Raw genomic sequence first — 55,027 nt, forward strand, 5'->3', positions numbered from 1 at the left:
GCAATGCCGGTCGGTTGAGGGGTATGCGCAGGCTGTGGCCCTCGACGAGCCGCGTGTCGCGCATTCGAGCGGTCATGCCGATTTCGATGTGCGCGCTCTCCCAGCGAACCGGGCGTCTGCAAGTACTACCAACTCATGATCATCGAGCGCATAACTACCACCAACCGGGCTGTTCGCAGCCTTGAGAGCGCTCCCGCAAGTGATCTTGGGCCGCCGCGTCGACCGCACTGCGGTCAGACGCCTGCCGCACTCCCAGGAAGAGTCCGCCACGAGGCATTTGACCAGCCGTAATACCTAACCGATCGGCATTGGGGCTAGGCGGACTCCTCGTCGTCCACGAACTCGAGGAGATCGCCGGGCTGGCACTCCAGCACCCGGCACATGGCCTCCAGGGTGCTGAACCGCACGGCTTTCGCGCGCCCGTTCTTCAGCACCGCGACGTTGGCGGGCGTCAGCCCGACCTTCTCCGCGAACTCGCCGACGCTCATCTTGCGCTTGGCCAGCTCGACGTCGATGCGCACGACGATGGCCATCAGATCACCGATTCCATGTCAGCCCGCAGTTCCGTGGCGCGCTTGAGCAGCGCCCGCATCACCACGAGCACGAGCCCGACCACCGAGACCGCCGACGTGAACAGGAAGAACAACACGATCACACCAGGGTCGTCGGCGTTGACGCCGACCCAGATGAACACGCCCACGAGCACGGCCCACGCCGCGGCGATCGCCCACACCATCACGTTGACCCACCTGATCGCACCTTCGGTGAAGATCAGATCCTTGCGCACCAACGTGAGCAGTTTCCAGGTGGCCACGATCACCACCTGCACGCACACGATCCAGAAGATCGACACGATCGTCGAGGGCCACCTCAGATGGGCCTCGTCCGGGTTCTGCTGAGCCATGTGCGCGTACTGGCCGGGGATCGAGAACGTCTCCAGCATCACGAGGATCCCGAACAGCGCCACCAGGAACACCCGGAGCGCCGTCACCGCCCAACGTTCAGAAATCATGCATCGAGTATCGGTAGTGATCTATCGAAAGTCAATCGGTAGTGATCGTGTCGCAACAGGTCTCTACAGTGATCGCCGTGGGACTGCGCGAGCGCAAGAAGACCGAGACCCGAGCGGCGCTGTCGGCCGCCGCACTGCGGCTCGCCCTGGAGAAGGGCGTGGACGAGGTGCGCGTCGACGAGATCGCCGAGGCGGCGAACGTCTCGCCGCGCACCTACAACAACTACTTCGCCAGCCGAGAGCACGCGATCGTCGCCGGCATCACGGCCACGCGCGCCCTCCGGGTCGCGGAAGCGTTGCGGGCCAGGCCCTCCGCCGAGCCCCTGGTCGACTCGATCGTCGCCGCGTTCGCCGAGCAGTACCGCGAACCACCGACCGAGGCCCTCGCGCTGATCACCTCGACCCCGGCGTTGCGCGCGGCCTACCTCGACGCGGTGGCGGACCTGGAACCGCCGATCGCCGACGTGATCGCTTCGAGGCTCGGCAAGTCCGGCCACGGCGCCGAGGTGCTGGCCGCGGCGGTCTCCGCGGCCGCCCGCCTCGCCGTGCAGCGGTGGGTCGACCTGCGCCCGTCCGGACTGGTCGTGGTCTCGGCGGCCTCGGTCGAGGACCACCTGCGCGAGGCGATCGGCCACCTCGCGCCCGCCCTCAGGTGAGCTCGTCCTTCAGCACGCACATCAGCAGCGAGTCGTGCCACTCGCCGTCGCGGAAGAACGACTGCCGGAACCGCCCGTCGACCTGGAAACCGACCTTCTTGTAGGACTTGATCGCGCGCTCGTTCGCCTCCACGACGCCGAGTTCGATCGAGTGCAGCCGCATGGTGTCGAACCCGTACCGGCACACCGTGCGCAGGGCATCGGTGCCGTAGCCGCCACCCCAGTGGTCCTTCTCGCCGATGTAGATGTCGACCTCGGCCCGTGCGTTGATCGGATCAGCGTCCCGCAGCGCGACGATGCCGATGAGCTTGCCGTCCTTCAGGGTCTCGATGCAGAGGGTGACCTTCTCGTACGAGTTCTCCTGGCGGTCGGCGATTCGCTTGCGCGTGGACGCCTGCGACGTGTGGTAGTAGCTCTGCAGCCAGCGCATGACCTCCTCGTCGTTGTGCCAGCGGTGGAGCGCGTCGGCGTCCTCCGGCTCGACGGGCCGCAGTCGGACAAGATCACCGGTCAGCATGGTCCGCAGACTACCCAGCGTGGACGACCAGGACGTCCGCTTCCGCCACCACCCTGGGGCCTTCCATCACCAGCATCCTCGCGCCGGGGACCAGAGCGGGCCTGGCCAGTTCGCGCACGAGGAAGTCGATCTTGCAGGTGCGGCTTCCGTCCTCGCGCACGTCGAGCTGTTCGATCAGGACGCTGATGTGCGCGTCACCCGGCGTGAACACCGCCGTGGCCATGTAGACGGGGGCCGTGGGCGGGCCGGATCGCCGCCCGCCCTGCTCCGCCGTCCGCCATCTGATCACCGCTTCCGCCATGGGGTCGTCGATGTGCTCCCTCACGTCAGGAGCCGCCCAACGCGTCCCGCGACCGGGTTTCCGGCTTCCGCGCGAACGGCAGCGAAGGCGACTCCGGCGCGTCCACCTGCAACAGCCCCGCCGCGATAGCCACCGCCCGATCCCACTCCGGGTCCGACGTGTAGTCCGAGTGCGCCGACACCCCGGACCGCCACCGCCGTCCGGGGAACGGCCCCCGCTGCGGATCCGGCAACCAGTGGTCGCCACCCAGCACCAGCGCCCCGGTGGGCCCGCGCAGAGCAGGCGCCAAGGCACCCTCCGAGCCGTCCTCCCGGTAGCCGACGCCGAGCAACATGCCGTCGAACACCTGCCGCCGCCACGTCGTCACCGCGCCGCCCAGCGGGTCCGTGCCCCGGCACAGCGCGCGCCAGCGTCCGTCCAGCCCGCCGGCCAGCCGGGCCAGCGACGCGTGGGGCACGACGGCCGGGAACGCCCGCGGGTAGGCCCACTGCAGCTGCGAACCGGCCGTGAGCAGGCCGATCCGTTCGCGGTCGTGCGGAGGCAGGTCCTCCAGCAGGCGGGCAGCGGCGACGGCGACCAGCAGGGAGCCCTGCGAGTGGCCGCAGAGGACGACGCGGGTGCCGGGGTCGCGCAGGTGGTCCTGCACGCGGGCGACGAGCTCCGGCACGACCTTCAGCGCGTAGCAGGGCGGCACGATCGGATGCGCCTCGCGCGGCCAGAACTGCGCGATGTCCGCGATGATCCCGAGCCGCCGCCCCGACTCCGGCTGCCGCGCCGCCAGGTACACCGCACGCAGCAACGACACGGCCAGCAGACCGAGCACGAACACGCCGAACGCGGAGAACGGGTACGTCCACGAAGCCAGCTCTACGTTGCGCAACCGCTGCAGGGAGGCCAGCACGGCGCCGACCACCAGCACGGACGCGACGATCAGGATCATGTGATGGCCGTGGTTGCGTTCCCAGCGCGCCCACCACCACGCCCGCGTCGCCATGCGGAGGTCGCGCATCCGGCCGGAGTGCAGCAGCGAAGCCTCACGCGCCCACACCTTGCCCTTGCGGAACGCCCGCCACCGCACGGCACCGGTGAACGAGGCCACCGCGAGGATGCTCAGCAGCGCCAACGCTCCCGCCACGCCCCACAGCAGAGTGATGTAGCTGTACCCGACCGGCAGGTCCAGGTCGTCGCCCAGCGCCTTGCGCACCGGCAACGCCACCCCGGCGCCGAAGCCGCCGCCGAGCAGCCCGGCGATCGCCAGCACCGGCGCCGCGAACCAGCCGCCGGCCCACGGCCGCAGTTCGCGCGGCAACGAGCGCCACGTCTTGCGGGCCAGCAGCGCCGCGGGCACCAGCATCAGCCCGAACAGCACCAGCACGAATGCCATCAGCAGCGCCACGACCTGCACGGTCACGTCCGCGCCGGGCACCCGCAACGGCAGCTGCTCCTGCAGCCCCAGCGTCGTCAGCACCAGAAGCACGGAGAACACCAGCAGCAGCCGCCGCGGCTTGCGGCTCAACGCCGCGCGCAGCCACCGTCCGCCGCGATGAGGTGCACCGCCCGTCGGGTCGTCCAACAACAAGACACCGAGCACGGACACACCGATGAGCACCAGCGACACAGTCCACGCCGCCGTGATCGCGACGCCCATGCCGCCGGCGGCCGTGAGCTGCTGCAACGGCCCGCCCAGCGCGATCAGCGACGTCACCGCGAGCGCGGTCACGACGTGCAGCGACCGCAACGCCGGCGTGTCCGGGTCCGTCGCCACGTGCGCGCCGGGCAGTCCGGACGCGGGCTGCCTGTCCTGCTCCTCGGCGTCGGCGATCTCCTTGCGCTCGATCCGCCACTCGACGTGCGAGACGCGCCGCATCACCGCGATCACCACCAGGATCGGCAGCAACCCCAGGAAGGTCCGGAACCAGGGAAAGGCGCGCACGTCGCCCGGAATGCTGGTCAAACACGCGGTAGCGGGCCGCAGGCACTGGGCGGCGAGCAGGTCCAGGCTGACCACGGAGATCTGCGCGACCAGCAACGCCGTCAGCAGCAGCGCGAACACCCGCAACAACGACCGCAGGCCGATTCCGAGCAGGTGAGCGGGCAGGTTCTGCTCCGGGACGGGAGGGAGCATCCAGTGCGCGACGTTCGCGATGCTGAACGGGAAGAGCAGCGCCCACGTGGCCTTGGCCACACCACCGGACGTCATCCCGCCCCACAGATACCCCTCGACCACGCGGGGGATGGGACGACCTTCAGTCTGCAAGACTGGTCCAGGCGCGGGCCTGCGGAGTCTGTCGGCCGGACGCACGATTCGTCCGAGTCCGTCCCCCGCAACGTCCACGGCCGCAACGGCGTCGACGAGCGTCTGCGGCGTCGTTCCTTGGACGCCGTGGACGCGCAGTTCGACGACACGTGTGTCCGGGCCGGTAAGCAACACCCGAGACCTCCCTCACCCAACGTGGGGGCCATAGTGGTGCATCAGCGGGCGGTATGGTCGGACGACACCCTCTCTGAAGTGCCTTGGAGGACTTCGCAATGACCGCGGACCGGTTGCAGACCCGCAACGGCATCGACTTCGCAGTGGCCGACCTGTCGCTCCACGAGTTCGGTCGCAAGGAGATCCGGCTGGCCGAGCACGAGATGCCCGGCCTCATGGCGTTCCGCCGCGAGTACTCCGGGGTGTACCCGCTCAAGGGTGCCCGCATCTCCGGCTCGCTGCACATGACGATCCAGACGGCCGTCCTCATCGAGACCCTGGTTGACCTGGGCGCCGAGGTGCGCTGGGCCTCCTGCAACATCTTCTCGACGCAGGACCACGCGGCGGCTGCCGTCGTCGTCGGCCCCCACGGCACGGAGGAGGAGCCCAAGGGCGTCGCCTGCTTCGCCTGGAAGGGCGAGACCCTGCCGGAGTACTGGTGGACGGCCGAGCAGATGCTCACCTGGCCGGACGGCAAGGGCCCGAACATGATCCTGGACGACGGTGGCGACGCCACCCTGCTCGTCCACAAGGGCGTCCAGTACGAGGCGGCCGGTGTCGTGCCGGCGGCCACCGAGGACGACTCGGAGGAGTACACGATCGTTCTCGACACGCTCCGCGCGTCGCTCGAGAAGGACGGCAAGAAGTGGACGAACATCGCCGAGGGCATCCGCGGCGTCACCGAGGAGACCACGACGGGCGTCATGCGCCTGTACCAGCTGGCCGCCGCCGGTGAGCTGCTCTTCCCGGCCATCAACGTCAACGACGCCGTCACCAAGTCGAAGTTCGACAACCGCTACGGCATCCGCCACTCGCTGATCGACGGCATCAACCGCGGCACCGACGTCCTCATGGGCGGCAAGGTCGCGGTCGTCTGCGGTTACGGCGACGTCGGCAAGGGCTCGGCCGAGTCCCTGCGCGGCCAGGGTGCCCGCGTCATCGTCACCGAGATCGACCCGATCTGCGCCCTGCAGGCCGCCATGGACGGCTACCAGGTCGCGAAGCTCGAGTCGGTCCTGCCGATCGCGGACATCATCATCACGACGACGGGCAACAAGGACGTCGTCACCGTCGAGCACATGTCGCAGATGAAGCACCAGGCGATCCTGGGCAACGTCGGCCACTTCGACAACGAGCTCGACATGGCCGGCCTGCAGCGCTACCCCGGCATCCGCAAGAACAACATCAAGCCGCAGGTCGACGAGTGGATCTTCCCGTCGGGCCGCACGATCATCGTGCTGTCCGAGGGCCGCCTGATGAACCTGGGCAACGCCACGGGCCACCCGTCCTTCGTGATGTCGAACTCCTTCTCGAACCAGGTGATCGCTCAGGTCGAGCTGTTCACCAAGTACAAGGAGTACGACAACGAGGTCTACCGCCTGCCCAAGGTGCTGGACGAGAAGGTCGCGCGCATCCACCTGGAGGCGCTCGGCGGCGAGCTGACCAAGCTCACCAAGGAACAGGCCGAGTACATCGACGTCGACGTCGAGGGCCCGTTCAAGCCGGAGCACTACCGCTACTGATCTCTGCCTCGACGAGCCCCCGCCTGCACAGGCGGGGGCTCGTCGCTGTTGCTGGGGGGGACCTGAAGTGTTCGACCGTTTCACCGCGCTGTACCCGCTCGACGCGGGCGAGGCGTCTCCACCCGCCACCATCGCACCGCTGCGCCAGGTCCCGGGCCTGGCCGAGCTGGTCACGATGGCCGCGGGACTGTCGTTCGGCGACGGCATCCTCCGCGTCTTCACCGACGACGAGGCCCGCCGCGCCCAGAGCCTGGCGAACGCGATGTGGCCGGAGTGGGCGCCGCGCATCCGCCCGTTCGCCCAGGACTGGCTGGGCCGCCTGTACGCGCTCGACCTGCACCGCAACGCACTGCTGCTCCTGCTCGACTCCGCTGTCGGCGACGTCTACGAGCTCGACTGCGTCATCCCGGACCTGCTCGACGAGTACATGGTCGACGACCCGGGCACCTTCCTCGCCCAGCACCTCTTCGGCGCCTGGCGCGCACTGCACCCGGAGCGCACCCCGGCCGGAGCGTGCGTCGGGTTCAGGACACCAGTGTTCCTGGGCGGTGCGGAGGCGGTGGAGAATCTCGAGGTGGTCGACGAGGAGGTCTACTGGTCGGTCCACGGGCAGCTGTGGGCGAAGGTCAAGGACCTCCCGGCGGGCACGTCGATCAGCGGCGTCGAGATCAGCTAAGGATTGGTCAGTGGGTTTCTTCGGCACTTACGCCTACGAGCACGGCTCCTGGAAGACGCTGTCCGAGGGCGAACTGCCGCCGCTCGCCGAGCCGTTCCTGTGGATCGACATCCACGACAGCGACATCACCTCGGTCGTCTACGCCCCGGCCGGCACCGGGTCCGGTGTCGCCTACCTGGGGCTGACGCCGCGCACGTACTTCGAGAACCCCAGCGCCTCCGACCCGACCGACGTCCTGCGGGAGGCCGCGGGGCTGGCCGAGTGGTGGGCGTTGCTCAACTCCGGCGGTGACGTTCCGGCCAAGCAGGCCGAGTTGCTCGCGTTCCTGGCCGAGGACGAGGACCCGAACGCGTTCGAGTGGGCCGAGTCCGAGGACATCGACGAGATCGACGACGGTGAGGTGTTCGTCGAGGTCAAGACTCGGCGGTTCCTCGCTGCGCTGGACCTGCCGGTGCCGGACGGGCTCAGCTGACGCCTTGCCCGCTCAACGCCGGCCAGGTGTACTTGCCCTGGCTGGGGAGGGTGTTTGGCGACACTCGGAGACGTGATCGCAGCGCTACGCGCAAGCTTGGAGCGCCTGCCTTTCACGGAACTGGCAGATGCCCTCGACGCCGCTGAGGAGGCCCGCAGCCTCATCGAGCAGGTCTCGGCGGGAAGTGGCCAGGCCGAATCACCGGGTGCTCGACTGCTTCAGCCAGGTCATCAGTGGGATTGATCAGCTGCAACGTCAGCTGTCCGCGATTCACACCGGCGTGACCGGTGCGGCCAACCGCTTGGAGGGAAGCGGCCGGACGAGTGAGGTGCTCGGACCCGTTCACCTGTTCCCAGCCGACCTCAGGGGACAAGCCTGCTGGGCAAACTGCCCGAGCGGGAGGGCGGCAAGACGTCAGGGATCTGGGTCGATGAAAATGGCGTTGAACACGACATCGTCAGTGGCGCGCACGACTGGCAGCAGGCCCGCGATGTGTTGGCAGAACTCCGAATCGGTCCTGCTCGTGGCACCTTGTGGGTGGCGGCCCACGTCGAGGTCAAGCTCGCTGCGGCTCTCCGTGGACTGGCTGCGAAGCACGTTACGCTCGCCGTCAACAACGAACCCTGCAACGAAGGCCGATGGTCGTGCGACCGCCTTCTGTCGAGAATCCTCAAACCAGGTCAAACCGTGACGATTCACTGGCCGGGCGGCGAGCAGACCTACCGGGGAAAGGAAGCCCAGACATGAGCTATGTCTTGGAGGCTTCGTACAAGCACGGCGCGGGCGTGAGTCTGTTGCGCACCGACGACGACATCGAGGGTTTTCTCACTGAGCTGCCGAACGCAGGGCCGGACTACCAGTCGGCGACGGTCTACGCCGTGGACGAGTCCGCCGACGAGGATCCGACACACGAGTTGGTGGTCGGCGTTGACCAGGCCAGCGCGCTCGGCGCTGTTCGCTACGCCGGTGATGACGGCGAGTGGTTCAGCAAGGGGGAACAGGTCAACCCGGACGGCGTCCGCTACCTGTACTACGGCACGGCGCACGAGTTCCCGGCTGACTCGGAGGTGCCACTCGACGTGGTACGGCACGCCCTGCGGGAGCTGCTGGCGAACGAGGGAACGCGGCCCGAGGGCTTGTCGTGGCAAGCGGCTACCGAGCTTCGATGAATCCCTGCCAGGCCTCGACGCTGAACTCCAGCTCGGGGCCTGCGGTGTTCTTGGAGTCGCGCACGCGCACGGCTTGGGCGAACGCCACCTCGACGCAGTTGCTTTCGACGGAGTCGCCACCGCTGTAGCTGCTCTTACGCCAGGTGCAGTTTCCGGTCATTGAGGTCCTCCCGCGATCGACTGGCGAGATCCGCCACCATCGACCGCGATTGTTCCTCATCCAGCGCTATGGCATCCAGCTGCGCGAAGATCGACTTGCAGCGTTTGACGCCGAGTTCGTCCTGCACGAACACCATCGCGAGGTCGGACTCCGTGAAGGCGACGTCGCCGCGCTTCTCGTATCCCCACAGCACGTAGTTGGTGAGCAGGATTCCGGCCGGACCGCTCGCTGCGGGCACGATCCGGATGACGTGCGTGTGGAAGAGCAACCTCATGAGCTGGTCTTCCATGATCTGGTCACTGCCTACCTTGAGCCGCAGAGCGTTCTCATGGACGTAGAAGACGCACGTCGGCCGGTTGTGCCGTTGCAGGATCGCCTGTCGTTCCACCCGAAAACGCACGGCCGTCTCGATCTTCTCCGGCGTCAGAATGCCGCGAGCCACGTACAGCGCCGTCGCGTAGTCCTCGGTCTGCAACAGGCCTGGTATGTACGTCAGGTCGTAGCTGGTGATCTTGTCGGCGCACGACTCGGCCAGGGTCATTGTGCGCAGGATGTCCGGGACCTGCACGAAGTAGAGGTCGAAGGCGGAGCGGTATCGCCTCAGGAAGTCCTCGATGAAGACCTGGCTGCGGCCGCAACGCCCGAGATACTGGATGATGTCGATCTCGGTCGCGCGCACCTTGCCGTGCTCGATGTTCGAGACCTTGCCGGGGTCCCAGCCGAGCATCTTGGCGATCTTCCGCCCGCGGAACGTCGTGAAGCTCTCGCGGATCTGGCGCAGCTCGTCGCCCAGGTCGCGGCTGTAGGGGGTGGACGGATCACCGTTCATGCAGTCTGACGTTAGGCGTTGGAGCCCGAACAACATCGTGCCCAAACGGGTGGAATTGCGTTGACGTGCGGGTTTTACTGACCAGGTGCGGACGACCATCATCAAGAAGACCCTGCGTGTGCCCACTTCGGACGGTGCGCCGGGTGACGGTGCCGCTGTCGCGAGGCAGCTGGACGCCGCGCTGATCAGGTCGGGCTTCAAGGCCTCGCGGGAGCTGCTCGAACACGTCTCCGGCCTGGCCGGCGCCGAGGAGTTCGCGGCGGAGGTCGTGCGCGCGGTCAAGGAGCTGATCGGTGCGCGCGGGCAGCACAACCCGTACTTCAAGGAGTTCCCGCACAACGTGCCGGACACGCTCGCGTTCTGGTGGGAGTGCCTGCGGGACGCGCTGGAGCAGGGCATCGCACCGACGAACAACCTCCTCGACCTGCCGAAGTACGGCCGGGTCCAGCACTCCTACGAGGAGATGCTGCGGGTGCACGACGAGCTGATCCCGTCGTTGAAGGACCGCATCACGCTCGTGCACCTCGGTGGCACGCTCGAAGAGGAGGCGCAGCGCCTCTTCGAAGAGCTCGCCACGAGTCCGATTCCGTTGGCGGAGAACGACAGGGCGTTGCTCGGTGAGCTGGCCTGCTCTGCCCGGACGGCGAACTGGACGTGCCCGTCCGGGAGAACCGGGCGATCCTCAACGCCGCCCGGCTGGTGGCGCAGCGGCCGCTCCAGGACATCGACACCGTCACCGACGTGCTGCGGCTCGCGGCCGAGGCGTCCGGGGGAGACGTCACGCTCGTGGAACCGACGCGCTTCCGGTCGTTCCGCCGGCCTGAGCGCAGGGCGTTGCTCGGCGCGTTGAACGAGGTGGCGGAGAGCAAGCTCGGTGACGTCGGGCAGCACCGCGAGGCGTGGAAGCGGCTCGGTGAGCGGTTGCACCCGCACGAGTACCCGTTCGAGCGGGCACAGGACGTGTTCGCGGTGGCGCGCAAGGAGAAGGTCGCGCGGTCGTTCGCCGGGCAGGTCGAGCTGGCGTTCGCGCAGAACGACGCCGACCGTGCCGCCGAGATCCTGGCCAAGGCGCCCGGGCTGTTGCTGCGGCAGCTCGACAGGCTGCTCCGCAACGGTGCCGGAAACCTCGCCGCGCGCGTCGAGGCCGCGGTGCCGGAGGTGTCCAGCCGCGTGCTCGTCTCGGTGCTGGAGCACCTGTCGAACCGCACGACGCCGGACACCGCGCGCATCTTCGCGACCCGTGCCCGCAGGGTGTGGATCGCCGATGACGCCCGCGAGCCGCTCGATCCCCAGGCGGTCGCGGCGATCGTCGAGGTGGTCGAGAACGAGCTGGTCCGCAGGCTTCCGGACTACTCGGAGCTGGTCGTGGACGACGAGGTGCTCGACGTCGTGGTGCCGGTCTCCGGTACTGAGGAGGGCTTCGGCGTGCTTCCGCGCGGGTCGAAGCTCTGGTTCGGCGGCGACGTGCTGCGGTTCTTCGTGCACTGGCGGCAGCAGGTCAAGCGGACCGACTACGACCTGTCCGCAGTGCTGCTCGACAAGAACTTCGAGTACAAGGGGCAGGTTTCGTGGACACAGTTCAAGCAGGCCGGCGCCTACTACTCGGGTGACCTCACCGACGCTTCTGATGGCGCGACGGAGTTCATCGACCTGCACCGCGACGCGATGAAGGCGAAGTACGTGGTGCCGCAGGTGAACATCTACTCCGGTGAGGGGTTCGACGAGGTCGCCGAGTCGATGTTCGGGTTCATGAGCCGCGACCTCGACCAGATGGGCAAGCCGTTCGAGCCGAGCACGGTGCGGGCGCGTTCTTCCATGCGTGGCAGGGGAAAGGTCGCGTTGCCGATCATGTTCGAACGGGAGGGCGACTCCTGGTTCGGCACGTGGCTGCACCTCTACCTGCGTGGCACGTCGTGGGGCAACCGCGTCGAGGAGAACCGCGACGTCGTGAAGCTGATCGCCGCGGCTGCGTTGCGGCGCAGGTACTTCACCGTGGCGCGGTTGCGGGACCTGTTCGCGCGAAAGGCATCCACAAAGGACGCTCCGGTGCTGCGAATCGGTTTGGCACAGGACGAAACCGGAACCGTCACCACAGTGGCGGAACTCGGGAAACTGCTGTCGGACTGACCCGCATCACTGCTAACGTGGCTGACGCGAGGCTATGAGAGAGCTTCCTTCTAAAATTGGGAACCGGAATGCTCTTCGGAGCGCCGGTCTTTAGCCCTCTCGCTTTCCTCGCCCCTAGCTCCACTCGACGGCGATGCCCGCGATCCCCGGCCCGACGTCGCCGAAGTACGCGCTGACGACGCCGCCGAGCCCGCACACCAGCTCGTCGACGTCGACCGGCGTCGCGTCGGCAGAGGCCAGGAACTGCTTCATGCAGCGCGCGGGCATCGCCCTCCGGTGGAACGAGAGCTGCACGAGGTACGAGCCGCAGGTGTCGCGGAACGTCCGGTGGTGGCCGGGGGTCGCGTTGCCGGTGTCGTCGGTGATCGTGAAGCTGAAGACGTGCTCCTCGCCCGCCGCGAGCCGCCGGTCGAACAGCATCTCCACGGCGAGGTTGCGGGAAGCGCTTTCCCGGCGCAGCCGCCCCTGCCGGCAGCCTTCGCCGGCTCTCACCATCGCGTTCTCGATCAACGAGCCGTCGTCGCCGTGGTGCGTCGCCAGGTACCTGTCCGGTCCCTGACGCACCGCGCGCACGACGAGCCGTGTGGTGATGGACCGCTGCTCGCGGTGCATGCCTATCTGGACGGTGTCGTGCACGGAGAGCACTTCGAGGTCGGCGTTGCCCCGGGCGGCCTCTGGTACGGAGTCGAACGTTGCCAGCAGTGGCGCGTGGTCGGGCCAGGTCGCGACCGGCCGCGGCGCGTAGGTGTTCGCGTGGCGCGGGCCGATGAGGTCCAACAAGGACGACGGCGGCAGGCGCAGCACGGTCTCCAGCGCGCGCACTGTGCTGATGGCGCGTGGCACCTCGGGATGGCGCAAGCCGCGTTGCCAGTACGAGAGCGTCGACTGGCCAACTTGGACACCCAGCTGTTCGAGATGTGCGCGCAGCCGTGCCAGCGAGAGGCCCCGGTGGGCGATCGACTCGCGCAATGCGCGGTGGAACGGCCCGTAGCGCAGCGTCTCGGCCAGGGGGGTCGGCAGACCCCCGGTCGGGTGCCCGATCGGTTCGTCGACCGACCCGGCGTGCCCGGAATCCGCGGTCACCGCGGCACCTACCCTTCACACGCGCCGTGTGACTGTTCACCGTAGTCACTCGTTCTGGTGATCGAAAGATCGGATTTCGCCCGTGTGGGGGACGTGCTGCGGCCGTGTGAGTGGCCGGAACCGGTCCCGTTAGGGTTCTGGCGTGGGAAAGCTCGTGGTGATCGAAGGTCTGGACGGCGCCGGCAAGCGCACCCTCGCCAACGGATTGACCGAGGCGCTGGCCGCTCAGGGCAGGACCGTGGCCAGCCACGCGTTCCCGCGCTACGGCGTCAGCGTGCACGCCGACCTGGTCCGCGACGGCCTCTACGGCCGGCTCGGCGACCTGAGCGACTCGGTCTACGGGATGGCCGTCCTCTACGCGCTCGACCGGCGCGGTGCGGCCGACGAGATCCGCGAGGACCTCGAGGAGCACGACGTCGTCCTGCTCGACCGGTACGTGGCGTCGAGTGCCGCGTACAGCGCCGCGCGGCTGCACCAGGACGAGCACGGCGAGTTCGTGCGGTGGGTGTACGAGCTGGAGATCGAACGCTTCGGGCTGCCCGTTCCCGATCTTCACCTGCTGCTGCGCGTGCCCGTGGAGGTCGCGGCCGAGCGGGCGGCGAAGCGGGAGCAGGCCGACGCGGCGCGCGCCAGGGACATTTATGAATCCGATGGCTCGTTGCAGGCCAGATGCGGTGTCGTTTACGACGGATTGGCGAACATCGGCTGGCTCGCCCCGTGGCAAGTGGTCGATGGGCGGTCAAACGTGAACTTTCATTCGCTTCTGGAACCACTCTTCACTCCTTGAGTGGTCGCTCACGTGCGTACCGATTGACACGATCGAGTGTCCGGTTTGTCACTGTGAGTGAATAGGAGATCACAATTTGAAGCGTGTACTGCAGCGAACCCCGGTCGGTGTCGCCCGTACGGCGGTGCTGATCGCTGCCGCCCGCGCCATCGAGCAATGTCATCCCCGCCGCCTCTTCGACGACCCGCTGGCCGCAGGACTCGTGGAGGCCGCCGGCTCCGCGAGCGACCTGAACGGCGTCCGGACCCTCGCTGGTGACCACTTCGTCCTGCGCACCCGGTATTTCGACGACGAGCTCCTCGGCACGCCGCAACCCCAGGTCGTGATCATGGCGGCGGGCCTCGACACAAGAGCGTTCCGGCTGCAATGGCCGCCGGGCACGACACTCTTCGAACTCGACCTGCCCGAGCTGATCGAGTTCAAGGAGGACGCTCTGCGCGACCAGCTCGCCCGGCCCGCCTGTGAACGCGTCGTCGTCCCGTGTGATCTGCGGGACGACTGGGCGACAGCGCTGATACGAGCTGGATTCGACCCGAAGAGGCCCACGGCGTGGTTGCTGGAGGGCCTCTTCATGTTTCTGCCGCCGGACGCGGGCGAGCAGGTCCTGTACTGGGTGAGCGCGCTGTCCGCCCGTGGCAGCACGCTCGCGCTCGAACACGTCAACCACGCCTTCCGCGAGTTGCCGCAGATGAAGCCCGTGCACCAGCGGTTCGACGCGCTGGACGCCCGCTGGCGGTCCGACGTGGAGGACCCCGTCGAATGGCTCGACGGCTACGGCTGGCACGCGACGGTGACGCACCAGGTCGACCTGGCCGCGCGCCACGACCGCGCCGTCCCGGCGATCACCGACCCCCGGAAGGTGGGTGACGCGCGCATCTGGCTGGCTTCGGCCGTTCGCACGGCGTGAGAGCGCCCGGTAACGAAAGGTGATCCTCGCGCGGATACTCCCGCGACGAACAGGTCAAACGGGGCGAGGTGGGGTACGTGGAACGACAGTTCCGGCCGGTTACCGAACGAGCGCACATCGCCACCAGCAGCAACGGAACGTGGGCGGTGCGCGAACGCGCGACCGGCAGTGCAACGATGTTGGGTATGAAGGCACGCGTGCTCGTCGTCGATGACGACCCCGCCCTGGCGGAGATGCTGACGATCGTGTTGCGCGGGGAGGGCTTCGACACCGCGGTGGTCGCCGACGGTGCCCGTGCCCTGCCCGCGCTGCGCGAGCTCAAGCCCGACCTCGTGCTGCTCGACCTGATGCTGCCGGGGATGAACGGCATCGACGTCTGCAAGGCGATCAGGTCCGAGTCGGGCGTGCCGATCGTGATGCTCACCGCGAAGAGCGACACGGTCGACGTGGTGCTGGGCCTCGAGTCCGGCGCGGACGACTACGTCGTCAAGCCGTTCAAGCCCAAGGAGCTCGTGGCTCGCATCCGGGCGCGCCTGCGGCGCACCGAGGCCGAGCCGTCCGAGGTGCTGCAGATCGGCGACCTGACGATCGACGTCCCCGGCCACGAGGTGCTGCGCGAGGGCAGGCCGATCCAGCTCACGCCGCTGGAGTTCGACCTCCTCGTCGCGCTGGCCCGCAAGCCGCGCCAGGTGTTCACCCGCGAGGTGCTGCTCGAGCAGGTGTGGGGTTACCGCCACGCCGCCGACACGCGTCTGGTGAACGTCCACGTGCAGCGGTTGCGTTCCAAGGTCGAACGGGACCCGGAACACCCCGAGGTGGTGTTGACTGTCCGCGGTGTCGGGTACAAGGCCGGCCCTCCGTGACAGGTGGCGTATGAAGTTCGTGCGGCCGGCCATCGCGAAGGCGCAGTTCCTCGTCGAGGAAGCGCGTAAGCGGTGGTCTGCGTTTGGTGATCTCTGGCGTCGTTCGCTGCAGTTGCGCGTCGTCGTGTCCACGCTCGCGCTCTCGTCGGCCGTGGTGTTCGTGCTGGGCATGGTGCTGCAGATGCAGATCACCAACCAGCTGCTGAACACCAAGGACGAGGCCGCGGTGCGCCAGGCCATGGCCTCGCGCAGCCTGATCCAGTCCGACCTGGTCGGTCTGAACCCGGGCCCGGACAGCGTGCAGACGCGGTTCACCAGCGCGATCAACAAGCTCGCTGTCGGTGGCGCCGGTACGGACGCCACGACGGCGGGTGCCGGTGCGTTCGAACCGGTGCTGGCCGACGGGCTGGGCTCCGCCGGCGCCGGGCGCGTGCCGTCCGTGGGCAAGCTCGACGACGTGCCGCGCGGGCTGCGCGAGATGGTCGAGGACGGCGGCTCCGGCACCCAGATCCACACCGTGCAGCGCGACGGCGCGCAGACCACGTTGTTCGTCGTGGGCCTGCCGATCAGCACGTCCGCGCGCTCGATGCAGCTGTACCTGATCTTCCCGCTGACCGCCGAGCAGCGCACGGCCGAGGTCGTGCAGTCGACTCTGGCGGTCGGCGGCATCGTGCTGCTGGTCCTGCTCGCGTTGATCGCCAACCTGGTGACGCGCCAGGTGGTGCGGCCGGTGCGGCAGGCCGCCGAGGTCGCGGAACGCTTCGCGGACGGCACCCTGCACGAACGCATGCACGTCGTCGGTGAGGACGACGTGGCGCGCCTGGCCGAGTCGTTCAACGAGATGGCCGAGTCGATCCAGGCGCAGTTCAAGCAGCTGGAGGAGTTCGGCCAGCTGCAGCGCCGGTTCACCTCCGACGTCTCGCACGAGCTGCGCACGCCGTTGACGACGGTGCGCATGGCCGCGGACGTCCTGCACGCCTCGCGCGAACAGTTCCCCGCCGGGCTCGCCCGCTCCACCGAGCTGCTGGTGGACGAGCTCGACAGGTTCGAGTCGCTGCTGGGCGACCTGCTGGAGATCTCCCGCCTGGACGCCGGTGTCGAGGAACTGACCGCCGACCAGGTCGACATCCGCGTGCTGGCGCGACGCGCGCACGATTCGGTGCGGGCCATCTCCACGAGCGCCAACTCGCCGGTGGTGCTGGACCTGCCGGACGACGAGCTCGTCGCCGAGCTCGATTCCCGCCGCGTGGAACGGATTCTGCGCAACCTGCTCGCGAACGCCATCGACCACGGCGAGGGCCAGCCGGTCGAACTCACCATGCGCGGCAACGACGACGCCGTCGCGATCACCGTGCGGGACCACGGCGTCGGCCTGCGCCAGGGCGAGGCCGAGCTGGTGTTCAGCCGCTTCTGGCGCGCCGACCCGTCGCGCAACCGCCGCACCGGCGGCACCGGCCTGGGTCTCTCGATCTCGCTGGAGGACGCCCGCCTGCACGGCGGCTGGCTGGAGGCCTGGGGCGAGCCCGGCCACGGTGCCGTGTTCCGCTTGACGTTGCCGCGCAGGCACGGTGAGGAGCTGCGCGAGAGCCCGCTGCCGCTGGCGCCCGCGATCGAGCACGGCCCCGTCACCGTCGTCGAGGAGCCGATCGTCCACGAGGAGCCCGGCGAGATCGAGCTGCGGCCCGAGGAGATCACCTGGCAGCCCGCGGAGCCCGTGGACGGGCCGCCCGCGTCGTCGGACGAGGTTTCGGAGGAAGTGCGGTGAAGCGGCTGGCGTTGCTGGTGCTCGTGCTCGTCACCCTGGCCGGGTGCGCCGCGATCCCGACGAACACCCAGCCCAAGCCGATCGGGTCGAAGGACAACAAGGCGTCCAACACGCCCGCCGCACCGGAGCCGCGGCAGAACATCGACCCGTTCATGCTCGTCCGCGACTTCATCGACGCCACGTCCAACCCGGACAACAACTACGCGGCCGCCCGCGCGTTCATGACGCCGGAGGCCAGCAAGACGTGGGACACCAAGAACCCCACGATCATCGAGACCGGCTTCTCCACCGTGCCGACCTCGCAGGCGCCGCAGGACAAGACGCAGACCGTCATCCTGCAGGGCAAGTACGTCGGCCGGCTCGGCAGCGACAACGCGTTCGTGCCGCAGCTCGGCGACTTCCAGAAGCCGGTGAAGGTCGAGCGCAACAGCGAGAACCAGTGGCGGATCTCCGAACCGCCCGCGGGCATCTACATGCCGCAGAACCTGTTCAACACCACGTACCGCCGAATCACGCTGTACTTCTACAACCCCGAGTTCACCGTGCTGGTGCCGGACCCGCGCTACGTCGTGATCCCGCCGGCGACGAGCATCCCGACCCGCGTCACCGAACTGCTGATCGCGGGTCCCGGCGACGCCGTGCGCGACACCCTCGTGAGCGCGCTGGGCCCGGACGCCGACAAGTTCGAGGACACGAGAGAGGCCGACGACGGCGCACTCGAGGTGAACCTCACCAACGTCGGCAAGGACCTCACCCCGGAGAAGCGCAAGCAGATCGTCGCGCAGGTCGTGAAGTCCTACTCGGGCGTCACCTCGTCCCGCGTGCGCGTCCTGGTGGACGGCCAGCAGATCCTGCCGGACCAGCGCGACTACCGGCCGTCCGACGTGTCGGCGACCGCAGGCGAGGCGCTGCTGGCGCTGAACGCGAACCTCCAGGGCATGATCGTGGCGGACGGCTCGGTCCGCTCGCTGACCGACGGCGCCCCGATCAAGGGCCCAGCGGGCACGGGCGCGTACAGCGTCGTCTCCGCCGCACAGTCCCTGGACGGCTCAAGACTCGCCGTGGTCTCCCGCTCCGGCGGCGGGATGCGGCTGCGAGTGGGCGAGCTGGAACAGGATCTGTCCGAAGTGGACATGGTCGCGACCACCCTGTCGAGACCGACCTGGCAGCTCTCGAGCGGCCCGAAGGAGCCCGGCACCGAGGTCTGGACGGCGGTCAACGGCAACTCGGTGACCAGGGTGACCCGATCCGACAACGGCAGCTGGACCGCCAAGGGCGTCAACATCACCGACATCATGCCGTTCGGCTCGATCAGCGAACTGCGCCTCTCCCGCGACGGCACCCGAGCCGCCCTGGTGATCGCGGGCAAGCTCTACATCGCCTCGGTGGTGCGCAACAACCAGGACGTGGCCCTCCGCGCACCCCGGCAGCTGCAGCCGTCGATCCTGGGCGCGGCCGTGCAGTCCATCGACTGGCTCTCGCAGGACGTGCTGGTGGTCTCCTCCTCGCTGCCTTCGTGGCCGGTCACCAAGGTCTACACCGACGGCTACAAGATGGACCGCTACAGCCAGTCGAACCTCAACGTGCCCGTCGGTTCGGTGGCGGCCGCGGCGGCGCGTCAGGTGCAGGTGGTGGACCCTTCCGGGCTGTGGTCGGCTTCGGACATCACCGATGTGTGGAGGTCGAGCGGGATCCGGGTGCCTGCGGGGGCGCTGGTGTTCTACCCGGGCTGACGCGCCTGGGCCGACTCGTTCGGGTAGCCGCGCTGACGCGCTTGGGTAGCCGCGCTGACGCGGCTGGGCCGGCTGAGCTGACGTGGCTGGGCCGGCTGAGCTGACGCGGCCGGATTGGGCCTGACCCGTTTTGACGGACATCCGAGATCAGGGGTTCTGTCCCTGGAAGGATGTCCTTATGAAGACCACGGGCTCGAACAAGCCCCGGCGTCCTCGTCGTGCGTTCACCCCGGAGTTCAAAGCGGAGATCGTCGAGCAGTGCCAGCGTGGTGACCGCTCGATCGCGCAGGTCGCGAAGGATTTCGACCTGACCGAGACCGCTGTGCGCGAGTGGGTCCGCCAGGCCGAGCGTGACGCCGGGACCCGCGATGACGGCGGGCTGAGCAGCGACGAGAAAGCCGAGCTGGCCGCGTTGCGGCGGGAGAACCGCCGACTGCGTGAGGACGTGGAGATCCTCAAGCGGGCCACGGCTTTCTTCGCGAAGGAGACCCGGTGAACGTGTATCCGTTCATCGAGGCGGAGAACGCCGGCAGCGGCAACGTCAAGCGTGCCTGCGAGTTGCTCAAGGTCTCCCGAGCCGCCTACTACACCCACCGTGCCACCGGTCCGTCCACCCGCGCCCGCGTCGATGCCGCGCTGACCGAGAAGATCATCGAGGTGCACGATGGGTCGAACGGCACCTACGGGACACCGCGGATCCACGCCGAACTCGCGGACCAGGGACACCGGCACTCCCGCAAGCGCGTCGCCCGGCTGCTGCGCCAGGCCGGCCGAGCCGGGCGGGCGCCGAAACGCTGGCGCACCACCACGATCCCCGACCCGGCCGCGACCACCCCGGCCGACCTGATCAAGCGGGATTTCTCTTGCGATGCAAGGGATATCAACAGCAGATGGTGCGGGGACATCACCTACATCAACACCTGGGAAGGCTGGCTCTACCTCGCGACCGTGATCGACCTCGGCTCCCGGCGGGTCGTCGGCTGGGCCACCGCCGATCACCTGCGCACCGACCTGGTCGAGCACGCCCTGCGCAACGCCGTCACCCAGCGCCGGCCCGAGCCAGGAGTGATCTTCCACTCCGACAGGGGCTGTCAATACACCTCGGATCAGTACGCCCGCGCGGCCGCCGACGCCGGCGTGCGGCTTTCCGTCGGCCGTAAGGGACAGTGCTGGGACAACGCGGTCGCCGAATCGTTCTTCTCCACCATCAAGATCGAGCTGCTCGACCGGCAGGCCTGGCCCACGAAAGCCAAGGCGCACAAGGCAATCTTCGAATATGTCGAAGGTTGGTACAACACCCGCCGCCGGCATTCCAGCCTCGGCTATCTCAGCCCCGCCACCTACGAAGCCACCCGATACCGCCCGGTCGATCAGGTAGCGTGATCACACCTCATCGACCCTGTCCGTCAAAACGGGGCAACCCCAGATTGCCTGTGCTGAGGTGGCTTGGGCAGCCGCGCTGAGGGCGCGGCGAAGGCTGGTGTGGCTGGGTTGCCGGCGCGGCGCGGGCTGGTCGGTAGTGCCGACGTCGCGAGTTGTTGCGAGATCTCACCGCCTGCCGAAGCGCACGACAGCCGAGGCTGCGCCTGCCGCGACACACCGCTGCCGAGTCGAGCCCGCTGAAGGCTTCCTGCCGTCACGGCACGTCCGCCGGAACGCCCGCCGAAGCCCCTCACCTCACGCCACCCCGACCGCAGGCGTCACCACCCTGGACCCGAACCCTCACCGCCCAGCTCTCACCGCCCAGCTCTCACCGCCCAGCTCTCACCGCCCAGCTCTCACTGCCCAGGCCGGTGCGGCCGGGCCGACGTCAGCACCAGCACCGCGTTCGTCCGCACCCCTGCCTGCCGCAGAGCCCGTACACAGGCCGACGCCGTGGCCCCGGTGGTGACCACGTCGTCCAGCAGCACGGTGGTGCCCGGTGGCGCCGGACCGCGGACCTGCACCCGTCCCTCCAGGTTCCGCCTCCGTGCTCCGGCGCCCAGCCCCACCGAGTCGGCCACCCCGGCGTCGAGGCACAGCACGGGTGCGACGGCGGCGATCTCCGCCTCCCTCGCGATCCGCAGCATGTGGTCGCCGCCGCGATCCCGCGCGGCGCTGCGGCGCGACGGTGCGGGGATGAGCGTCCACGGTGGAGGCCCGACCGCCACGAGGGCCGCTGCGACGAGGGCGCCGAACCAGGCTGCGAGCGGCCGTGCGCCTCGTTCCTTGAAGGCCAGCACCAGTTCCCTCGCGACGCCGTGATAGGCGGCCAGCGTCCACACAGGCGGCCCGACACCGGGCACCTGGAGCCGGGTGGGCGGGCCGAACGTGGCGAAGCACGTGGCGCAGCACTGGGAGCCGGGGCGGCCGCAGCCGGAGCAGGTGGCCGGCACGAGCAGGTCGAAAGCTGTCATGGGACCAGGGTGGCGGCGAGGTCTGACAGAAAATCGGGGGAAGCGGCCTCGGCGGGGTCTTTCGGCACCGCCCACAAGGGTGAAGTTCCGGTGACGTTGTCGATCTCCGAGGCGGTTCGGCACGACGAGAAATCCCTGCTCGGCGCGCGTTCTGTGACGATCTTCCGCGAAGGTGTAACTCGTTTCGCCCGGTTTGTCCGAGCGTCTGTTGAGACGGTGTTTCAGAACTGAGGCGTCCGCACACGAGGCCGTCGATCAACGCCCGCGGACCCCGGACGATCACGCCCTCGGGCGGCCTCCGGCGTGCGCGCCTGACCCCCGACTGGTTAACGATTATTCACGTATGGAGCTGACCAGGGCTTATTCCTGGGCAATAGCCGGACGTCCGCGCCAACGGTGATCGACTGCCTTGTCCGCCAATGGGCGAAATCCACCGTTCGGCCAGGCGTGACCGGGGTGTGATCGGGCATCGGCACCGCGCAGTTCGGTGCGAAGAAGTGCGGCAGGGGCCGCTGAGTGGTTCGGAATCGATCTCTTCCAGGTTTCGGGAACATGACGCGAGGGTCGCCCGTTGGCTGGGTATGAGGCCGCGACTGGACCCGTTCGACGCAGCGAGACTGCCGTCGAGTGCCGGTCCGGCTGTGCGCCGTTCGGGTGAGCGGAGTGCCGGGAGGTTTGGTTCGGAGCACGCTCGGGAAACGACTGGCAACGCGCTGTCGTCGCGCTGCGTAGTCATCAAAAAATCTCATCGTTCCCCCGGCAAGGGGGCTTACGCGACGGTGAATCCCAAGCTAACGTGCACCGCTATCAGCGTTCCCGGCCCGCGGGGAGGAGGCGAACAGCCCATGACCCTGGCGCCGTGAGAGCTGAGGGAGACGACCCTCTGCGACACATCCGCGATCGAAGATCGCCACGGCGCTTTTAAAGCAGTCCAGCCATAGCTCGCAGCAAAGCGAGGGAGGTCGTGTATGGACATCGTCGTTAAGGGCCGCAACGTCGAGGTGCCCGATCACTACAGGGTTCACGTCGCCGAAAAGCTGGCCCGGCTTGAGCGCTACGACCGCAAGGTCATCCGCTTCGACGTGGAGCTTTTCCACGAGCCGAACCGCCGTCAGTCGAAGAACTGTCAGCGGGTCGAAATCACCGGCAAGGGACGTGGACCCGTGGTCCGTTCCGAAGCCTGCGCGGGTGACTTCTACGCCGCGCTGGATGCTGCGGTCGCGAAGCTCGAGAACCGCCTGCGTCGGTCACACGACCGCAGGCGCGTCCACCACGGGGCCCGCGCTCCGATCTCGGTGGCCGAAGCGACAAGCGGGCTGATCGACCAGTCCGCAGGCGAAAGCATGACGTCGCGCCGCGCCAAGACCGCGGTGCTCGACGCACCCGAGGCCGACTACGAGGGCATGGCGGAAGTGCCCGCGCAGCGTTGGGACGACGGCCTCGAAGAGAAGTTGCCCGGACGCGTTGTACGCGAGAAGGAGCACGCCGCCAAACCGATGACCGTCGACCAGGCCCTCTACGAGATGGAACTGGTCGGACACGACTTCTACCTGTTCGCCGACACCGAGTGCGGACGTCCGAGCGTCGTCTACCGCCGGAAGGGATTCGACTACGGCGTGATCAGGCTGGCCTGACCCCGCTCGACCACGTTCCTTCGACCGCCGCCGCCCCGCACCCCTCGCGTGCGGGGCGGCGGCGTGCGTCTGCGGCCACTCGTCTACCGCCGCTCGGAGCCATCTCGCGCCGCGACGTTCACCGTCAAGGTGAATCTGGTCGGACCTGGAACCTTTGCGCGGCCCTCATACGTTCTCCACACCAGTAGCCGAGGTGGGGGCACCGGCGACAGGTGGCCTGGGAAGATCGCTGAAACCGCACCTGACCTGCGCAGACCAGGTCGGGTGCCCCAATCCGCCTGTGTCCGTGCACACATCTTGGCGACTTGCCTACGATGGGCAGGGGAAAGGCGTCCGACGTGGGCGCGCCGCGATACAGGTGATGAGGTCTATCCAGATGGTGCTGTCCCGACTGCTCCGCTCCGGCGAGGGCAAGATGCTCAAGCGCCTCCGCAACATCGCACAGCACATCAACCACCTGGAAGACGAGGTGGTGGACCTCTCCGACGCCGAGCTGCGGGGCAAGACCGAGGACTTCAAGAAGCGCTACGCCGACGGTGAGTCGCTGGACGAGCTGCTGCCGGAGGCGTTCGCCGTGGCCCGTGAGGCCGCGAAGCGCACCCTCGGCCAGCGCCCCTACGACGTCCAGATGATGGGTGGCGCGGCGCTGCACCTCGGTCAGATCGCCGAGATGCGCACCGGTGAGGGCAAGACGCTGACCTCGGTCATGCCCGTCTACCTCAACGCCATCGCCGGCAAGGGCGTCCACGTCATCACCACGAACGACTACCTGGCCAAGCGCGACGCGGACTGGATGGGCCGTGTTCACCGCTTCCTGGGCATGACCGTCGGCGCGATCCTCTCCGAGATGACTCCGGAGCAGCGGCGCGCTTCGTACAACTCGGACATCACCTACGGCACGAACAACGAGTTTGGCTTCGACTACCTGCGCGACAACATGGCGTGGAGCCTCGACGAGTGCGTGCAGCGCGGCCACTACTTCGCGATCGTCGACGAGGTCGACTCGATCCTCATCGACGAGGCCCGCACGCCGCTGATCATCTCCGGCCCGGCCGAGCAGTCGGCCCGCTGGTACACGGAGTTCGCGCGGCTCGTCCCGCGGATGCGCGGCATCGACGTCACCCAGCTCTCCCAGAAGGACCGCATCGAGGTCATCGAGGAGAAGTCGAAGTCGTTCCACTACCAGTACGACGAGAAGAAGCGCACGGTCGCCGTCACCGAGCTCGGTGTGGAGTTCATCGAGGACCAGCTCGGCATCGACAACCTGTACGAGGCGGCGAACACGCCGTTGGTGGGCTACCTGAACAACGCCCTCAAGGCGAAGGAGCTCTACAACCGCGACAAGGACTACATCCTCCGCAACGGTGAAGTCATGATCGTCGACGAGTTCACTGGTCGTGTGCTCTCCGGTCGCCGTTACAACGAGGGCATGCACCAGGCCATCGAGGCCAAGGAAGGCGTGGAGATCAAGGCGGAGAACCAGACTCTCGCCACGATCACGCTGCAGAACTACTTCCGCCTCTACGAGAAGCTCGGCGGCATGACCGGTACCGCCGAGACCGAGGCGGCCGAGTTCCACCAGACCTACAAGCTGGGCGTCGTCCCGATCCCGACGAACCGCCCGCCGCAGCGCAAGGACCAGCCCGACCTCGTCTACAAGAGCGAGGAGGCGAAGTTCGACGCCGTCGCCGACGACATCGCCGAGAAGCACGAGAAGGGCCAGCCGGTCCTGATCGGCACGACGAGCGTCGAGCGCTCCGAGTACCTCTCGAAGCTGTTGGTGCGCAGGGGAATCCCGCACGAGGTGCTGAACGCGAAGCACCACGACCGCGAGGCGCTGATCATCGCGAAGGCGGGCCGCAAGGGCGCCGTCACCGTCGCGACGAACATGGCCGGCCGCGGTACCGACATCGTGCTGGGCGGCAACCCGGACATCATCGCGGACCACGAGCTGCGCGAGCGCGGCCTCGACCCGGTGACCACGCCGGAGGAGTACGAGGCCGAGTGGGCCAAGGTCGTCGAGGAACTGACGACCCAGGGCAAGGCGGAGGCCGACGAGGTCCGCGAGGCCGGCGGTCTCTACGTGCTCGGCACCGAGCGCCACGAGTCGCGCCGCATCGACAACCAGCTCCGCGGCCGCACCGGCCGTCAGGGCGACCCCGGTGAGTCGCGCTTCTACCTGTCCCTCCAGGACGAGCTGATGCGCCGCTTCAACGCGTCCATGGTCGAGATGGTCATGACGCGCCTGAACGTGCCGGACGACGTGCCGATCGAGCACAAGATGGTCACCCGCGCCATCCGCAGCGCGCAGACCCAGGTCGAGCAGCAGAACTTCGAGATCCGCAAGAACGTCCTCAAGTACGACGAGGTCATGAACCGCCAGCGCACGGTGATCTACGCCGAGCGCCACCGCGTTCTCGCCGGCGAAGACCTCCGCGAGCAGGTCGAGCACATGATCGAGAGCGTCGTCGAGGAGTACGTCAACGGCGCCACCGCCGACGGCTACGCCGAGGACTGGGACTTCGAGAAGCTCTGGACCGCCCTCAAGACCCTCTACCCGGTCTCGCTGGACCCGAAGGAGATCCTCGAGTCCGACGAGGACGTCACGCGCGAGTACCTGCGCGACCTCCTGGTGCAGGACGCGATGGACGCCTACCGCGCCCGCGAGACCGAGATCGAGGGCCGCGTCGGCGAAGGCGCCATGCGCGAACTGGAGCGCCGCGTCCTGCTGTCCGTCCTGGACCGCAAGTGGCGTGAGCACCTCTACGAGATGGACTACTTGAAGGAGGGCATCGGCCTGCGCGCGATGGCGCAGCGCGACCCCCTCATCGAGTACCAGCGCGAGGGCTTCGAGATGTTCAACGCGATGCTCGACGCGTTGCGCGAGGAGACCGTCGGCTTCCTCTTCAACCTCCAGGTCGAAGCGGCAGAGCCGGAGCCCGCCCAGCCCGAGGTCCCCGTGACCGTGGGCGCGGCCCCGCAGGCCCTCCCGCAGGTGTCGGGCAACGGCGGAGGCGGCGGCGCACGCGCTCGTGCCCGCGCCGCGGCAGCAGCCCAGCAGCAGGCGCAGCGGGAGCCCGACGCCCCGGCCGGCCCGGCCATGGCCCAGCTGGCCAGCGGCAACGCCATCCCGCCCGCCCTGCGCGGCAAGGGCCTCGGCGGCCCCGGCCAGCAGAACCTGAGCTACAGCGGCCCGGCCGAGGACGGCGGCGTCGACGAGCACGGCGAGGCGACCGGCGCGGCCGGCCAGGGCGGCGGCACCCGCAAGGAGCGCCGCGAGGCGGCCCGCCAGGCGGCGAAGAACAACCGCAAGAAGGGCTGACGCCCCTCACCGCACCACCACCGCGTGGGCCGCGTTCCTTCGGGAACGCGGCCCACGCGGCTTTTGTGGGTGCGCTGGAACTCGCGGGCAGGGTGTGGCGGGGCACGCGCTGCAGGACGGCGGGCGAGGCACGCGGGTGATGCTCGGCGTAAGGCACGACGGGTGGGCAGGGCGCGGCAGGACGGCGGGCGAGGCACGCGGGTGATGCCCGGCGTAAGGCACGACGGGTGGGCAGGGCGCGGCAGGTGGGTAGTGCGCGGCGGGACGGCGAGTGAGGCAGGGGCGGCGGGGCGTGGCGGGTCGGCGTTGACGCAGGGGAGCGGCAGGACGGCGGGAGCCAGGGCACGGGCCGACGAAGCCGAGCCGGCCCTGCCCGCCACGTGTGTGGCTGCGTTTTGCGGGCGCGGCCACACCCGTGGCCGAGGGCAGGGTGTGGTTGGTCGGCGGGTTGGGTGGGGCGCGGCAAGACGTGCAGGTCGGCGCTGACGCAGCGGGTGCCAGACGGCGTATGAGGCACGGCGCGGCCCGCGAAGCCGAGCCGACCCGCCACCGACAACCATGCATGGGCGGCGTTCCTCCCGGCAGCGCCGCCCACACCACTTCCAGGGCGGCGCCTCACTCCAGCACCGTGAACGACGTGAACCACCACCGACCGCCGGCGTTCTCGGCCCGACCGGCCGCCGCCAGCACCCGCCCCTCCCTCCGCAAGGTCACCGACATCTCCGCCACCAGCCGCGACGGATGACAGACCCGAGGCGGCCGCACCATCCGCGTGGTCCGGGCACGGACCGACCCGCTCAGCCTGGCCGCCAGCGCGGGCACCGCGATCTCCCGCAACAGCCGGGCAGGCCGCCGTCCGTCCAGCACCTCCAGCACCACCGAGAGCAGGCGTGCGGCGTCCAGGGCGGGGTACGGCGGCTCCGGCACCGGAACCCACACGGGGCGCGGCCGGGGCAGCGGAATCCGGGGAGGGCCTCCGACCGGAGGCTCGTAGGCGGGCAGGCGGCGGACAACTGGGGGCATGGTCGACCAGGCGCGCCACCGACGAGATCAGGACACCGAACACCCGAAAGTGGGGTTACGGTCCCAGCCATGCTGAAAGCCCTGGTGCTCGACTACGGCGGCGTTCTGACCGACCCCGGCGAGGACAACCCCGCCGAACCGCCGCTCCTCACCGCCCTGCGCAAGGCGAAGCGGCACGGGCTCAAGACCGCTCTGCTGTCCAATGCGGACGGGTGGTGGCAGCCGCCGAAAGCACTGAGTCGACTGCTGGACGTCGCGATCATCTCCGGGGAGGTCGGGCTCGCCAAGCCGGACACCGAGATCTACCTGCTCACGGCCACCAAGCTGAACGTGAAGCCGGGGGAGTGCGTCTTCGTCGACGACCTCGCGGTCAACGTCCGCGGGGCCGCCGAGGCGGGCATGGTCGGTGTCCACCATCGGTCGACACGGTCCACCCTCGAGGAGCTGGAAATACTGCTAGCGATCGCGCTCCGCGATTGAGGGTTCACCCCGGAGCGTCATTGCCCCTTTTTCGGCAAGGTACTAGCGTCGATTCGTCGGTAGTCGATTGCATAGGGGAGAAAATGCGAAGAATTGTCGCTTGTGTTGCAGTCGCCATTGCAGCCACGGCAATTGCATCACCCGCGCAGGCGCAGGAACGCGGCTGCTACGAGGACTATCTCAGGGACGGGCGCACCATCGAGGTCTTCTGCGACGAAGGCCGGCCAGGGCGGTTCCGGGCCGTCGCGCACTGCACGAACGGGCTCGGGGTCTGGGACCAGTACGGGACGATCGGCCGGGTCAGGGGCGAGCCCTCGGTGGCGGAGTGCACGTCGCTGCTCGGGTACCCGCGGGTCAACGGGTACCACGTCGACTGGCTCTGATCACTGAGCCCGGCGCACCAGCTCGAAGCAGAGCACGGCCGCCGCTGACGCGACGTTCAGGGATTCCACGCCCGCCGCCATCGGAATCGAAAGCCACGACGTGATGTGTGGACGCACGTCGTCGGTGATTCCGGACGTTTCACTGCCCAGCACGAAAGCCGCGCGTGCCGGGAAAGAAGCGGAATAAATCGTGTCGGGTGCGTGGGAATCGAGCGCGTGGAGCGAATAGCCGGACGCGCGCAACAAAGCCGAGGCCTCCGCCGCGGTGCCGCAGCGCAGCACGGGCGCTCGGAAAGCCACTCCGGCGGAGGCCTTCACCACGAGCGGGTCGATGGAGGCGACGCCCCGGCGCGGCACGACGATGCCGTCGATGCCCGCGGCGGTCGCGGTGCGCAGGATCATGCCCACGTTCGCGGGGGTCGTGATGCCGTCCAGCACGAGGACGGACCCCAGCGATCCCTCTTCCAGGGCCAGCGCCAGGGGCTTCATGCGCGGCGCGACCACGTCGGCGAGCACGCCCTGGTCCTGCTTGCCGTTGCCCGCCAGCACCTTCACGCGCTGCGCGGTCGCCCGCTGCACGACGACGCCACGCGTGCGGGCCGCGTCGATGATCTCGTGCGCGGCCGCGCCTCGGGCCGTGTCGGCGAGCACCACCTTGTCGACCGTGAGCGTCGGGTCGTCCAGCGCTTCCAGCACTGGCTTGCGGCCGTAGACGGTGACGAAGCGGTCCTTGGGCGAGATCTCCACCGGAAGAGAGTGCCAGAGGCGGGCACACAGGGCTCAAACGGGTGAAGAGCTCCACTAGAGCCGTTCGGCCCTTGTGTTTCGGATCATATCGATGATGATCGTCACATGACGGCAGGTATGCGCAGCGTCGCGCAACGTCAACATCTCGCGAGCGGCCAGGACTCGGATGTGTTCATCCGGTCCGACGGGCTGCTCGTCAAACGCACGCGCACCGGCCGTGACCTGCGGCGCGAGGCCGAGATGATGTCGTACCTGAGCGGCTGCGGCATCCCCGTCCCGCGCGTGCACGAGGCCACCGAGGACGAACTGGTCATGCAGTACGTGCCCGGCCCGCGGATGTCCGAGGAGATCGGCCGCAAGCCGTGGCTCGCGGGCAGTCTCGGCCAGGAGCTCGCGGACCTGCACCACCGCCTCGACGTCATCCCGGCGCCCGGCTTCCTCAGCGGCGACGGCGACCTGCTGCACCTCGACCTGCACCCCGGCAACGTCGTGCTCGGCCCGGAAGGGCCCGTGGTCCTCGACTGGGCCAGCGCCACCAAGGGCGACCGCAGGCTCGACGTCGCACTGAGCTGGGTGTCGCTCGCCGTCGCCCACCTCGCTCCGGTCATGAAGCTCACGCGCTGGCGGTTCCTCCGGTCGTTCATGGCCAACGTGGACCCGGAGGCGAGGAACGCGATCCCGGAGGCCGCGCGCATCCGGCTGGAGCGGCACGACCGCGATCCGCGCGAACGCGCGGCACTTCAGAAGCTGATGGACCGCGAACGCCACTAGGCTGGGTGCATGCCGGACCGCCTGTCAGCGCTGGACGCCTCGTTCCTGTACCTGGAGGACGCCAAGACGCCGATGCACGTCGGCGGTGTGGCGGTGTTCCGCCGGCCCAAGGCGGGCTTCGACTACGACAAGCTCGTCGACCTCATCGAGCAACGCCTCAGCCTCGTGCCGCGCTACCGGCAGAAGGTCGTGCACGTCCCCGGACGCATCGCACGCCCCGTGTGGGTCGACGACCCCGACTTCGACGTCACCTACCACGTCCGCCGCAGCGCCCTGCCCAAGCCGGGCAACGACACGCAGCTGCACGACCTGATCGCGCGCCTGATGTCGCGCCCGCTCGACCACTCCCGGCCGCTGTGGGAGATCTACCTGGTCGAGGGCCTCGAGAAGAACCAGACCGCGGTCATCACCAAGACCCACCAGGCCATGATCGACGGCATCGCGTCGCTGGAGATCGGCCAGGTCATGCTGGACGTCTCGCCGACACCGCGCACCAACGTCGAGAACCTCTGGATGCCGCAGCCCGAGCCCAGTTCGCTGCAGCTCGTGGCCGACGCGGTCACCGACATCGTGCACAGCCCCGGCGAGCTCGTGGAGAACGTCCGCAGCGCCGCCCTCGACACCGTCAACACGGTCGAGAAGGTCTTCAACGCGTTCGGCGTGCTCGCCTCGGCGGTCCGCACCGCCGCCACGCCCGCGCCCGGCTCCCCGCTGAACGTCCGCATCACCTCGCCGCAGCGCCGGTTCGCCGTCGCGCGCGCCCAGCTCGACGACCTGCGCGCCATCCGCAAGCAGCACGGCGGCACGGTCAACGACGTGGTGCTCGCGGCCCTGAGCGGTGCCCTGCGCAACTGGCTGCTCAGCCGCGGCGAGAACGTCACCGGCAGCACCACGATCCGCGCGATGGCCCCGCTGAGCGTCCGCGAGGCCGACCCGGACTCGGGCAACAACGTGAGCGCCTACCTGGTCGACCTCCCGGTAGGCGAGCCGAACCCGGTCGTCCGCCTGCACCACGTGAGCCACGCGATGCGCGCGCACCAGGAGTCCGGTCAGTCCGTCGCCGCCGACGCGCTGGTGAAGGTCTCCGGCTTCGCCCCGCCGACGTTGCACGCGCTCGGCGCACGGGCCGCCAGCTCGTTCAGCCGCCGGCTGTTCAACGTCATCGTCACCAACGTTCCCGGCCCGCAGGTGCCGCTGTACGCGGCGGGGGCGAGAATGACCGAGATCTTCCCGGTCGTCCCGCTCGCCAAGAACCAGGCGCTGGCCATCGGGGTGACGTCGTACGACGGCGGTGTGTACTTCGGTTTGAACGGCGACCGCGACGCCATGTCCGATGTGGACGTTCTCGCGACCATGGTCGAGGAGTCGGTGGAGGAATTGATGGGGACGGCGAGCGCATGAGGGTCTACATCCCGGCGACGGTGCCGATGCTGCGCGCGTTCGTCGACAGCGGCGAACTGGCTCCGGTCACCGGCACGGCGTTCGCGCTGACGCCGGCGTTGCGCGAGTCCTACGCGGCGGGCGACACGGAGGAACTGGAGTACGCGGCGATGCTCGATGCCGCGCGGGCTTCCCTGCGGCTGCTGGCCGCCGACGAGAAGGCCGAACCGCGGCGCGCGGTGCTGGCGGTGGACGTGGACGACGTGACGTTGCGCCCCGACCTCGACTTCTCGGTCGTGAAGGTCGGCGGTTCGTTCACCCTGAAGGACGTCGCCGCCGTGCACCTCGACACGGCCGAGGCCGAACAGGACGTGCGCGCGGCCGTGGACGTCATCGACGCGGCCGACCTGGGCGACCCGGACGCGGAGTTCGCGCTGGGCAGCGCCGAGGACCACGAACTGGCCTGGTACGCCGCCCAGGAGCTCCCGTTCGTGCTGGAACTGCTCTAGCCCCTGCGCTGGTCGTGCACCTCGGGCAGCTGGTCGAACCCGGCTGCCCGGTAGGTGGCGACGGCGCCCGCGTTCGAGCTGGGCGTGCAGACGAGCGCGCTCGACGAGCCGAGGTCCCGCAGCGCTGACGCCGCGGCGAGGGTGATGGCCCTGCCGAAACCCTTGCCCCGGTGGTCGTGGTGCACGCCCATCGGTTCGATCAGCCCCGGCCTGCCAGGGCCCGCCGACCACACGGTTGTCGCCGCCACCGCGTCGCCCCGGTCGAAAGCGACCAGGCTGCGGGCGTCGGCGTACGGCGAGCCGACCGCCATCGCGTGCCAGCGCTCCTCGGTGAACGTCGACTTCTCGAACGACGCCCGGATCACGGCGGCGTGCACATCAGCCTGGTCATGTCCGATGACCTCGATCCGCACATCGGGATCCGGTACCGGGGCACCGAGATCACGGCGCAGTGGCGTCCACGGCACGTCGGACTGCCAGCCGCGCTCGAACATCAGCTCCTGGAACCGCGTGCCCCGCGGTGACTCGACGTACACCGTCCCGGAGGGAAGGACGCCGCGTTCGGGAGTGCAGACGTCGTCGGCCAGCCGGCGCGCCAGCTCCTCGTCGGCACGGGCGTCCGGCGCGATCGTGAACCGCAGCAGGTCGGCACCGTCCAGCAGCCCGACGGCGACGATCCGCCCGTCTCCGCGCCAGATCCGGATCGCCTCATCGGTCGCCTTGGCACCAAAACGCCGGTACCAGCCCAGATCTCCGGGGTGGAGCTGGAACGGCTGGTCGTCGTGCTGCCACTCCCGCAGCGCCTGCACGGCTTCGTCCAGCATCACATTCCCTCTGCCGGTTCCCACAGCTCGATCCGGTTGCCCTCGGGGTCGACACACCACCCGAACAGGCCGAACTCCGAATCCTCGGTGTCGGGCAGCACCTCGACGCCGCGCGCCTTCAGCTTGGCCATCAACGACACCAGGTCGTCCACGCGCAGGTTCAGCATGGTGCGCTGGTGGGGCTCGCCGATGTACTTCGTGTCCTGCGCGAACAACGCCATCGTCGTCGTGCCGGGGTACTCGTTCGTCGCCGTGTCGAGCCAGTGGAAGGTGACGGTGCCCTTCTCGCTCATCGGCACGCCCAGGTTGTCGCGGTACCAGGCGGCCAAGCGCGCAGGGTCCCTTGAACGCAGGAAAACCCCGCCGATGCCAGTCACCCGCGCCACCCGACGGACCCTACTACCGCGTGCCACGATGGGGGAATGGACGCAGTCACGTCTGCACCCGAACCGGTCAACGAGCCCGTGCGCACCTATGCACCCGGTAGCGCCGAACGGGCCAGCCTGCAAGCACGCATCGCGGAGCTCGAAGGCACCACGCACGAGCTGACGATGACCATCAGCGGCGAGCAGCGCATGGGTGGTGGCGACCGCATCGACGTGGTCCAGCCGCACGAACACAGGCACGTTCTCGGCGTGACGGCGCAGGCCACGAACTCCGACGTCGCCGATGCCATGCGCGCCGCCCAGCACGCCGCGCCGGGCTGGCAGGAGCTGCCGTTCGACGAACGGGCCGCGGTGCTGCTGCGGGCGGCCGACCTGCTCGCGGGGCCGTGGCGCGACACCCTCAACGCCGCCACGATCCTCGGCCAGTCGAAGTCCGTGCAGCAGGCCGAGATCGACGCGGCGTGCGAGCTCATCGACTTCCTGCGCTTCAACGTCCACTTCGGCCGTCGCATCCTCGAAGAACAGCCGATGTCGTCGCCGGGTGTGTGGAACCGGATGGACCACCGGCCGCTCGACGGGTTCGTCGTGGCGATCACGCCGTTCAACTTCACCGCCATCGCGGGCAACCTGCCGCTGGCACCCGCCCTGATGGGCAACGCGGTGCTGTGGAAGCCGTCGCCGACGCAGCAGCTGGCCGCGCACTTCACCATGCGGCTGCTCGAAGAAGCGGGCCTGCCGCCGGGCGTGATCAACCTCGTGACCGGCGACGGCCAGGCGTTGAGCCAGGTCGCGTTGCGGGACAGGTTCTTCGCCGGCCTGCACTTCACCGGCTCCACCCGCACGTTCAAGGCGCTGTGGCAGACCATGGCGGGCAACCTCGACAACTACCGCGCCTACCCGCGCGTCGTCGGCGAGACCGGCGGCAAGGACTTCGTGCTGGCACACGCCTCCGCCGATCCCCAGGCGCTCGTCACCGGGCTGGTGCGCGGTGCTTTCGAGTACCAGGGCCAGAAGTGCTCGGCGGCTTCGCGGGCGTACATCGCGCGGTCGCTGTGGGAGGGCGGAGTGCGCGAGCAGCTGCTCGACGTCACGAAGTCCTTGTCCTACGGCGATGTCACGGACCTGTCGGTGTTCGGCGGCGCGGTGATCGACCACCGCGCGTTCGCCAAGCACGAGGAGGCGTTGCTGATGGCGTCCGCGTCCACCTCGGTCGAGGTGCTGGCAGGCGGCTCGTGCGACGACTCGGTGGGCTACTTCGTCGACCCGACCGTGCTGCTCGGCACCGACCCGCGCCACGACATCTTCACGACCGAGTACTTCGGCCCGATCCTCGCCGTGCACGTCTACGAGGACGCGGACTTCCCGAAGATGATGGAGACCATCGACACCTCCACGCCGTACGCGCTGACCGGCGCCGTTTTCGCGCGCGACCGGGCCGCCATCGAGCAGGCGCACCGCGCGTTGCGGTTCGCCGCGGGCAACTTCTACGTCAACGACAAGCCGACCGGTGCCGTCGTCGGGCAGCAGCCGTTCGGCGGGTCGCGCGGTTCCGGCACCAACGACAAGGCGGGCTCGATCTACAACCTGCAACGGTGGACGAGCCCGCGCGCCATCAAGGAGACCCTCGTGCCGCCGACGGATCACCGGTACCCGCACATGGGTTAGTGCCGCGGTTTCCAGCCGGTGGCCTCGGTGAGCTTCGTGCTGACCACCCGCTGCGAGCGGCCGAACACCTCGAACGACGCGGCGAACCTGCCGAAGAACTTCGGCAGGCGAGTGATTCCCGTGTCCCGCTTGAGAACCGGCGTCCCGACGTTGTAGATCCCCGCAGGCGCGTCGAGCGCGGCGATCGCTGCCGCCGCCGCGTCCGCGGGGTGCACGACCGACATCCAGCCGTCGCCGACGAGCACCGGCGGTGACATCGCCTCGCCGCCGATCAGCATCCCGATGCGCAGGAACACGCCGCCGGGGTGCTTCAGGACGTTGTGCTGTGCGGTGACCGAACTGGCGACGTGCCCGACGGGCTTGATCGGCGCACTCTCGTCGAGCTCGCGGTCACCGCCGTCCGCGTAGACGAACGAGATGCCCTCCTGCACGACCCGCCCGGCCCCGGCCCTGATCGCGGCCTCGGCCACGGCGGCACTGCCCTCGGTGCGAAGGCGGTTGTTCTCCGCCCACGCGCTCGCGAGCACGGCCTTCGCGCTGAGCGGGATGCGGGTGGCGAGGTTGAGGACGGCGTCGTAGCCCGTGAACGCGGCCGTGAGCTGGTCCACGTCGAACATCGAGGTCGTCTGCCGGTCCAGCACACCGACCTCGTGTCCGGCCGCCCGCAGCTGGGGGACCGCTTCCCGTCCGAGAACACCCGTCGCACCGATCACGAATACCTTCATGACCAGTGGACGAGACAGCGCGTCAGGATGTGACAAGCCGCGCGAAAGCCTGTTGCACCTTGCCCTGCGCGATCATCGCGACCTGTGAGGAGTTGGAGTTGCGCAGGCTCAGGATGATCCTGAACGACTCGGCCGCGTTGACCGCGACGAGGTACGTGCCCTCCTCGATGCCTGGTCCGCTGGCGAAGGACACCGCCATCGTGTGGCCTTTGAGCAACGTCTCGTGGGCGTTCTCGGGCTTCGCGTAGGCGTCCGCGAACTGGACGATGACGAACAGGTCCGAGTCCGCGCCCGTGCCCTCCCGGAACGTGCAGGAGCGCGGCAGGTCGGGGAACGGCTCCGGCGCCGTGGCCAGCGGGGTCTCGAAGTCCGCCGCGGCCAGCAGGAGGCACGGGCCGGCCGGCAGCTTGTGCGGCGTGTCGATGCGCGGCGACGTCGTTGCGACCGTCGTCTCGGTGGTCGTGGTCGTCGTCGTGCTCGGCGGGGCTGCCACCGGAGTGGCGGCACAGCCCGCGAGCAGGAGCAGCAACGGCAGGACGCGCTTCACTTCGGCAACCTCTCCACGGCCTTCGCCGCCAGCCCCTGCGTGACCTGCCCGACCACGTTGAGGTCGTGGCTGCGCTGCAGGACCTTCAGCCCGATGAGCTGCCCCTCCCGCACCTCGACGACGGCGTCACAGGTCACCTCGCCCGAGGAGTCGACGCACTTGCGCGTGAGCGGACGGTCGTTGATCACCCCGCCGTAGCCGCCGTCGGAGAGCAGCTTCTGCGACTCGTCCGCGTACTTCGCGCTCAGCAACGTCAGCCGCGCGGTCAGCGAGGCGAACGGGTAGTCGCACGTCCGCTCGGTCCTGGTGGGGGAGCCGTTCATCTGGCCCGCGTCGCCGGTCTGCAGCAGCGAGCAGGGGTCGGTGTCCTCGAACTTCGGGGCGGTCGGCTGTGCGGTCGAGCAGGCCGTCAGGGCGAGCAGCAGCACCGGAAGCAGTCGGATCATGTGTACAACCTTTGCAGCACCGCGACGGAGCGGGTGCGGGCGACCGACCCGACGTCGTAGTTGCCCGGGATCTTCTCGGCGGTCATCACCAGCACGCGGTCCGCCGCCAGCTCGGTCACGGTGACGCCGATGCTGCTCGACGGTTCGCTGGTGAAGTCGGGCTGCACGCCCCACCAGGCCTTGTGGCCCTCGACGGTCAGCTCCGAGCCTTCATGCACGCGGACCTTCGCCTGCTCCAGCGACTCGTTCTCGACGCTCATCCACACGGTCTGGCCCTCGATCGACCACCGGCAGCTCAGTGGCTCGTTGAGAGGCTCGGGTGCCTTCGTGAAGGGCTTCCCGAAGTCCGGCTCGGCGAGCAACGTGCAGGCGTCGACCGTGGCGAGGTCACGCAGTTTCGGAGTGGCCGGAGCCGGAGCCGGCGCGGGCGTCGAGCACGCGGTCAGCGCAACCAGCAACGCCACAGCCCCCAGGCGTCTGTTCACAAGGGACAGTGTGACTGACCGGCGCAACCTCAATCCGTGTAGTCGTCCATGCCGGCACGTGACGCGAGCAACCTGCGCAGCGACGTGAGCCGGCCCGGCGCGTCCGGCACGAGCTCGTCCAGCATGCAGCCGGGGTCCTCGGGCGAGCCCAGGTGGCCGCAGCCGGGCGGGCACTCCTCGGCGGCCTCGGCGAAGTCCGGGAAGGCCTTCACGATGTCGTCCGGCGTGATGTGGGCGAGGCCGAACGAGCGGATGCCCGGCGTGTCCACGACCCAGCCGCCCTCGGGCAGCCGCAGGGCGACGGCCTGGGTGGAGGTGTGCCGGCCCTTGCCGACGCCGGACACCACGCCCACCGCGCGGTTCGCGCCCGGCACGAGCTTGTTGACCAGAGTGGACTTGCCGACGCCGGAGTGGCCGATCAGGCACGACACCGTGTTCGCCAGCCGGGCGCGCAGTTCGGCAGGCTCCTCGTCGGAGCGGGTCACGACCACCGCCACGTCGAGCTCGGTGTACAGCGCCAGCAGGGCGTCCGCCGAGGCGAGGTCCGACTTCGTCAGGCACAGCACCGGTTCCAGGCCGCCGGCGTACGCGGCGACCAGGCAGCGGTCGATGAAACCCGTGCGCGGCGGGGGATCCGCCAGCGCCACGACCATGATGAGCTGGGACGCGTTCGCGACGACGACCCGTTCGAACGGATCGGTGTCGTCCGCGGTCCGGCGCAGCACCGAGGTCCGCTCCTCGACGCGCACGATGCGGGCCAGCGTGTCCGGCTGGCCCGACGTGTCACCGACGATGCCCACCTGGTCGCCGACCACGACGGGCGTGCGGCCCAGTTCGCGTGCGCGCATCGCCGTGACGACGGCGCCGGACTCCATCGCGCACGTCCAGCGGCCGCGGTCCACGCCGATGATCATCGCGGTCTCGGCGTCGGCGTGTTCCGGTCGCCTCTTGCTGCGCGGCCGCGTCCCCTTGCCGGGGCGCACGCGCACGTCGGACTCGTCGAGTTTGCGCCAGTCCTGCTTGCTCACTTCTACGCGCCCCCGGTGAGCATGGCGTCCCACATGCCCGGGAAGTCCGGGATCGTCTTGGTGGTGCTGCCGATGTCGTTCACCGACATGCCCCGCACCACCAGCCCGATGATCGCGCCCGCGGTCGCCATGCGGTGGTCGGCGTAGGCCTTCCACACGCCGCCGCGCAGGGGAGCGGGGTCGATGACCAGGCCGTCCTCGGTCTCGGTCGCGTTGCCGCCGACCGCGTTGATCTCGTTGACGAGCGCGGCGATCCGGTCGGTCTCGTGGCCGCGGATGTGCGCCACGCCCCGGATGGTCGTGCGGCCCTCGGCCAGTGCCGCGAGCGCGGCGACGGTCGGCGTGAGCTCGCTCTCGTCACGCAGGTCGATGTCCACACCGGACAGCTTCGCCGGACCCCGCACGGTCAGGCCGCGCTCCGACACCTCGACCGCACAGCCCATGCGCTCCAGGATGCCGCGCACCGCGTCACCCGGCTGCGTCGTGGCGGCGGGCCAGTGCGGGATCGTCACCTCGCCACCGGTCACCGCGGCCGCCGCGAGGAACACCGTCGCGTTCGACAGGTCCGGCTCCACGTGCCACGTGCGTGCCTTGATCACACCGGGCTCGACGCGCCACACGTTCGGCACGCTCGTGTCCACCTCGACGCCGACCGACCGCAGCGTCTGGACCGTCATGTCGATGTGCGGCAACGAGGGCACCGGCTTGCCGTCGTGCCGGATCGTCACGCCCTTGTCGAACCGGGCGGCGGACAGCAGCAGCCCGGACACGAACTGCGACGAGCCCGACGCGTCGATCGTCACCTCGCCACCGGGTACCGATCCCGTGCCGTGCAACGTGAACGGCAGCGCGTCCCCGTCGACCTCGACGCCCAGCGACCGCAGCGCACCCAGCACGGTGCTCATCGGCCGCGTCCGCGCGTGCGGGTCGCCGTCGAACCGGATCTCGCCCTCGGCCAGCGCGGCGGCGGGCGGCAGGAAGCGCATGACCGTGCCCGCGAGACCGCAGTCGACGTCGGCCGGCCCGCGCAGCAGACCGGGCACCACGTCCCAGCCGCCGTCCTCGCGATCGGTGATGCCGACGCCCAGCGACGAGAGCGCGGCCGTCATCAGCACCGTGTCGCGGCTGCGCAGCGGCGCGTGGACCGTGGACGGCCCATCGGCCAGTGCCGCGAGGACCAGGACGCGGTTGGTGATCGACTTCGAGCCGGGCACCGGCACCGTCGAGTGGACTGGGCCGGGCGCGCTGGGGGCTGACCAGTGCTGAGTCATGCCTGAATGATCCCGCATCGGGGGTGGTGGGGTGACCACCAGCCTTCACCGCGGCTCTCGGCGCCCAGCAGGTCGCCTCGCGGCACCGGCCCCACGTCCCGATATGCCCGATATCGGGACGTGGGGCCGGCACCGCGATGCAACCGTCTGAACGGCGAGAGCCGGGGCGAACGCTGGTGGTCACCCCACCAGGGCAAGCTCGCACAGGTGTTCCGGCCGTGGGACAATTGAGACATCGGAGGTGATCGGTTTTGTGCGGTAGGTACGCCTCCACCAAGGACCCGGCGCTGCTGGCGGCCGAGTTCGACGCGGTGGACGGGACCGGCGACGAGGCACCGGGGGCGGACTACAACATCGCTCCCACCAAGCGCGTCATGGCCGTGGTCGAGCGTCAGCCCGAGGACGAGGAGCTGGAACGCAGCATCCGCGTCATGCGCTGGGGGCTCGTCCCGCACTGGGCCAAGGACCTCTCCGGTGCGGCCAAGATGATCAACGCCCGCGCCGAGACCGTGCTGACCAAGCCCGCGTACAAGCAGTCGGCGATCAAGCGGCGCTGCATCATCCCCGCCACCGGCTGGTACGAGTGGCAGCCGGGCGAGGGGCGCAAGCAGCCGTACTTCATCACCCTCGGGGACGACACGTCCCTGGCGATGGCGGGCCTGTGGTCCGTGTGGTGGAAGGACGACGTCCCGACCGTCACGTGCGCCGTGCTCACCACGGACGCCATCGGCGCGATGACCGAGGTGCACCACCGGATGCCGTTGCTCCTGCCTCCGGACCGCTGGTCGGCGTGGCTCGACCCGGCGTCGCTCGACCCGAGCGAGCTGCTGTTCCCCGACCCGTCGATCGTCGAGGCGCTCGAGCTGCGGCCGGTGTCGACCGAGGTGAACAGCGTGAAGAACAACAAGCCGTCCCTGATGGACCGCGTCTCGCTCACCGAAGACGAGAAGCCCTCACCCACCTTGTTCGAGCCGTCATGACCACGCTGTTGGTGGACACGCCGCACGGCCCCGCGCGGGCCTCGCTGCACTGTGCCCACGAGCCGCGTGCGGCACTGCTCCTGGGCCACGGCGCCGGTGGTGGCGTCGAGGCCCCGGATCTCGTCGCCGCGTGCCACGCCGCGAACTCCGTCGGCGTGCACGTGGCGTTGATCGAACAGCCCTACCGCGTCGCGGGCCGTCGTGCCCCGGCGCCGGCCGGCCAGCTCGACACGGCGTGGCTGGCGGTGGTCGAGGACCTGGGCGAACGCTGGTTCGACGGCCTGCCCCTGGTGTTCGGGGGCCGGTCGTCGGGAGCGCGCGTGGCCTGCCGGACCTCGGTCGAGGGCCAGGCCGTCGCGGTGCTGTGCCTGGCTTTCCCGGTGCACCCGCCGGGCAAGCCGGAGAAGTCGCGGATGGCCGAACTGGACGGTGTCGAGGTCGCCACGCTGGTCGTGCAGGGTGAGAACGACCCGTTCGGCCAGCCCGAACGCGCCCACCACCGCGAGGTCGTGCTGCTGAAGGGCGACCACTCGCTCAAGGCGTCCGTCGCGGACGTCGGCCGCTATGTCGGTGAGTGGATGGACCGGGTGCTGCGCCCGCTGGACTAACGTTCGGCGCATGACGGTCATCGATGAGCAAGGCAGGCCAGAACCGCCGATGGGCGGCGACGAGCTCGCCACCCTCAAGGGCTTCCTGGAGTTCCACCGCGCCACCCTCATGTGGAAGATCGAGGGCCTCACCGCGGAGCAGCTCAACACGACCGCCGCGAAGTCCACGATGACCCTGGGCGGGATGGTCAAGCACCTCGCCTACGTGGAGCAGCAGTGGTTCCGCGTCGTCCTGCACGACCGCGAGCCGCTGGAACCGTGGGCGAGCGTCGACTGGAAGACCGACAACGACTGGGACTGGTGCTCGGCCGCCGACGACACCCCGGAACAGTTGCGCGCGTTGTGGCTGCGCGCTGTCGACGGCGCCAGGAAGGACCTCATCGAGGCGCTCAGGCGCGGCGACCTGAGCCAACCGGCGAAGCGAGCGCCGTGGCGTGACGGGCGCGTCCCCAGCCTGCGGTGGATCCTCACCCACATGATCGAGGAGTACGCCCGCCACAACGGTCACGCCGATCTGATCCGGGAAGCGATCGACGGCCAGACGGGGGAATAGCGCGCTGGCCGAATGGACACACCGTCGGCCGAAAGTACGGCAATTTGTTTTCATGACAACCGAATGCGCATCGATGGCGTCACCCCGGTCGTAAGGGGAATCACCAATCGAGACCTATTCGGGGAGAACGCGTGAACTCGTTCCGCAACACCGCACTGGCATTGGCCGGTGCCGCCCTCCTGTCCGCCGCGGTGACGACGACGGCGCAGGCCGACGAAGCGCCGTGGTGCACCGGAGACGACCTGGTGATCAGCGCCCACGACATGCGCCCGAACGGGAGCACGAACAAGGGTCACGTGGTCAGGTTCGCCGCCGCCGAGGGCGTCACCTGCACGATCGGCGGCAGCGTGAGCAACTTGCGGTTCCTCGACGCCGAGGGCGCGGACATGAACGTCCCGCTGACCGGTGGCCAGGGCGAGTACAGCGAGGCGACCGTCCACGGGAACTACTCCGCGGTCCTCTACGTGGGCTCGCGGATCAGCGGTCCGCACGTGACGCCCGCGTCCATCCAGTTCGACCTGCCCGGCCAGGGCAGCCTCGGTGACCGGGTCACCGTCGCGTGGCCGTCGTGGATCGGCGCTCCCGTGCAGGTCGGCAACATCGGTTGGCCGGTCAGCTAGTGGCGGGTCACACCACTAGGCGCTGATCTTCGCGACCACCGCTCCGGTGAGTCGCACCAGGTCGGCAGGCGTGATCTCGACTTCGAGACCACGCCTGCCGGCGCTGCAGAACAAGGTCTCGAACTGCAGGGCCGACTCGTCGACCACGACGGGGAGGCGTTTCTTCTGGCCGAGTGGAGAAATGCCGCCGGCGACATAACCCGTGGCGCGCTCGGCGTCGGCGACGACGGCCATCTTGGCCTTCTTGCCCTTCAACGCCGCCGCGAGACCCTTCAGGTCGAGCTGCACCGTCACCGGCACGACGCCGACCGCGAGCTTGCCGTCCACCTCGGCCACGAGCGTCTTGAAGACACGCTCCGGCACCAGTCCGAGCGCCTCGGCCGCCTCCAGCCCGTAGGACTCGTGGCGGGGGTCGTGCTCGTACGAATGCAAGGTGTGCGCCACCCGCTGCTTGTCCAGCAGCGCTGTGGCGGGGGTCCCACGTCCGGCCATGCGGAATTACTACCAGCACCTCTGTTGTTAGGTAGAACGTGGCAACGAACATGCTCGAGCGGTCACGCGTAGAGTCAGTCCCGACCCAGAACCTGTGGGAAGGGAGCGCGGTGCCCGCCACCGGCACGACAGAGACGACGGCGGAACGCGCTGCGCGTTTCGAACGCGACGCGATGCCCATGCTCGACCAGCTCTACTCGGCGGCCCTGCGCATGACGCGCAATCCGGCCGATGCCGAGGACCTGGTGCAGGAGACGTTCCTCAAGGCCTATTCGGCGTTCGCCTCCTTCTCGGAGGGCACGAACCTGAAGGCCTGGCTTTACCGGATCCTGACGAACACGTACATCAACGGCTACCGCAAGAAGCAGCGCCAGCCGATTCAGCAGCCGACCGACGAGATCACGGACTGGCAGCTGGCGCAGGCGGAAAGCCACACCTCGTCCGGGCTGCGCAGCGCCGAGGTCGAGGCACTCGACAACCTGCCCGACAGCGACGTCAAGGAAGCATTGCAGCGGTTGCCGGAGGAGTTCCGGATCGCGGTCTACCTCGCCGATGTCGAAGGCTTCGCGTACAAGGAGATCGCAGACATCATGGGCACCCCGATCGGCACGGTGATGTCCCGGTTGCACCGGGGCCGTCGCCAGCTCCGCGACATGCTGGCGGACGTCGCCCGCGACCGCGGCTTCCTCCGGAGCAGCAACGGAGACGCGTCATGAACTGCGGCGAACCCCACGACACCGACTGCTCAGAGGTGCTGTCCGAGGTCTGGCTGTTCCTGGACCAGGAATGCGACAAGACCCGGCGCGCGGCGCTGCAGACGCACCTCGACGAGTGCCATCCGTGCCTGGAGCAGTTCGGGCTGGAGGAGCACCTCAAGGCGCTGCTCGCCCGCAAGTGTGGCGGAGACTACGCGCCCGCCGATCTGAAGGCGCGCATCCGCGCCACGATCGTGGAGATTCGCAGCGAGGACTGACCGTCCTCAGCAAGACCCGAGCAAGACAAAAGGCCCTGGTCACCGTGGTGGCGTCCAGGGCCTTTCGCAGCACTCAGGCGTTGGGGCGCTTGCCTCGGTTGGCGCCGCCCTTTTTGCGGTCGCGGCGCTTGCGAGCACGCTTCGACATGGGTTTCTCCTAGGATCAAGAACTGCTTCACCCACCAGTTTCTCATGGAGGAGTTCTGAGCACGCTCACGGACCTGCTGGCTGAGCACACCAAGCTCTCCGGCGCCGCCGTCGACCACCTCCAGCTGGTCGTCGCGGAGTGGCAACTCCTCTCCGACCTGTCGTTCGCGGACTTCGTCATGTGGGTCCCCCTCGACGACGACAAGTTCCTCTGCGTCGCCCAGGCCCGTCCCACGACGGCGCCGACGGCCCACCCGGAGGACGTCGTCGGCAGCGAGGTCGACTCGGAGGACCACCCGCAGCTGCGCCGGGCCATCGACGAGTCGCGGATCTGCCGCGAGGAGGACCCGCGCTGGCACCTGGGCGTGCCGGTGCGGCGCGAGACCATCCCGGTGAGGCTGGGCAGCCAGGTCATCGCGGTGCTGAGCCGCAGCACCAACCTGGCCGTGCCGCGCGTGCCGTCGCCGTTGGAGATCTCGTACCTCGGCAGCGCGGCCGACCTGTGCCAGATGATCGCGGACGGCACGTTCCCCGCGCCCGAACCGTCGCCGGACGTGCACACCAGTCCGCGCGTCGGCGACGGGCTGATCAGGCTCGATCCGTCCGGGGCGGTGGTGTTCGCCTCGCCGAACGCGCTGTCGGCCTACCACCGCATGGGTCACGCGTCAGACCTCGTGGGTGTGCACCTGGCGCCGTTGACGCGCAGTCTCATCGGTGACCCGTTCGACGCCACCGAGGTCGCTCAGCGCATCAGGCAGGCGCTGGACGGCCAGCCGTCGATGCGCATGGAGGCCGAGTCACGGCGCGGTGCCGCGGTGCTGTTCCGTTCTTTGCCCCTTCGGCCGCGCGGACAGGCCGCGGGCGCCATCGTGCTGTGCCGCGACGTCACCGAGGTGCGCCGCCGCGACCGCGCGTTGATGTCGAAGGACGCCACGATCCGCGAGATCCACCACCGGGTGAAGAACAACCTGCAGACCGTCGCGGCCCTGCTGAGGCTGCAAAGCCGCAGGTTGAACAACCCGGAGGCGAAGGAGGCGCTCGCCGAGTCGGTGCGCCGTGTGACCTCCATCGCACTGGTTCACGAGACGCTGTCGATGAGCGTCGACGAGCGAGTCGATCTCGACGACGTGGTCGACAAGGTCATCCCGATGATGAGCGACGTGGCGGTCACCGAGACGCAGGTCAGCGTGCGCCGCGAGGGCGGGTTCGGCATCGTGCCGGCCGAGATCGCCACCCCGCTGGTGATGGTGCTGACCGAACTCGTGCAGAACGCCTTCGAGCACGCCTACGCCCCTGGCCAGCGCGGCGAGGTCGTCGTGCACTCCGAGCGGTCCGCGAAATGGCTCGACGTGACGATCACCGACGACGGCAAGGGCCTTCCGCAGGGTTTTTCGCTGGAACGCACCGATCGGCTGGGCCTGCAGATCGTTCGGACCCTTGTTGATTCCGAATTGAGAGGCTCTTTGAGCTTGCGGCGCAGGCCCCGAGGCGGTACTGAGGCGGTCCTGCGCGTGCCGCTCAGAGGGCGGCGCTAAACTAACGCCGTGCACACGTGGCGACCAGCCTCAGCGGTCTCACGTGGTCATGCGGGAGGGTGTGCAAACAAACGAAGAAGCCCGACACCTGGCACGGTGTCGGGCTTCTTCTGTATAGCTTGTTCGCGGCTAACTGCCTGGTCAGGCGTTGCTGCGGGCCCGCGTGCGGGCGTTGCGGCGCTTGAGGGCGCGGCGCTCGTCTTCGCTCATCCCGCCCCACACGCCGGCGTCCTGGCCGCTCTCGAGCGCCCACGCGAGGCAGTCGGAGACGACGGGGCAGCGGCGGCAGACGGTCTTCGCCTCGGCGATCTGAAGCAGCGCGGGACCACTGTTCCCAACGGGGAAGAACAGCTCGGGGTCCTCGTCGCGGCAGATCGCGCGGTGGCGCCAGTCCATTGGAACTACTCCTCAGCGAGTGGGCGCGCACAAGGGCACGCCGGTTGTCAGCGGTCGTTTTTGGGGTGCTTGTGAATGCTTTCACGAACGGCTGGGATGTCAAGGGGTAACCACTGACCCGGTGAGTGAACTCACCCAAAAGATCGACAGCGTTCACCTGGGGTTTCACGCTCTGCTGTCACTCGACTGCAGTACATCCCGGCTGGGTACCGAGACGGTCACGAACCGATCACGGACTGTCAAGTTCCTTACAGGGCAACAGTCAACGCATCCGGGACCGCCCGGAACTCCACCGCCGTGGTCGTTCCGAGAAAATCTCCGTCAACCTGGAGGTTGGCAGGCTCCTCGCACTTCACTCTGACATAACCCACGTCGTCACGCCGAACGAGATTTCCGCCCTTCGGGTTCCCCGTCGCGAGGACCTGGGCGATGTAGCGCCCGACGGTGGGTACCCGCAAGGTCCTCAAAGCACTCAGGCCGAGGCCGCCGTCGAACGACGTGCTGGGGTTGAGCTGGATCGCCCTGTCGCCGAGGTACGTCCACGGGTCGGTGTTCGACACGAACACCATGCCGACGTCGTCGAACGGCGCCTCGTCCGGCACCTCGACGGTGAAGTGCTGCGGCTTGCGCACGAGTTGCGCGTACGCCTTGACGGCGACGCTTAGATACAGAGCGGGACTCGCGTTGTGGCCCTTGGCACGCTTGCGTTCCACGCCGGCGACGACATCGGCGTCGAGGCCCATGCCCGCGTTGAACGTGAACCAGCGGCCGCCCTCGATGACGTCCGCGAAGACCTGGCCGAGCCCGATGCGGCGCCGGGTGCCGTGCTCGATCGACTGGAGCAGGACGTGCGTGGCCTCCACGGGGTCGCGCGGAATGCCGAGCGCGCCCGCGAAGACGTTGGCCGAACCGCCGGGCACGACGCCCAGCATCGGCGTCTCGGGGCGGGGACCGCCGCGCAGGATGCCGTTGACCGCCTCGTTGACCGTGCCGTCGCCGCCGTGGGCGATGACGAGGTCGAACCCGTCCGCCGCCGCCTGGTGCGCGGCGTCCGCCGCATGGCCGCGGTAGGAGGTCTCTACGACCTCCAGCTTCACGTCGCTCGCGAGTGCGTGCGCCAGCACGTCACGGCCCGCCGGCGTCGTTGTAGTCGCCTGCGGGTTCACCACGAGAAGAGCGCGCACAACTTGAGAGTAAGACAGTGCGTGACCGTCCGCGGCTCGCATGTCCTCCCTCAGGGTGGCTACAGCCTCACGAAAGTGGCGTAAATCTCCCTTCCGTCAGCACCGCGTTCACCTCGCAGCCGAGTGCACCCCGGACGACCGCCGGCTCGCTGAAGGCCCCTTGATCTTCCCGCGCGGGACGTGCTCGGAGAGCCCTCCAACCGGGTGGCCTACGATCCGTGACCAGTACAGAACGTGATGAAAGGTCTCCCGTGACCACTCAGATCCAGGCGCCGCCGCGCGCGGTGCGCATCGCGTCCGCGCTCACCTTCGTGCAGGGTCTGGGCGGCATCGCGCTGGCCGTCGCGCTCGTCGTCCGGGTGATCGGCGGATCGACGCCCGCCGGTCCGATCCTCGGCGCCGCCGGTGTGCTCGTGGTCTGGTTCGGCGGGGTGCTCTTCGCGACGGTCATGTTGTTCCGCGGCCACCACGGCGCCCGCACGCCCGTGATCGTCACGCAGCTGCTGCTGCTCGGCTGCGCCTGGTACGCGTACGGGCCTTCGGAGCAGCAGCTGCTCGGCTCGCTGGGCGGCATCTACTGCGTCGTCGTGCTGGTGTTCCTGTTCACCAACGACGGGCGCAAGTGGGCGATGGGCCTCGACGACGTATCGGAAGGCGACAAAGCCGACTAACGGAGGGTGGTCACAGTCACACGGCCGGGTGAAGCTGTGGGTGGTTGCTTAACCACTCCCTGCACTCACCGAGGTGACCAACCATGCGTTTGACGACCGCGATCGCGGGCGCCGTCCTGGCGGCTCTCTCCCTCGCTCCTGCGACGGCTTCGGCAGCGCCCGAGGACCCGAACATGTCGCCGATGATCATCGGTGGCAGCTACGCGTCGAACTTCCCGTACGCCGCCCGCCTGTTCTTCAACGGCCGGGAGAACTGCTCCGCCACGAAGATCGCACCTCAGTGGATCCTAACCGCTGAGCACTGCGTTTCGGGCAGCGGCACGTACACGTTCCGCGCGGGCAGCCTGGACCAGACCTCCGGTGGCCAGCTGGTCACCGCCAACCAGATCATCAAGCACCCGTCGGCCGACCTCGCGCTCGCGCGGGTCAGCACGTCGATGTCCGCGCCGTTCGCGCCGCTCGGCTCGACGGTCTCGGTCGGCGAGACCGTGAAGATCTACGGCTGGGGTGCCACCTGCACCAACCAGCCGGAGATCAACTGCCAGTCCCGCTACCTGAAGGTCGCGGACACCCGCGTCACGACCACCAGCGGTACTGACTACCGCGGTGGCCAGGCCATCAGCGTGCGCCGGATCGACGGCATCGCCGCCGGCGGGGACTCCGGTGGCCCGATGTTCGCCGACGGCCGGCAGGTCGGCGTCGCGTCCACCTCGAACCGTTCGACCGTCTCGAACTACACCAACATCAACAACTCCGGCTACCGCGCCTGGATCCGCCAGTACGCGGGTGTCTGACACACCCTGATCGACCTGCGGCAACCCTGCGATGGCCCTCGGCTCCGGCCGGGGGCCATCACCCTACGTGACCACTAATGGTGGATGGACACGAACGGAGTAGCCAGTTACCGTGCCTCCAGCGTTCGCGCCGCTCGGGAGCATGTGAGGTGCGCAGTGCAGGACGGCCCGCAGCGGGTGATGACAAACGGCGATTCCGAACGCCCGAATGTGGCTCGCCTGTTCGACTACTACCTCGGCGGAGCGCACAACTTCGCGGTCGACCGCGTGCTGGCCGAGGAGATCATCAAGCGGTTCCCCGTCGCCGAGATGGCGCGCACGATCAGGTCCTTCTCCCGTCGCGTGGTGCGCCTGTGCGTCGAGGAGTACGGCATCCGCCAGTTCCTCGACCTGGGTAGCGGTATCCCGACCGCCGGCAACGTCCACGAGGTCGCCCAGTCGCTCGACCCGTCGTGCCACGTCGTCTACGTCGACAGCGACCCGGTGACCGTGGCCCACGCCCGCACGATGCTGCGCGACAACCTCAACGCCGCGATCGTCCAGTCCGACATCGGTGACGTCGGCGCCGTGCTGCGGCACCCGGAGACGCGCCGCCTCATCGACTTCACCCAGCCGGCCGCCGTGCTCATGGTCGGCGTCCTGCCGTACGTCACGGACGAGCCCGGGGGCGTCATCGCGCGCTACCGGGCCGCGTTGTCCGAGGGCAGCGTTCTCGCACTGACGCACCTCACGAAGGACGTGGAGCCGGAGCTCGTCGGCCGGCTGGTCGACCTCGGGGGCGACATGGGGTCGAAGCTCGTGCCGCGGTCCAAGCAGGACGTCGAGGAGTTCCTCTGCGGCCTGACGCTGCTGGAGCCCGGACTGGTGCTCGCCGCCCACTGGAGGGCGGACGGCGAGCTTCCCGGCACGTCCGCCGCCGCCGACGCGTCGACGTACGGCGCGGTCGGGATGGTCTAGCCGTTCCTGGCTCGCAGCGCCTGACCGCTCGTGGTCGTGCTGTTCGTGACCGAGGTCCCGCTGCTCTTGCGCCACTGCAGGTCGGTCGCGCCCGTGCTGCGTTCCACCTTCACGCCGTTCAGCGAGATGTCCTGCACGCCGTCGGTGGTGAACGCCGGGCGTCCGTCGTTCCTGTCGAACTCGATGGTGCTGTCGAGGAACTTCACGTCGGTCGCGTTGCGGATCCAGAACCCGAAAGCGGGCCGCACGCCGAAGATCCGCGGCGGGTACTCGCCGGACACCTCGGGCGGGCTCTTCACGGCGTCGGACTCCTTGTGGTTGCCCGGAACCGTCAGCTTCACGCGGTCGAACGTCAGGCCGGTGATCTTCGAGTCGGACCGGCCGGAGACGGTCGAGGCGTACTCGGGGTCGCCGGGGATGTCGCGCGGCGCGGTCAGGTTCGTGCCGGTGATGTTCCGGTAGGTGATGTTGCGGATCTTGCCGGTGGGCGGGTTGTCCGGGCAGCGGCCGCGTTTGCCGACGTGGAGGTAGATCGGCGAGCCGGTCTTGGTGAGCTGGATGTTGTCGTAGAGGACGTCCTCGATCACCGCGCCGTCCATCGACACCATGCCCAGGCCTGCCTTGGAGGCGCCGGTGATCCTGAGGTTGCGGAACTGGATGTTCCTGAAGCTGCCGCAGGTCTCCGAGCCGAACTGGACGGCGTTGTTCTCCGTCGACTCGATGGTGGAGTCGCGGACGACGTTGTTCTCGCTGAGGAACGTCCTGCCGGTGGCGTAGTCGCTCTTGAACGCCACGGCGTCGTCGCTGGAGACGATGGTGGAGTTCGACAGCTCGATGTTGGAGCTGTTGATGAAGTTGATGCCGTCGCGGTCCTCCGGGCTGTCGACGGTGATGCGGTCGAGCTTCATCCCGTTGCAGCCGTTGGTGATGATCGCGAAGTGTCCGGCCTCCCGGAACGTCACGCCGGTGATGTTGACGTTCTTGCAGAACTTGAGCGACAGCATCTTGTCGCCCTTGCCCGCAGGGATGTTCTCGCCGGTCTCCAGCTTGTTCGCGCCGTCGATGACACCCTTGCCGGTGAAGTTGATGTTCTCGACGTTCTCGCCCCACAGCAACGCGTTGCGGAAGTGGCTGTGCCCGAAGTCCTGGTACCTGCGGTAGGTGGGGTTGGGTTCCGGCGCGTCGATGCCGCTGCCGGACGCCACGATCCGCGCGCCCTGCTGGAGGTTGATCGTGATGTTGCTCTTGAGGTGGATCGAGCGGGAGAGGTACGTGCCCGGCGGAATTTCGACGATGCCGTTGCCGGCCGCCGAGGCCGCCGCGATGGCCTTGTCGATGGCGACCGAGTCGATCGCCCTGCCGTCGCCCTTCGCTCCGTAGTCCTTGACGTTGAAGCTGGTCGCCTTCGCCACGCCCACCGGTGCCACGACCACCGCTAGTGCGACGAACGCGCCGGTCAGTCGACGCCTCATCGTTGAGAGGTCCTTCCTCGTCCTGCGTCGAGGGCGGCGGCTGCTCGGCGTCTGAAACGTTCTGAAAACGGTTTCAGGGGCGACCATAGTGAAGGCCGGGCCTGAAGTACAGGGTGACTTCGTGGCCCGGCCTTCGAGGTCTTGCTCAGCCCTGGTAGGCGCCCTGCTGGCTCACGAGCGCGGCCGGGCCGCGGTACTGCGCGCCACCGAACGCGAGGATCGCGTAACCGATGATGCTGAACAGCCACAGGCCGACGACGCCGAACACGGCGTCCTTCGCGAACGACTTGGCGATGTCGATCGAGACGATCAGCGCCATGACGATGTTCACGATCGGGATGAGGAACAGGATCAGCCACCAGCCGGGACGGCCCGCGACCTTCAGCCAGACGTAGATGTTGTAGATCGGGATGATCGCGGCCCAGCCGGGCTGACCGGCCTTGGCGAAGACCTTCCACATCACGACGATCGCGAAGACGGCGAACGCGAGGTAGATGATCGCGCCGACGACGCCGATGCCGGTCGAGACGGCGGGGTCAACGGTAGTCGGGTCAGTGCCCACGGTCTTTCCTTCTTTCCACGCTTGCTTTTGCCGGGGGATCGGCGAGCGGGGACGCTGCCAGCACCGTGGACCCGTCCTGAGTGGAATTCCCGTTTCGTGAGCGTTTCGAGACCTTCTGTCAACCTTCAGAGTGAAGAGCCGAGCTTGACCAGGGCCTCGTCCGCGACGCGCATCGTCGTCCACTCGTCCATCGGCACGGCGCCCAGCGACTTGTAGAAGCCGATGCTGGGCTCGTTCCAGTTGAGCACCCACCACTGCAGACGGGTGTACCCCTTCGCGACGCACTCCTGGGCAAGCGCTTCCAGGAGCTGCTTGCCGAGGCCGTTGCCGCGCTGGTCCGGCGTGACGTAGAGGTCTTCGAGGTAGATGCCGTGCACGCCGTCCCACGTCGAGAAGTTGAGGAACCACAACGCGATGCCGACGACCCGACCGTCCACTTCGGCGACGTGGCCGAACAGCGCGGGGCTCTCGTTGAACAGCGCGGTGTGCAACTGTTCCGCGGTGAGGTGGCACTGCTCGGGTGCCTTCTCGTACAGCGCCAGTTCGTGGACCAGTCCCACGACCGCGTCGACGTCACGCGGTTCGACCCGCCGGATCATCACACCTCCCACGCGGGCACGTTGAGCCTGCGCACCTGCGGGTCGCCCCGCTCGTCGCCCAGCTGGCAGATGCCGGCCGGGTCCAGTCCGAAGTGGACGCCCTGGTCGGGCGCGAGGCCCAGCCACGCCGCGATCAGCACGCGGCTGAAGTGCCCGTGGCCGACCAGCACGACGTCGCCGCCGGGCAGGATCTTGCGCACCTCGCCGAGCACCTTGCGCGCCCGTTCCTGCACCTCCGCGTGCGTCTCGCCGTTGGGCATCGGGTGCGACCACACCGTCCAGCCGGCCACGCGCTCGCGGATCTGCGGCGTGGTGATGCCCTCGTAGTCGCCGTAGTCCCACTCGGCCAGGTCCTCGGTCGTCGCACTGACCTCCAGCCCGGCCAGTGCGGCCGTCCTGGTGGCGCGCTGCCGGGGACTCGTCAGCACGAGTGCGGGGGCCTGGTCGGTGCCTCTGAGCCGTGCGAGCGTGGCGCCCGCGCGGCGTGCTTGCTGCTCGCCCTCGGGCGTCAGCTCGATGTCAGTGCGTCCCGTGTGCCTGCCGCTTTCGGACCACTCGGTCTGGCCGTGCCGCAGCAGGTAGAGGTGGGTGCTCACCTGTTCGATCCTAGGCAGTGACCGGGAGCACGTTTGGGGCAGTCCGCCTTCGAGGTATCCAGCGCGCCATGACCGCCGAGCACCCCCACCACGGCGCCTCCGACGAGGTCGACGCCCAGGAGATCCGCGAGGCCTTCGGGGTTCGTGTCGCCCGCATCCGCGCGGAGCTGACCTCGACCTGGAACAAACTGAGTCAGAACGAGCGCGGCACGGACACCAGAGGGCAGTGAGACCGCGCCTCCCCGTGCTCGATTCCGGAAATCCCTGAGCGCTGAACACCGGTGGCATTTCGGCTGTGCTCGAAATGCGGGCGCGTTGCAGGGCCGCCTGCTTTCCTGGGAGGTCCTGATCGCAGTTCTGAGGGGGAATGACGATGGGGTGCGTGCTGGATTGGCAGGGGCTGCCGGAACCACACGGGATCGGGTCTGAGGAGCGTGGCACGCCGATGGGAAGCGTCACGACCGTGCTGGACTCGACCTGGCCCACCACCTTCCGGCCAGAAGGGGATGAAACCGGGATTTTGGGCTGAACGGCGTACTACTCCCGGCTGGTTGTCGTTTTGATTGGCGGATTTCGGGCCAAATTGCGTGCCGTGTGCTGTGCGACGTGGCTAGAACGGAGTGGATCGTCCTTTTGAGGGGGACCCGCACATGCGTCGCACAGTCACTTTTCTGATACCCGTTCTGCTGGCCGCGGTACTACCGGCGCTGCCCGCGTCGGCCGCGCCGGAAACGCCTTCCCCGCCTGGCTGGACCGTCTCCGGAGACGTGATCCGGTGGACCACCCCCACGCCCGTGCCGTTGCTCGACGCGGGCGTGGAGTTCTGGGAGGGCGACCGGTTCCTGGGGCTCGCCCAGGAGTCGGCGAACCTGCGGACCTTCACGTTGAAGGCCGCGGCGGCCGACCCCGCCGCGTTGCAGGTGCGGTCGGCCGGCAAACGCCTGGACGTGGTGCAGCCACCGGCGGCAGGGCTGTCCGTGCCCGAGCTGCCGGCGTTGCAGCCGCAGGCCGACGTGGACCCCGGCAAGCCGGGCCCGTACGCCACCGGCACCGGCGAGTACGCGCTCGACCCGGTCAGGCTGCCCGAGTACGCGGCGCCGATCGAGATGGAGGCCGTCGTCGTCGCGCCCAAGGGTGCGCCGGGCAAGCGTCCGCTCGTGCTCTTCCTGCACGGCAGGCACTTCACCTGCTACAACAAGTCCGATCCGAACCAGATCTCGATGACCTGGCCGTGCCCCAGCGGTTCGACCGCCGTGCCGAGCCACAAGGGATACCTGAAGGCGCAGCAGTTGCTGGCGTCGCAGGGGTATCTGACGGTGTCGATCTCCGCCAACGGCATCAACGCCCAGGACGCGCTGACCGCCGACGCGGGTGCGCAGGGGCGTTCGTCACTGGTGCGCCACCACCTGGCGAAGTGGTCGGACTGGGCGTCCGGCCGGGGCACCGCGCCCGCCGCCGTGAAGTCCGCACCGTCCGCCGACATGGCGAAGGTGCTGCTGGTGGGCCACTCCCGCGGCGGTGAGGGCGTCAACCGCGCCGCCACCGACAGCCTCACCCCGCCGCCCGGCGACACCGGGTTCAGCGGCCCGGTGCGCTGGAACATCCGCGGTGACGTGCTGATCGGCCCCACGATCTTCGGCCACAACCCGGCACCGGACGTTCCCTCGGTGACGTTCCTGCCCGGATGCGACGGTGACGTGTCCGACCTGCAGGGCCAGATCCTCGTGGACCAGACGCGCGGCCTGAGCCGTGGCGACGCGTTGCACAGCGCGCTCTACATGGTCGGCGCGAACCACAACTACTTCAACAGCGAGTGGACCCCTGGCCAGGCCGAGGCGCCGGCGTTCGACGACTTCTGGCCCGGCCAGCAGCCGGACCCGCTGTGCACGCCCGGTGCCCCGACCCGCCTGACCGCCGACCAGCAGCAGACCATGGGCGCCACCTACATCGCGGCGTCCGCACGCCTGTTCCTCGGCCGCGACGAGTCCGTGCTGCCACTGCTCGACGGCTCCGGCGTCCGCGCGCCGTCCGCCGACCCGGCCCGCGTCCTCTCGCACGCCATCGGGGGCGACCGCAGGTCGTTCGTGGTGCCGGACGGTGCCACCGGGGTGTCCGGCAGCGCGCGGATCTGCCAGCAGACGTCCCGCGACGCCGCTGTCGCGTGCAGCGCCACGCGCTCGCCGCACTTCGTCGGGTTCCGAGGCGCAGTGGCGCAACCCGAACGCCTGTCGGTCGCGCTGAAGTGGTCGGCCGCAGGTCAGGCCGGGGTGGTCACGCCTTCCGCGCCGGTGTCGCTGAACGGCTCACGCGACCTGGCACTCCGCCTGGCCGTCCCGCCGAACGCCGCGGCCACCCGCCTCGGCGTCTCGGTGACCGACCACAACGGACGCAAGCACCCGCTCGGTTCCGTCTCGGTGACCGGTCTGCCCGGATCGGACCGCACGAGTTCGTTGTGGGCGCAGGAAGTCCGCGTTCCGCTGCCCCAGGGCATCGGCCGCGCCGCTTCGCTGGAACTGGTTCCCGAATCCGCGTCCGGCGAGGCGTGGCTGATCGACGCCTACGGCTGGGACAAGGGACTGGTCCCGGTGATTCCCACGCGTCTCGCACGTGTCGACGCCGCCGTCACAGCCGTCGACGAGGGCGACTCCGGCACGCAGACCCACAACATCGTCGTCACCGCGACCGGCAACGGCACCCGCGTGATCAGGCTCTTCTACAACGAGCCCGGCAACAAGCCCGCGACGAGGCTCGTGACGCTCAAGCCGGGCGAGCACCGCGCCGAGGTGCCGGTGACCTACACCGGCAACACGAGGTGG

At 68.8% G+C, this 55,027-nt stretch carries 62 protein-coding genes (1 of these 62 cut by a window edge); 35 read left to right on the forward strand and 27 right to left on the reverse strand.

Going from position 1 to position 55,027, the window contains the following annotated elements:
- Positions 1-314: 314 nt before the first annotated feature.
- Positions 315-533: a helix-turn-helix domain-containing protein gene (locus tag SK571_RS37455; RefSeq protein ID WP_030476549.1), complete on the reverse strand. Its 219-nt coding sequence runs from the start codon at positions 531-533 to the stop codon at positions 315-317.
- Positions 533-1,012: a DUF2975 domain-containing protein gene (locus SK571_RS37460; RefSeq protein WP_319988855.1), complete on the reverse strand. Its 480-nt coding sequence runs from the start codon at positions 1,010-1,012 to the stop codon at positions 533-535. Before SK571_RS37460 ends, SK571_RS37455 begins: the two co-directional genes overlap by 1 nt.
- A gap of 77 nt (positions 1,013-1,089) precedes the next feature.
- Between SK571_RS37460 and SK571_RS37465 the strand changes: the two genes are divergently transcribed.
- Positions 1,090-1,668 carry a TetR/AcrR family transcriptional regulator gene (locus SK571_RS37465; protein ID WP_319988856.1) on the forward strand — a complete coding sequence of 193 codons (579 nt, stop codon included), beginning with the start codon at positions 1,090-1,092 and terminating at the stop codon, positions 1,666-1,668.
- Here the strand turns inward: SK571_RS37465 and SK571_RS37470 are convergent.
- Genes SK571_RS37470 through SK571_RS37480 form a run of 3 tightly spaced genes read right to left on the reverse strand, consistent with a single transcriptional unit; the run spans position 1,661 to position 4,713 of the window.
- On the reverse strand, positions 1,661-2,185 hold the full coding sequence (locus tag SK571_RS37470) for a GNAT family N-acetyltransferase (RefSeq protein ID WP_319988857.1): 525 nt from the start codon (positions 2,183-2,185) through the stop codon (positions 1,661-1,663). The two genes, SK571_RS37465 and SK571_RS37470, sit on opposite strands and share 8 nt — an antisense overlap.
- A 10-nt stretch (positions 2,186-2,195) precedes the next feature.
- Positions 2,196-2,510 (reverse strand): hypothetical protein, encoded by a 315-nt coding sequence (locus SK571_RS37475; protein WP_319988858.1) that lies wholly within the window; start codon positions 2,508-2,510, stop codon positions 2,196-2,198.
- Position 2,511: 1 nt separating this feature from the next.
- A complete protein-coding gene (locus SK571_RS37480) occupies positions 2,512-4,713 on the reverse strand; it encodes a hypothetical protein (RefSeq protein ID WP_319988859.1) in 2,202 nt (733 codons plus the stop codon).
- 302 nt (positions 4,714-5,015) lie between these two features.
- Here SK571_RS37480 and ahcY point away from each other — a divergent pair, with 302 nt between their 5' ends.
- From ahcY to SK571_RS37505, 5 genes are all read left to right on the forward strand, one after another.
- Positions 5,016-6,479: an adenosylhomocysteinase gene (gene ahcY / locus SK571_RS37485; protein WP_319988860.1), complete on the forward strand. Its 1,464-nt coding sequence runs from the start codon at positions 5,016-5,018 to the stop codon at positions 6,477-6,479.
- Positions 6,480-6,546: 67 nt separating this feature from the next.
- Positions 6,547-7,155, forward strand: coding sequence for a hypothetical protein (locus SK571_RS37490; protein ID WP_319988861.1), 609 nt, complete (start codon positions 6,547-6,549; stop codon positions 7,153-7,155).
- 10 nt (positions 7,156-7,165) lie between these two features.
- The gene (locus SK571_RS37495; RefSeq protein WP_319988862.1) at positions 7,166-7,627 is read left to right on the forward strand and encodes a hypothetical protein; all 462 of its coding nucleotides are present in this window, start codon (positions 7,166-7,168) and stop codon (positions 7,625-7,627) included.
- 387 nt (positions 7,628-8,014) lie between these two features.
- On the forward strand, positions 8,015-8,374 hold the full coding sequence (locus SK571_RS46505; protein WP_406602091.1) for a DddA-like double-stranded DNA deaminase toxin: 360 nt from the start codon (positions 8,015-8,017) through the stop codon (positions 8,372-8,374).
- Positions 8,371-8,796, forward strand: coding sequence for an Imm1 family immunity protein (locus SK571_RS37505; RefSeq protein ID WP_319988864.1), 426 nt, complete (start codon positions 8,371-8,373; stop codon positions 8,794-8,796). The genes SK571_RS46505 and SK571_RS37505 overlap by 4 nt, the downstream gene beginning before the upstream one ends.
- On the opposite strand, the gene SK571_RS37510 is transcribed toward SK571_RS37505, so the two are convergent.
- Together SK571_RS37510 and SK571_RS37515 are read right to left on the reverse strand one after the other, a co-directional pair.
- Positions 8,780-8,956, reverse strand: a complete 177-nt coding sequence (locus SK571_RS37510) for a DUF397 domain-containing protein (RefSeq protein WP_319988865.1) — start codon at positions 8,954-8,956, stop codon at positions 8,780-8,782. The two genes, SK571_RS37505 and SK571_RS37510, sit on opposite strands and share 17 nt — an antisense overlap.
- Positions 8,931-9,785 (reverse strand): DUF5753 domain-containing protein, encoded by an 855-nt coding sequence (locus SK571_RS37515; protein WP_319988866.1) that lies wholly within the window; start codon positions 9,783-9,785, stop codon positions 8,931-8,933. The genes SK571_RS37510 and SK571_RS37515 overlap by 26 nt, the downstream gene beginning before the upstream one ends.
- 654 nt (positions 9,786-10,439) lie before the next feature.
- On the opposite strand from SK571_RS37515, the gene SK571_RS37520 reads away from it, so the two are divergent.
- Complete coding sequence (locus tag SK571_RS37520; RefSeq protein ID WP_319988867.1) at positions 10,440-11,912, forward strand: TerD family protein; 1,473 nt, start codon at positions 10,440-10,442, stop codon at positions 11,910-11,912.
- A gap of 114 nt (positions 11,913-12,026) precedes the next feature.
- On the opposite strand, the gene SK571_RS37525 is transcribed toward SK571_RS37520, so the two are convergent.
- The gene (locus tag SK571_RS37525; protein WP_319988868.1) at positions 12,027-12,995 is read right to left on the reverse strand and encodes a hypothetical protein; all 969 of its coding nucleotides are present in this window, start codon (positions 12,993-12,995) and stop codon (positions 12,027-12,029) included.
- A 142-nt stretch (positions 12,996-13,137) separates the two neighbouring features.
- On the opposite strand from SK571_RS37525, the gene SK571_RS37530 reads away from it, so the two are divergent.
- The 7 genes from SK571_RS37530 to SK571_RS37560 all read left to right on the forward strand — a co-directional run bounded on the left by SK571_RS37530 (position 13,138) and on the right by SK571_RS37560 (position 20,433).
- Positions 13,138-13,782 (forward strand): dTMP kinase, encoded by a 645-nt coding sequence (locus SK571_RS37530; protein ID WP_266039034.1) that lies wholly within the window; start codon positions 13,138-13,140, stop codon positions 13,780-13,782.
- A gap of 76 nt (positions 13,783-13,858) precedes the next feature.
- Entirely contained in the window at positions 13,859-14,689 is an 831-nt protein-coding gene (locus tag SK571_RS37535) for an SAM-dependent methyltransferase (protein WP_319988869.1), read from the forward strand.
- A 185-nt stretch (positions 14,690-14,874) separates the two neighbouring features.
- On the forward strand, positions 14,875-15,552 hold the full coding sequence (gene mtrA / locus SK571_RS37540; protein WP_030471262.1) for an MtrAB system response regulator MtrA: 678 nt from the start codon (positions 14,875-14,877) through the stop codon (positions 15,550-15,552).
- A gap of 10 nt (positions 15,553-15,562) precedes the next feature.
- On the forward strand, positions 15,563-17,317 hold the full coding sequence (mtrB, locus tag SK571_RS37545) for an MtrAB system histidine kinase MtrB (protein ID WP_319988870.1): 1,755 nt from the start codon (positions 15,563-15,565) through the stop codon (positions 17,315-17,317).
- Positions 17,314-19,050 (forward strand): LpqB family beta-propeller domain-containing protein, encoded by a 1,737-nt coding sequence (locus tag SK571_RS37550; RefSeq protein WP_319988871.1) that lies wholly within the window; start codon positions 17,314-17,316, stop codon positions 19,048-19,050. The genes mtrB and SK571_RS37550 overlap by 4 nt, the downstream gene beginning before the upstream one ends.
- 178 nt (positions 19,051-19,228) lie before the next feature.
- The gene (locus SK571_RS37555; RefSeq protein ID WP_406601937.1) at positions 19,229-19,546 is read left to right on the forward strand and encodes a transposase; all 318 of its coding nucleotides are present in this window, start codon (positions 19,229-19,231) and stop codon (positions 19,544-19,546) included.
- 2 nt (positions 19,547-19,548) lie between these two features.
- Positions 19,549-20,433 (forward strand): IS3 family transposase, encoded by an 885-nt coding sequence (locus SK571_RS37560; RefSeq protein ID WP_319988872.1) that lies wholly within the window; start codon positions 19,549-19,551, stop codon positions 20,431-20,433.
- Positions 20,434-20,828: 395 nt separating this feature from the next.
- Here SK571_RS37560 and SK571_RS37565 read toward each other — a convergent pair whose 3' ends face one another.
- On the reverse strand, positions 20,829-21,446 hold the full coding sequence (locus SK571_RS37565) for a ComF family protein (protein ID WP_319988873.1): 618 nt from the start codon (positions 21,444-21,446) through the stop codon (positions 20,829-20,831).
- Between the two features lie 90 nt (positions 21,447-21,536).
- Here SK571_RS37565 and SK571_RS37570 point away from each other — a divergent pair, with 90 nt between their 5' ends.
- The 3 genes from SK571_RS37570 to secA all read left to right on the forward strand — a co-directional run bounded on the left by SK571_RS37570 (position 21,537) and on the right by secA (position 26,402).
- Entirely contained in the window at positions 21,537-21,677 is a 141-nt protein-coding gene (locus SK571_RS37570) for a hypothetical protein (RefSeq protein WP_319988874.1), read from the forward strand.
- Between the two features lie 737 nt (positions 21,678-22,414).
- Positions 22,415-23,080 (forward strand): ribosome hibernation-promoting factor, HPF/YfiA family, encoded by a 666-nt coding sequence (gene hpf / locus SK571_RS37575; protein ID WP_266039023.1) that lies wholly within the window; start codon positions 22,415-22,417, stop codon positions 23,078-23,080.
- Between the two features lie 376 nt (positions 23,081-23,456).
- Entirely contained in the window at positions 23,457-26,402 is a 2,946-nt protein-coding gene (secA, locus tag SK571_RS37580) for a preprotein translocase subunit SecA (protein ID WP_319988875.1), read from the forward strand.
- 615 nt (positions 26,403-27,017) lie between these two features.
- Here the strand turns inward: secA and SK571_RS37585 are convergent.
- Positions 27,018-27,425, reverse strand: a complete 408-nt coding sequence (locus SK571_RS37585) for an Rv3235 family protein (RefSeq protein WP_319988876.1) — start codon at positions 27,423-27,425, stop codon at positions 27,018-27,020.
- Between the two features lie 69 nt (positions 27,426-27,494).
- Here SK571_RS37585 and SK571_RS37590 point away from each other — a divergent pair, with 69 nt between their 5' ends.
- Entirely contained in the window at positions 27,495-27,905 is a 411-nt protein-coding gene (locus tag SK571_RS37590; RefSeq protein ID WP_319988877.1) for an HAD-IA family hydrolase, read from the forward strand.
- Between the two features lie 83 nt (positions 27,906-27,988).
- A complete protein-coding gene (locus SK571_RS37595) occupies positions 27,989-28,288 on the forward strand; it encodes a hypothetical protein (RefSeq protein WP_090005406.1) in 300 nt (99 codons plus the stop codon).
- On the opposite strand, the gene SK571_RS37600 is transcribed toward SK571_RS37595, so the two are convergent.
- Positions 28,289-29,035 (reverse strand): TrmH family RNA methyltransferase, encoded by a 747-nt coding sequence (locus tag SK571_RS37600; protein ID WP_319988878.1) that lies wholly within the window; start codon positions 29,033-29,035, stop codon positions 28,289-28,291.
- A gap of 105 nt (positions 29,036-29,140) precedes the next feature.
- Between SK571_RS37600 and SK571_RS37605 the strand changes: the two genes are divergently transcribed.
- Genes SK571_RS37605 through SK571_RS37615 form a run of 3 tightly spaced genes read left to right on the forward strand, consistent with a single transcriptional unit; the run spans position 29,141 to position 31,695 of the window.
- Entirely contained in the window at positions 29,141-29,806 is a 666-nt protein-coding gene (locus tag SK571_RS37605) for a phosphotransferase (protein ID WP_319988879.1), read from the forward strand.
- A gap of 9 nt (positions 29,807-29,815) precedes the next feature.
- Positions 29,816-31,207 carry a WS/DGAT/MGAT family O-acyltransferase gene (locus SK571_RS37610; protein WP_319988880.1) on the forward strand — a complete coding sequence of 464 codons (1,392 nt, stop codon included), beginning with the start codon at positions 29,816-29,818 and terminating at the stop codon, positions 31,205-31,207.
- Positions 31,204-31,695 carry a DUF6912 family protein gene (locus tag SK571_RS37615; protein ID WP_319988881.1) on the forward strand — a complete coding sequence of 164 codons (492 nt, stop codon included), beginning with the start codon at positions 31,204-31,206 and terminating at the stop codon, positions 31,693-31,695. Before SK571_RS37610 ends, SK571_RS37615 begins: the two co-directional genes overlap by 4 nt.
- Here the strand turns inward: SK571_RS37615 and SK571_RS37620 are convergent.
- Both SK571_RS37620 and SK571_RS37625 read right to left on the reverse strand, forming a co-directional pair.
- The gene (locus tag SK571_RS37620) at positions 31,692-32,519 is read right to left on the reverse strand and encodes a GNAT family N-acetyltransferase (RefSeq protein WP_319988882.1); all 828 of its coding nucleotides are present in this window, start codon (positions 32,517-32,519) and stop codon (positions 31,692-31,694) included. The two genes, SK571_RS37615 and SK571_RS37620, sit on opposite strands and share 4 nt — an antisense overlap.
- Positions 32,519-32,848 carry a VOC family protein gene (locus SK571_RS37625; RefSeq protein WP_406602089.1) on the reverse strand — a complete coding sequence of 110 codons (330 nt, stop codon included), beginning with the start codon at positions 32,846-32,848 and terminating at the stop codon, positions 32,519-32,521. The genes SK571_RS37620 and SK571_RS37625 overlap by 1 nt, the downstream gene beginning before the upstream one ends.
- Positions 32,849-32,941: 93 nt before the next feature.
- Between SK571_RS37625 and pruA the strand changes: the two genes are divergently transcribed.
- Positions 32,942-34,570, forward strand: a complete 1,629-nt coding sequence (pruA, locus tag SK571_RS37630; RefSeq protein WP_319988884.1) for an L-glutamate gamma-semialdehyde dehydrogenase — start codon at positions 32,942-32,944, stop codon at positions 34,568-34,570.
- Here pruA and SK571_RS37635 read toward each other — a convergent pair.
- From SK571_RS37635 to aroA, 6 genes are read right to left on the reverse strand one after another with little or no spacing between them, the layout of a single operon-like run.
- Positions 34,567-35,295, reverse strand: coding sequence for an NAD-dependent epimerase/dehydratase family protein (locus SK571_RS37635; RefSeq protein WP_319988885.1), 729 nt, complete (start codon positions 35,293-35,295; stop codon positions 34,567-34,569). The two genes, pruA and SK571_RS37635, sit on opposite strands and share 4 nt — an antisense overlap.
- A 22-nt stretch (positions 35,296-35,317) precedes the next feature.
- Entirely contained in the window at positions 35,318-35,842 is a 525-nt protein-coding gene (locus SK571_RS37640) for a hypothetical protein (protein WP_319988886.1), read from the reverse strand.
- On the reverse strand, positions 35,839-36,288 hold the full coding sequence (locus SK571_RS37645; protein ID WP_319988887.1) for a hypothetical protein: 450 nt from the start codon (positions 36,286-36,288) through the stop codon (positions 35,839-35,841). Before SK571_RS37645 ends, SK571_RS37640 begins: the two co-directional genes overlap by 4 nt.
- A complete protein-coding gene (locus SK571_RS37650) occupies positions 36,285-36,773 on the reverse strand; it encodes a hypothetical protein (RefSeq protein ID WP_319988888.1) in 489 nt (162 codons plus the stop codon). Before SK571_RS37650 ends, SK571_RS37645 begins: the two co-directional genes overlap by 4 nt.
- 29 nt (positions 36,774-36,802) lie before the next feature.
- A complete protein-coding gene (gene rsgA / locus SK571_RS37655) occupies positions 36,803-37,801 on the reverse strand; it encodes a ribosome small subunit-dependent GTPase A (RefSeq protein WP_319988889.1) in 999 nt (332 codons plus the stop codon).
- Between the two features lie 2 nt (positions 37,802-37,803).
- On the reverse strand, positions 37,804-39,072 hold the full coding sequence (gene aroA / locus SK571_RS37660; protein ID WP_319988891.1) for a 3-phosphoshikimate 1-carboxyvinyltransferase: 1,269 nt from the start codon (positions 39,070-39,072) through the stop codon (positions 37,804-37,806).
- Positions 39,073-39,323: 251 nt separating this feature from the next.
- Here aroA and SK571_RS37665 point away from each other — a divergent pair, with 251 nt between their 5' ends.
- The 4 genes from SK571_RS37665 (at position 39,324) to SK571_RS37680 (ending at position 41,833) form a co-directional block, all read left to right on the forward strand.
- Positions 39,324-40,052 carry an SOS response-associated peptidase gene (locus SK571_RS37665; protein ID WP_319988892.1) on the forward strand — a complete coding sequence of 243 codons (729 nt, stop codon included), beginning with the start codon at positions 39,324-39,326 and terminating at the stop codon, positions 40,050-40,052.
- Complete coding sequence (locus SK571_RS37670; protein WP_319988893.1) at positions 40,049-40,660, forward strand: alpha/beta hydrolase family protein; 612 nt, start codon at positions 40,049-40,051, stop codon at positions 40,658-40,660. Before SK571_RS37665 ends, SK571_RS37670 begins: the two co-directional genes overlap by 4 nt.
- Positions 40,661-40,670: 10 nt before the next feature.
- A complete protein-coding gene (locus SK571_RS37675) occupies positions 40,671-41,213 on the forward strand; it encodes a DinB family protein (RefSeq protein ID WP_319988894.1) in 543 nt (180 codons plus the stop codon).
- 131 nt (positions 41,214-41,344) lie between these two features.
- Complete coding sequence (locus SK571_RS37680) at positions 41,345-41,833, forward strand: hypothetical protein (RefSeq protein ID WP_319988895.1); 489 nt, start codon at positions 41,345-41,347, stop codon at positions 41,831-41,833.
- A 15-nt stretch (positions 41,834-41,848) separates the two neighbouring features.
- Here the strand turns inward: SK571_RS37680 and ybaK are convergent, their stop codons facing one another.
- Positions 41,849-42,325 (reverse strand): Cys-tRNA(Pro) deacylase, encoded by a 477-nt coding sequence (gene ybaK / locus SK571_RS37685; RefSeq protein ID WP_319988896.1) that lies wholly within the window; start codon positions 42,323-42,325, stop codon positions 41,849-41,851.
- A 50-nt stretch (positions 42,326-42,375) separates the two neighbouring features.
- On the opposite strand from ybaK, the gene SK571_RS37690 reads away from it, so the two are divergent.
- A complete protein-coding gene (locus SK571_RS37690) occupies positions 42,376-43,041 on the forward strand; it encodes a sigma-70 family RNA polymerase sigma factor (RefSeq protein WP_319988897.1) in 666 nt (221 codons plus the stop codon).
- Positions 43,038-43,298, forward strand: coding sequence for a mycothiol system anti-sigma-R factor (gene rsrA / locus SK571_RS37695; protein WP_319988898.1), 261 nt, complete (start codon positions 43,038-43,040; stop codon positions 43,296-43,298). Before SK571_RS37690 ends, rsrA begins: the two co-directional genes overlap by 4 nt.
- A 73-nt stretch (positions 43,299-43,371) precedes the next feature.
- Here rsrA and SK571_RS46510 read toward each other — a convergent pair whose 3' ends face one another.
- Positions 43,372-43,446 carry a 50S ribosomal protein bL37 gene (locus SK571_RS46510; RefSeq protein WP_369809028.1) on the reverse strand — a complete coding sequence of 25 codons (75 nt, stop codon included), beginning with the start codon at positions 43,444-43,446 and terminating at the stop codon, positions 43,372-43,374.
- A 55-nt stretch (positions 43,447-43,501) separates the two neighbouring features.
- On the opposite strand from SK571_RS46510, the gene SK571_RS37700 reads away from it, so the two are divergent.
- Positions 43,502-44,980: a histidine kinase N-terminal domain-containing protein gene (locus SK571_RS37700; RefSeq protein ID WP_319988967.1), complete on the forward strand. Its 1,479-nt coding sequence runs from the start codon at positions 43,502-43,504 to the stop codon at positions 44,978-44,980.
- A gap of 141 nt (positions 44,981-45,121) precedes the next feature.
- On the opposite strand, the gene SK571_RS37705 is transcribed toward SK571_RS37700, so the two are convergent.
- Both SK571_RS37705 and SK571_RS37710 read right to left on the reverse strand, forming a co-directional pair.
- A complete protein-coding gene (locus tag SK571_RS37705) occupies positions 45,122-45,376 on the reverse strand; it encodes a WhiB family transcriptional regulator (RefSeq protein ID WP_015104912.1) in 255 nt (84 codons plus the stop codon).
- A 248-nt stretch (positions 45,377-45,624) separates the two neighbouring features.
- Positions 45,625-46,560, reverse strand: a complete 936-nt coding sequence (locus SK571_RS37710) for a diacylglycerol/lipid kinase family protein (protein ID WP_319988899.1) — start codon at positions 46,558-46,560, stop codon at positions 45,625-45,627.
- A 251-nt stretch (positions 46,561-46,811) separates the two neighbouring features.
- On the opposite strand from SK571_RS37710, the gene SK571_RS37715 reads away from it, so the two are divergent.
- The 3 genes from SK571_RS37715 (at position 46,812) to SK571_RS37725 (ending at position 48,982) form a co-directional block, all read left to right on the forward strand.
- The gene (locus SK571_RS37715) at positions 46,812-47,231 is read left to right on the forward strand and encodes a hypothetical protein (protein WP_319988900.1); all 420 of its coding nucleotides are present in this window, start codon (positions 46,812-46,814) and stop codon (positions 47,229-47,231) included.
- Positions 47,232-47,314: 83 nt separating this feature from the next.
- Entirely contained in the window at positions 47,315-48,025 is a 711-nt protein-coding gene (locus SK571_RS37720) for a S1 family peptidase (protein WP_319988901.1), read from the forward strand.
- 180 nt (positions 48,026-48,205) lie between these two features.
- The gene (locus tag SK571_RS37725) at positions 48,206-48,982 is read left to right on the forward strand and encodes an SAM-dependent methyltransferase (RefSeq protein WP_319988902.1); all 777 of its coding nucleotides are present in this window, start codon (positions 48,206-48,208) and stop codon (positions 48,980-48,982) included.
- Here the strand turns inward: SK571_RS37725 and SK571_RS37730 are convergent.
- The 4 genes from SK571_RS37730 to SK571_RS37745 form a co-directional block, all read right to left on the reverse strand.
- Positions 48,979-50,454, reverse strand: coding sequence for a glycoside hydrolase family 28 protein (locus SK571_RS37730; RefSeq protein ID WP_319988903.1), 1,476 nt, complete (start codon positions 50,452-50,454; stop codon positions 48,979-48,981). The genes SK571_RS37725 and SK571_RS37730 overlap by 4 nt on opposite strands.
- Positions 50,455-50,599: 145 nt before the next feature.
- Positions 50,600-51,016 carry a DUF5684 domain-containing protein gene (locus SK571_RS37735; RefSeq protein WP_319988904.1) on the reverse strand — a complete coding sequence of 139 codons (417 nt, stop codon included), beginning with the start codon at positions 51,014-51,016 and terminating at the stop codon, positions 50,600-50,602.
- 125 nt (positions 51,017-51,141) lie between these two features.
- Complete coding sequence (locus SK571_RS37740; protein ID WP_319988905.1) at positions 51,142-51,615, reverse strand: GNAT family N-acetyltransferase; 474 nt, start codon at positions 51,613-51,615, stop codon at positions 51,142-51,144.
- On the reverse strand, positions 51,615-52,211 hold the full coding sequence (locus tag SK571_RS37745) for a histidine phosphatase family protein (RefSeq protein WP_319988906.1): 597 nt from the start codon (positions 52,209-52,211) through the stop codon (positions 51,615-51,617). Before SK571_RS37745 ends, SK571_RS37740 begins: the two co-directional genes overlap by 1 nt.
- A 68-nt stretch (positions 52,212-52,279) precedes the next feature.
- Here SK571_RS37745 and SK571_RS37750 point away from each other — a divergent pair, with 68 nt between their 5' ends.
- A complete protein-coding gene (locus SK571_RS37750; RefSeq protein WP_319988907.1) occupies positions 52,280-52,441 on the forward strand; it encodes a hypothetical protein in 162 nt (53 codons plus the stop codon).
- 420 nt (positions 52,442-52,861) lie between these two features.
- Positions 52,862-55,027: the 5' portion of an alpha/beta hydrolase family protein gene (locus SK571_RS37755; RefSeq protein ID WP_319988908.1), read on the forward strand. Its footprint extends 495 nt past the window's final position; 2,166 of the gene's 2,661 nt are visible here — the first part of the coding sequence; its start codon is at positions 52,862-52,864; its stop codon lies beyond the right edge, outside the window.

The organism is Lentzea kristufekii, assembly GCF_033949925.1.
Taxonomy (GTDB): Bacteria; Actinomycetota; Actinomycetes; order Mycobacteriales; family Pseudonocardiaceae; genus Lentzea; species Lentzea kristufekii.

What these genes read in the sequence shown, in the direction of transcription:
- SK571_RS37455 (WP_030476549.1), bottom strand. Translation starts at nt 533, where the DNA reads ATGGCCATCGTCGTGCGCATCGACGTCGAGCTGGCCAAGCGCAAGATG.
- SK571_RS37460 (WP_319988855.1), bottom strand. Translation starts at nt 1,012, where the DNA reads ATGATTTCTGAACGTTGGGCGGTGACGGCGCTCCGGGTGTTCCTGGTG.
- SK571_RS37470 (WP_319988857.1), bottom strand. Translation starts at nt 2,185, where the DNA reads ATGCTGACCGGTGATCTTGTCCGACTGCGGCCCGTCGAGCCGGAGGAC.
- ahcY (WP_319988860.1), top strand. Translation starts at nt 5,016, where the DNA reads ATGACCGCGGACCGGTTGCAGACCCGCAACGGCATCGACTTCGCAGTG.
- SK571_RS37505 (WP_319988864.1), top strand. Translation starts at nt 8,371, where the DNA reads ATGAGCTATGTCTTGGAGGCTTCGTACAAGCACGGCGCGGGCGTGAGT.
- SK571_RS37510 (WP_319988865.1), bottom strand. Translation starts at nt 8,956, where the DNA reads ATGACCGGAAACTGCACCTGGCGTAAGAGCAGCTACAGCGGTGGCGAC.
- SK571_RS37515 (WP_319988866.1), bottom strand. Translation starts at nt 9,785, where the DNA reads ATGAACGGTGATCCGTCCACCCCCTACAGCCGCGACCTGGGCGACGAG.
- mtrA (WP_030471262.1), top strand. Translation starts at nt 14,875, where the DNA reads ATGAAGGCACGCGTGCTCGTCGTCGATGACGACCCCGCCCTGGCGGAG.
- mtrB (WP_319988870.1), top strand. Translation starts at nt 15,563, where the DNA reads ATGAAGTTCGTGCGGCCGGCCATCGCGAAGGCGCAGTTCCTCGTCGAG.
- SK571_RS37555 (WP_406601937.1), top strand. Translation starts at nt 19,229, where the DNA reads ATGAAGACCACGGGCTCGAACAAGCCCCGGCGTCCTCGTCGTGCGTTC.
- SK571_RS37565 (WP_319988873.1), bottom strand. Translation starts at nt 21,446, where the DNA reads ATGACAGCTTTCGACCTGCTCGTGCCGGCCACCTGCTCCGGCTGCGGC.
- hpf (WP_266039023.1), top strand. Translation starts at nt 22,415, where the DNA reads ATGGACATCGTCGTTAAGGGCCGCAACGTCGAGGTGCCCGATCACTAC.
- secA (WP_319988875.1), top strand. Translation starts at nt 23,457, where the DNA reads ATGGTGCTGTCCCGACTGCTCCGCTCCGGCGAGGGCAAGATGCTCAAG.
- SK571_RS37585 (WP_319988876.1), bottom strand. Translation starts at nt 27,425, where the DNA reads ATGCCCCCAGTTGTCCGCCGCCTGCCCGCCTACGAGCCTCCGGTCGGA.
- SK571_RS37590 (WP_319988877.1), top strand. Translation starts at nt 27,495, where the DNA reads ATGCTGAAAGCCCTGGTGCTCGACTACGGCGGCGTTCTGACCGACCCC.
- SK571_RS37595 (WP_090005406.1), top strand. Translation starts at nt 27,989, where the DNA reads ATGCGAAGAATTGTCGCTTGTGTTGCAGTCGCCATTGCAGCCACGGCA.
- SK571_RS37605 (WP_319988879.1), top strand. Translation starts at nt 29,141, where the DNA reads ATGACGGCAGGTATGCGCAGCGTCGCGCAACGTCAACATCTCGCGAGC.
- SK571_RS37610 (WP_319988880.1), top strand. Translation starts at nt 29,816, where the DNA reads ATGCCGGACCGCCTGTCAGCGCTGGACGCCTCGTTCCTGTACCTGGAG.
- SK571_RS37615 (WP_319988881.1), top strand. Translation starts at nt 31,204, where the DNA reads ATGAGGGTCTACATCCCGGCGACGGTGCCGATGCTGCGCGCGTTCGTC.
- SK571_RS37620 (WP_319988882.1), bottom strand. Translation starts at nt 32,519, where the DNA reads ATGCTGGACGAAGCCGTGCAGGCGCTGCGGGAGTGGCAGCACGACGAC.
- pruA (WP_319988884.1), top strand. Translation starts at nt 32,942, where the DNA reads ATGGACGCAGTCACGTCTGCACCCGAACCGGTCAACGAGCCCGTGCGC.
- SK571_RS37635 (WP_319988885.1), bottom strand. Translation starts at nt 35,295, where the DNA reads ATGAAGGTATTCGTGATCGGTGCGACGGGTGTTCTCGGACGGGAAGCG.
- SK571_RS37645 (WP_319988887.1), bottom strand. Translation starts at nt 36,288, where the DNA reads ATGATCCGACTGCTTCCGGTGCTGCTGCTCGCCCTGACGGCCTGCTCG.
- aroA (WP_319988891.1), bottom strand. Translation starts at nt 39,072, where the DNA reads ATGACTCAGCACTGGTCAGCCCCCAGCGCGCCCGGCCCAGTCCACTCG.
- SK571_RS37670 (WP_319988893.1), top strand. Translation starts at nt 40,049, where the DNA reads ATGACCACGCTGTTGGTGGACACGCCGCACGGCCCCGCGCGGGCCTCG.
- SK571_RS37675 (WP_319988894.1), top strand. Translation starts at nt 40,671, where the DNA reads ATGACGGTCATCGATGAGCAAGGCAGGCCAGAACCGCCGATGGGCGGC.
- ybaK (WP_319988896.1), bottom strand. Translation starts at nt 42,325, where the DNA reads ATGGCCGGACGTGGGACCCCCGCCACAGCGCTGCTGGACAAGCAGCGG.
- SK571_RS37690 (WP_319988897.1), top strand. Translation starts at nt 42,376, where the DNA reads ATGCTCGAGCGGTCACGCGTAGAGTCAGTCCCGACCCAGAACCTGTGG.
- rsrA (WP_319988898.1), top strand. Translation starts at nt 43,038, where the DNA reads ATGAACTGCGGCGAACCCCACGACACCGACTGCTCAGAGGTGCTGTCC.
- SK571_RS37705 (WP_015104912.1), bottom strand. Translation starts at nt 45,376, where the DNA reads ATGGACTGGCGCCACCGCGCGATCTGCCGCGACGAGGACCCCGAGCTG.
- SK571_RS37720 (WP_319988901.1), top strand. Translation starts at nt 47,315, where the DNA reads ATGCGTTTGACGACCGCGATCGCGGGCGCCGTCCTGGCGGCTCTCTCC.
- SK571_RS37725 (WP_319988902.1), top strand. Translation starts at nt 48,206, where the DNA reads ATGACAAACGGCGATTCCGAACGCCCGAATGTGGCTCGCCTGTTCGAC.
- SK571_RS37730 (WP_319988903.1), bottom strand. Translation starts at nt 50,454, where the DNA reads ATGAGGCGTCGACTGACCGGCGCGTTCGTCGCACTAGCGGTGGTCGTG.
- SK571_RS37740 (WP_319988905.1), bottom strand. Translation starts at nt 51,615, where the DNA reads ATGATCCGGCGGGTCGAACCGCGTGACGTCGACGCGGTCGTGGGACTG.
- SK571_RS37750 (WP_319988907.1), top strand. Translation starts at nt 52,280, where the DNA reads ATGACCGCCGAGCACCCCCACCACGGCGCCTCCGACGAGGTCGACGCC.